The 57,671-nt window shown below is 39.0% G+C and carries 49 protein-coding genes, 3 tRNA genes and 1 pseudogene; 20 read left to right on the forward strand and 33 right to left on the reverse strand.

What is annotated here, in order from left to right:
* A pseudogene (locus F991_RS17470) lies at positions 1-166 on the forward strand (IS5/IS1182 family transposase); the annotation flags it as partial.
* Positions 167-258: 92 nt separating this feature from the next.
* Here F991_RS17470 and F991_RS08200 read toward each other — a convergent pair.
* The 3 genes from F991_RS08200 to trpD all read right to left on the reverse strand — a co-directional run bounded on the left by F991_RS08200 (position 259) and on the right by trpD (position 2,554).
* Complete coding sequence (locus F991_RS08200; protein WP_004670523.1) at positions 259-624, reverse strand: hypothetical protein; 366 nt, start codon at positions 622-624, stop codon at positions 259-261.
* Between the two features lie 64 nt (positions 625-688).
* Positions 689-1,495 carry an indole-3-glycerol phosphate synthase TrpC gene (trpC, locus tag F991_RS08205; protein WP_004670524.1) on the reverse strand — a complete coding sequence of 269 codons (807 nt, stop codon included), beginning with the start codon at positions 1,493-1,495 and terminating at the stop codon, positions 689-691.
* A 9-nt stretch (positions 1,496-1,504) separates the two neighbouring features.
* Positions 1,505-2,554, reverse strand: a complete 1,050-nt coding sequence (gene trpD, locus F991_RS08210) for an anthranilate phosphoribosyltransferase (RefSeq protein WP_034595618.1) — start codon at positions 2,552-2,554, stop codon at positions 1,505-1,507.
* 270 nt (positions 2,555-2,824) lie between these two features.
* Here trpD and F991_RS08215 point away from each other — a divergent pair, with 270 nt between their 5' ends.
* Entirely contained in the window at positions 2,825-3,625 is an 801-nt protein-coding gene (locus F991_RS08215; RefSeq protein ID WP_004670526.1) for an MOSC domain-containing protein, read from the forward strand.
* A gap of 69 nt (positions 3,626-3,694) precedes the next feature.
* Here the strand turns inward: F991_RS08215 and F991_RS08220 are convergent, their stop codons facing one another.
* Together F991_RS08220 and F991_RS08225 are read right to left on the reverse strand one after the other, a co-directional pair.
* Positions 3,695-5,065: an L-cystine transporter gene (locus tag F991_RS08220; RefSeq protein WP_004670527.1), complete on the reverse strand. Its 1,371-nt coding sequence runs from the start codon at positions 5,063-5,065 to the stop codon at positions 3,695-3,697.
* A 356-nt stretch (positions 5,066-5,421) separates the two neighbouring features.
* Positions 5,422-6,006: an anthranilate synthase component II gene (locus F991_RS08225; protein WP_004670528.1), complete on the reverse strand. Its 585-nt coding sequence runs from the start codon at positions 6,004-6,006 to the stop codon at positions 5,422-5,424.
* 1,400 nt (positions 6,007-7,406) lie between these two features.
* Between F991_RS08225 and glnA the strand changes: the two genes are divergently transcribed.
* From glnA to F991_RS08285, 12 genes are all read left to right on the forward strand, one after another.
* Positions 7,407-8,822 carry a type I glutamate--ammonia ligase gene (gene glnA, locus F991_RS08230; RefSeq protein WP_171063427.1) on the forward strand — a complete coding sequence of 472 codons (1,416 nt, stop codon included), beginning with the start codon at positions 7,407-7,409 and terminating at the stop codon, positions 8,820-8,822.
* A 158-nt stretch (positions 8,823-8,980) separates the two neighbouring features.
* A complete protein-coding gene (locus F991_RS08235; protein ID WP_004670530.1) occupies positions 8,981-10,549 on the forward strand; it encodes a type I restriction-modification system subunit M in 1,569 nt (522 codons plus the stop codon).
* Positions 10,549-11,808, forward strand: coding sequence for a restriction endonuclease subunit S (locus F991_RS08240; RefSeq protein WP_004670531.1), 1,260 nt, complete (start codon positions 10,549-10,551; stop codon positions 11,806-11,808). The genes F991_RS08235 and F991_RS08240 overlap by 1 nt, the downstream gene beginning before the upstream one ends.
* A gap of 71 nt (positions 11,809-11,879) precedes the next feature.
* The gene (locus F991_RS08245; RefSeq protein WP_004670532.1) at positions 11,880-12,338 is read left to right on the forward strand and encodes a hypothetical protein; all 459 of its coding nucleotides are present in this window, start codon (positions 11,880-11,882) and stop codon (positions 12,336-12,338) included.
* A gap of 126 nt (positions 12,339-12,464) precedes the next feature.
* Entirely contained in the window at positions 12,465-13,583 is a 1,119-nt protein-coding gene (locus F991_RS08250) for a PD-(D/E)XK nuclease family protein (protein WP_004670533.1), read from the forward strand.
* A gap of 144 nt (positions 13,584-13,727) precedes the next feature.
* A complete protein-coding gene (locus tag F991_RS08255; RefSeq protein WP_004670534.1) occupies positions 13,728-14,162 on the forward strand; it encodes a hypothetical protein in 435 nt (144 codons plus the stop codon).
* A gap of 71 nt (positions 14,163-14,233) precedes the next feature.
* Positions 14,234-15,145 carry a DUF5655 domain-containing protein gene (locus F991_RS08260; RefSeq protein ID WP_004670535.1) on the forward strand — a complete coding sequence of 304 codons (912 nt, stop codon included), beginning with the start codon at positions 14,234-14,236 and terminating at the stop codon, positions 15,143-15,145.
* A gap of 18 nt (positions 15,146-15,163) precedes the next feature.
* Positions 15,164-18,052, forward strand: a complete 2,889-nt coding sequence (locus tag F991_RS08265; RefSeq protein WP_004670536.1) for a type I restriction endonuclease subunit R — start codon at positions 15,164-15,166, stop codon at positions 18,050-18,052.
* 88 nt (positions 18,053-18,140) lie between these two features.
* A complete protein-coding gene (locus tag F991_RS08270; RefSeq protein ID WP_004670537.1) occupies positions 18,141-18,632 on the forward strand; it encodes a chorismate--pyruvate lyase family protein in 492 nt (163 codons plus the stop codon).
* Between the two features lie 14 nt (positions 18,633-18,646).
* Positions 18,647-19,528 carry a 4-hydroxybenzoate octaprenyltransferase gene (gene ubiA / locus F991_RS08275; protein WP_004670538.1) on the forward strand — a complete coding sequence of 294 codons (882 nt, stop codon included), beginning with the start codon at positions 18,647-18,649 and terminating at the stop codon, positions 19,526-19,528.
* Positions 19,529-19,640: 112 nt separating this feature from the next.
* Complete coding sequence (locus F991_RS08280; RefSeq protein ID WP_004670539.1) at positions 19,641-20,900, forward strand: alpha/beta hydrolase family protein; 1,260 nt, start codon at positions 19,641-19,643, stop codon at positions 20,898-20,900.
* A gap of 88 nt (positions 20,901-20,988) precedes the next feature.
* A complete protein-coding gene (locus F991_RS08285; protein ID WP_004670540.1) occupies positions 20,989-21,195 on the forward strand; it encodes a hypothetical protein in 207 nt (68 codons plus the stop codon).
* Positions 21,196-21,215: 20 nt separating this feature from the next.
* On the opposite strand, the gene F991_RS08290 is transcribed toward F991_RS08285, so the two are convergent.
* The 7 genes from F991_RS08290 to F991_RS08320 all read right to left on the reverse strand — a co-directional run bounded on the left by F991_RS08290 (position 21,216) and on the right by F991_RS08320 (position 24,741).
* The gene (locus F991_RS08290) at positions 21,216-21,656 is read right to left on the reverse strand and encodes a DUF2726 domain-containing protein (RefSeq protein WP_004670541.1); all 441 of its coding nucleotides are present in this window, start codon (positions 21,654-21,656) and stop codon (positions 21,216-21,218) included.
* Between the two features lie 63 nt (positions 21,657-21,719).
* Positions 21,720-21,795: transfer RNA gene (locus F991_RS08295), tRNA-Asn, on the reverse strand.
* Positions 21,796-21,853: 58 nt separating this feature from the next.
* Positions 21,854-21,929, reverse strand: a tRNA-Asn gene (locus tag F991_RS08300).
* 6 nt (positions 21,930-21,935) lie between these two features.
* Positions 21,936-22,011 (reverse strand) — tRNA-Asn (locus F991_RS08305).
* 147 nt (positions 22,012-22,158) lie between these two features.
* Positions 22,159-22,785 carry a superoxide dismutase gene (locus F991_RS08310; protein ID WP_004670542.1) on the reverse strand — a complete coding sequence of 209 codons (627 nt, stop codon included), beginning with the start codon at positions 22,783-22,785 and terminating at the stop codon, positions 22,159-22,161.
* 225 nt (positions 22,786-23,010) lie between these two features.
* On the reverse strand, positions 23,011-23,634 hold the full coding sequence (locus F991_RS08315; RefSeq protein ID WP_004670547.1) for a superoxide dismutase: 624 nt from the start codon (positions 23,632-23,634) through the stop codon (positions 23,011-23,013).
* Positions 23,635-23,982: 348 nt separating this feature from the next.
* A complete protein-coding gene (locus F991_RS08320; RefSeq protein ID WP_004670548.1) occupies positions 23,983-24,741 on the reverse strand; it encodes a Nif3-like dinuclear metal center hexameric protein in 759 nt (252 codons plus the stop codon).
* A gap of 190 nt (positions 24,742-24,931) precedes the next feature.
* Between F991_RS08320 and F991_RS08325 the strand changes: the two genes are divergently transcribed.
* On the forward strand, positions 24,932-26,116 hold the full coding sequence (locus F991_RS08325) for a trypsin-like peptidase domain-containing protein (protein ID WP_004670550.1): 1,185 nt from the start codon (positions 24,932-24,934) through the stop codon (positions 26,114-26,116).
* Positions 26,117-26,338: 222 nt separating this feature from the next.
* Here F991_RS08325 and F991_RS08330 read toward each other — a convergent pair whose 3' ends face one another.
* The 4 genes from F991_RS08330 to map all read right to left on the reverse strand — a co-directional run bounded on the left by F991_RS08330 (position 26,339) and on the right by map (position 31,461).
* Positions 26,339-27,550 (reverse strand): alginate export family protein, encoded by a 1,212-nt coding sequence (locus tag F991_RS08330; RefSeq protein WP_171063428.1) that lies wholly within the window; start codon positions 27,548-27,550, stop codon positions 26,339-26,341.
* Positions 27,551-27,637: 87 nt separating this feature from the next.
* Positions 27,638-28,984, reverse strand: coding sequence for an MFS transporter (locus F991_RS08335; RefSeq protein ID WP_004670555.1), 1,347 nt, complete (start codon positions 28,982-28,984; stop codon positions 27,638-27,640).
* Between the two features lie 389 nt (positions 28,985-29,373).
* The gene (locus F991_RS08340) at positions 29,374-30,429 is read right to left on the reverse strand and encodes an OmpW/AlkL family protein (protein ID WP_171063429.1); all 1,056 of its coding nucleotides are present in this window, start codon (positions 30,427-30,429) and stop codon (positions 29,374-29,376) included.
* A 207-nt stretch (positions 30,430-30,636) separates the two neighbouring features.
* The gene (gene map / locus F991_RS08345; RefSeq protein WP_004670559.1) at positions 30,637-31,461 is read right to left on the reverse strand and encodes a type I methionyl aminopeptidase; all 825 of its coding nucleotides are present in this window, start codon (positions 31,459-31,461) and stop codon (positions 30,637-30,639) included.
* A 227-nt stretch (positions 31,462-31,688) separates the two neighbouring features.
* Here map and rpsB point away from each other — a divergent pair, with 227 nt between their 5' ends.
* From rpsB to F991_RS08360, 3 genes are all read left to right on the forward strand, one after another.
* The gene (gene rpsB / locus F991_RS08350; RefSeq protein WP_004670561.1) at positions 31,689-32,441 is read left to right on the forward strand and encodes a 30S ribosomal protein S2; all 753 of its coding nucleotides are present in this window, start codon (positions 31,689-31,691) and stop codon (positions 32,439-32,441) included.
* A 138-nt stretch (positions 32,442-32,579) separates the two neighbouring features.
* On the forward strand, positions 32,580-33,458 hold the full coding sequence (gene tsf / locus F991_RS08355; RefSeq protein ID WP_004670562.1) for a translation elongation factor Ts: 879 nt from the start codon (positions 32,580-32,582) through the stop codon (positions 33,456-33,458).
* A 220-nt stretch (positions 33,459-33,678) separates the two neighbouring features.
* Complete coding sequence (locus F991_RS08360) at positions 33,679-34,305, forward strand: hypothetical protein (protein WP_004670564.1); 627 nt, start codon at positions 33,679-33,681, stop codon at positions 34,303-34,305.
* A 137-nt stretch (positions 34,306-34,442) separates the two neighbouring features.
* On the opposite strand, the gene F991_RS08365 is transcribed toward F991_RS08360, so the two are convergent.
* The 8 genes from F991_RS08365 to gloB all read right to left on the reverse strand — a co-directional run bounded on the left by F991_RS08365 (position 34,443) and on the right by gloB (position 45,842).
* Positions 34,443-35,669 (reverse strand): multifunctional CCA addition/repair protein, encoded by a 1,227-nt coding sequence (locus F991_RS08365; protein ID WP_004670566.1) that lies wholly within the window; start codon positions 35,667-35,669, stop codon positions 34,443-34,445.
* 95 nt (positions 35,670-35,764) lie between these two features.
* The gene (locus F991_RS08370; RefSeq protein WP_004670568.1) at positions 35,765-38,035 is read right to left on the reverse strand and encodes an NADP-dependent malic enzyme; all 2,271 of its coding nucleotides are present in this window, start codon (positions 38,033-38,035) and stop codon (positions 35,765-35,767) included.
* 219 nt (positions 38,036-38,254) lie between these two features.
* Positions 38,255-41,104 (reverse strand): sensor domain-containing protein, encoded by a 2,850-nt coding sequence (locus F991_RS08375; protein ID WP_004670570.1) that lies wholly within the window; start codon positions 41,102-41,104, stop codon positions 38,255-38,257.
* A 108-nt stretch (positions 41,105-41,212) separates the two neighbouring features.
* The gene (locus F991_RS08380; RefSeq protein ID WP_004670571.1) at positions 41,213-41,935 is read right to left on the reverse strand and encodes a 16S rRNA (uracil(1498)-N(3))-methyltransferase; all 723 of its coding nucleotides are present in this window, start codon (positions 41,933-41,935) and stop codon (positions 41,213-41,215) included.
* A gap of 22 nt (positions 41,936-41,957) precedes the next feature.
* Positions 41,958-42,794: a methylenetetrahydrofolate reductase [NAD(P)H] gene (gene metF / locus F991_RS08385; RefSeq protein ID WP_004670573.1), complete on the reverse strand. Its 837-nt coding sequence runs from the start codon at positions 42,792-42,794 to the stop codon at positions 41,958-41,960.
* Between the two features lie 134 nt (positions 42,795-42,928).
* Positions 42,929-44,311 carry an adenosylhomocysteinase gene (ahcY, locus tag F991_RS08390; protein ID WP_004670575.1) on the reverse strand — a complete coding sequence of 461 codons (1,383 nt, stop codon included), beginning with the start codon at positions 44,309-44,311 and terminating at the stop codon, positions 42,929-42,931.
* Positions 44,312-44,604: 293 nt separating this feature from the next.
* Positions 44,605-44,811: a hypothetical protein gene (locus tag F991_RS08395; RefSeq protein ID WP_004670577.1), complete on the reverse strand. Its 207-nt coding sequence runs from the start codon at positions 44,809-44,811 to the stop codon at positions 44,605-44,607.
* Between the two features lie 299 nt (positions 44,812-45,110).
* Positions 45,111-45,842 carry a hydroxyacylglutathione hydrolase gene (gene gloB, locus F991_RS08400; RefSeq protein WP_004670578.1) on the reverse strand — a complete coding sequence of 244 codons (732 nt, stop codon included), beginning with the start codon at positions 45,840-45,842 and terminating at the stop codon, positions 45,111-45,113.
* Positions 45,843-46,364: 522 nt separating this feature from the next.
* On the opposite strand from gloB, the gene F991_RS08405 reads away from it, so the two are divergent.
* Positions 46,365-47,348, forward strand: a complete 984-nt coding sequence (locus tag F991_RS08405) for a hypothetical protein (protein ID WP_004670579.1) — start codon at positions 46,365-46,367, stop codon at positions 47,346-47,348.
* Positions 47,342-48,208 carry an arginase family protein gene (locus F991_RS08410; protein WP_004670580.1) on the forward strand — a complete coding sequence of 289 codons (867 nt, stop codon included), beginning with the start codon at positions 47,342-47,344 and terminating at the stop codon, positions 48,206-48,208. The genes F991_RS08405 and F991_RS08410 overlap by 7 nt, the downstream gene beginning before the upstream one ends.
* Positions 48,209-48,266: 58 nt before the next feature.
* Here F991_RS08410 and F991_RS08415 read toward each other — a convergent pair whose 3' ends face one another.
* From F991_RS08415 to F991_RS08455, 9 genes are all read right to left on the reverse strand, one after another.
* Positions 48,267-48,962: a methionine ABC transporter permease gene (locus F991_RS08415; protein WP_004670581.1), complete on the reverse strand. Its 696-nt coding sequence runs from the start codon at positions 48,960-48,962 to the stop codon at positions 48,267-48,269.
* Positions 48,959-49,984, reverse strand: coding sequence for a methionine ABC transporter ATP-binding protein (locus F991_RS08420; protein ID WP_004670582.1), 1,026 nt, complete (start codon positions 49,982-49,984; stop codon positions 48,959-48,961). The genes F991_RS08415 and F991_RS08420 overlap by 4 nt, the downstream gene beginning before the upstream one ends.
* Before the next feature lie 74 nt (positions 49,985-50,058).
* A complete protein-coding gene (locus F991_RS08425) occupies positions 50,059-50,934 on the reverse strand; it encodes a MetQ/NlpA family ABC transporter substrate-binding protein (RefSeq protein ID WP_004670583.1) in 876 nt (291 codons plus the stop codon).
* A gap of 602 nt (positions 50,935-51,536) precedes the next feature.
* Positions 51,537-52,823, reverse strand: a complete 1,287-nt coding sequence (gene purD, locus F991_RS08430; protein WP_004670584.1) for a phosphoribosylamine--glycine ligase — start codon at positions 52,821-52,823, stop codon at positions 51,537-51,539.
* 109 nt (positions 52,824-52,932) lie between these two features.
* Entirely contained in the window at positions 52,933-54,507 is a 1,575-nt protein-coding gene (gene purH / locus F991_RS08435; RefSeq protein ID WP_004670585.1) for a bifunctional phosphoribosylaminoimidazolecarboxamide formyltransferase/IMP cyclohydrolase, read from the reverse strand.
* Positions 54,508-54,589: 82 nt separating this feature from the next.
* The gene (gene fis / locus F991_RS08440; RefSeq protein WP_001086304.1) at positions 54,590-54,859 is read right to left on the reverse strand and encodes a DNA-binding transcriptional regulator Fis; all 270 of its coding nucleotides are present in this window, start codon (positions 54,857-54,859) and stop codon (positions 54,590-54,592) included.
* Between the two features lie 376 nt (positions 54,860-55,235).
* Positions 55,236-56,099, reverse strand: a complete 864-nt coding sequence (locus F991_RS08445; RefSeq protein ID WP_004670586.1) for a DUF3426 domain-containing protein — start codon at positions 56,097-56,099, stop codon at positions 55,236-55,238.
* Positions 56,100-56,113: 14 nt separating this feature from the next.
* Positions 56,114-57,019 (reverse strand): 50S ribosomal protein L11 methyltransferase, encoded by a 906-nt coding sequence (gene prmA, locus F991_RS08450; RefSeq protein ID WP_004670587.1) that lies wholly within the window; start codon positions 57,017-57,019, stop codon positions 56,114-56,116.
* Between the two features lie 199 nt (positions 57,020-57,218).
* Entirely contained in the window at positions 57,219-57,614 is a 396-nt protein-coding gene (locus F991_RS08455) for a hypothetical protein (RefSeq protein WP_004670588.1), read from the reverse strand.
* Positions 57,615-57,671: the final 57 nt, after the last annotated feature.

Raw genomic sequence — 57,671 nt, forward strand, 5'->3', positions numbered from 1 at the left:
TCATCGGCGAAGTTTGGTTGAAACTAAGATGCATTGCATCAAATTATTAGGAGATAAACTCAGTGCAAGGAGTTTTGATAGCCAAGTCAATGAGATCCATGCACGTGTGGCAGTCCTTAACAGATTTACGGAATTAGGTCGACCACTTACCCAAGTTACGCCTTAAATTTGGCTCAATTAGGGGCGCTTTGCATTTCAAATCTTTGTGCAACAAAGCCAAATAAAAGCATCAGACAATAACCATTGTGTAATTTAAAGTTAGATAGATGATTTTTTCCAAGTTAAAAATATTTCTAACATTGCATTTTTTTTTACCAAGCAAACATCACGATATGAGTAATATTTTTCATAGTCATTTCTAATTTGGCTATTTTCAATCCTACAAGCCAAATTGTTAATAAATGGTCTACCTTGCTCTAAATATTCTTGAATTGCTCTCTGGTCTAGAATGATAGTTTTTTCCCAACTCGTGGCTTGGTTATTTACATTAACATTGAGATATATACCTTCATTGTCTTTATAAAGCTCCCATAAGTAAGGTTCTATTTCTATTAAATGCATATTAGTTTTACCTTGATTTTGAAACTCACAAGAAGATGCCCATGTATTATTATTTAAAATCATGATATTTGATCGTAAAAAAAGCCAAATCTATTCAGATTTGGCTTTGCGTATTTAGGTGATAAACCTAAACCAACTCAGGCTCGCCAAACAATTCAGCAAATGCTTGATCAGGATATGGCTGTTTCATAAAACTTTCACCAACAAGGAAAGTATGAATATCATTGGCTTGCATCATCTCTACATCAGCAGGCGTGGCGATACCACTCTCAGTGACCAAAACACGAGAAGTTGGTAGTAATTTTTTCAAACGCAATGATGTATTTAAATCCACATCAAAGGTTTTGAGGTTACGGTTATTCACACCCAAAATACATCGCTCAGAAAGCTTTAAAGCGCGTTCGAGTTCATATTCATCATGTACTTCAACCAATACGTCAAGCTGATGCTCAAATGCAGTCTTAGACATTTCTTCAAGCTGTTGATCAGATAAACATGCCACGATCAATAAAATACAATCCGCTTGTAATGCACGGGCTTCAACGACATTATACGGATCAACCAAGAAATCCTTACGTAATGCAGGCAAGGCACAATGATTACGTGCAATTGCGATATTTTCATCAGCACCTTGGAAGAAATCCACATCGGTCAGAACCGATAAGCAGGCCGCACCCGCTTGTTCATATTGTTGTGCAATTTCAGCAGGATTGAAGTTTGCACGAATGATGCCTTTTGATGGTGAGGCTTTCTTAATTTCAGCAATTACAGCAGGGCGTTTATGCTGTAAAGCTTTGGCAAAACCACGAACAGGAGTTGCTTCTTTCGCCCATTGTTCAACATCATGCAAGCTACGTTGTTTTAAACGTGTAGCAAGTTCCTCATGTTTGCGGTCAACAATTTTACCTAAAATGGTATTTTGAATATCGATCATGAGAAATCCTTAGTCTGCCTGATATTGTTTCAATGTTTTGGTAAATTCAGCCAAGATACTCATTTTTTCGAGGGCTTGACCGCCGTAAAGAATATCTTGTGCCAGTTCAACTGCTTGTTTATAGGTTTTAGTGAGTCCTGCAACATAAATCCCAGCGGCTGCGTTCAGCGCAATCATATTTGCGGCTTTTTCACCAATTTCAGATTTGTTACGGCCTAAAGCATCTTTGATCAGCTTTAAGCTTTCTTCAGAACTATTTACCACTAAACCAGTGAGTGTTTGAGATGGAATCCCGACATCATCAGGGGTCAACATCCATTCTGTAATTTCGCCATCTTTTAATTCAGCAACTGCGGTTGGTGCTGCGAGACTAATTTCATCTAAACCATCTTTAGAATGCACAACCAATACATGTACAGCGCCAAGTTGTTTAAGAACTTCCGCGAGTGGTCGGCAAAGCTCATCTGAAAAGACACCAATGACAAAACGATTTACGCCAGCAGGATTGGTTAAAGGTCCCAATAAGTTGAAAATACTACGAATGCCTAGTTCACGACGAGGAGCAACTGCATATTTCATTGCTTTGTGGTGATTGGGTGCAAACAGAAAACCCACGCCCATTTCACGGATGCAGCGTTCAGTTTGTTGCATGTCCAAATCAAGCTGGATGCCCATTTGTTCAAGCACATCAGATGAGCCAGACTTACTCGAAACACCACGATTTCCATGTTTAGCAATAGTTGCACCAGCCGCTGCAACTACAAAGCTAGATGCTGTTGATACATTAAATAAGTTCTGACCATCACCGCCAGTTCCGACGATATCAACGAGGTGGGGAATATCACTGACATCAATTTTAATGGCGAACTCACGCATGATCCGTGCTGCGGCAGTGATTTCATCAATACTCTCACCCTTCATACGCAACCCCATCATTAGTGCGCCGATTTGAGCATCGGTTGCTTCACCTTGCATAATGCTGCGCATGACATTTTCCATTTGCGACTGGGTCAAATGAATGTTTTTAGTAATGTGATTGAGTGCCTGTTGGATATTCATAGTCATGAGTTACAGCATTATGATTGATTAAAAATTTAAGAATAGAATAGGGGTTGATCGCAATGGGTTCGGTATGACCTTGGTGTAATACATGCTTTCAAAGCGAGTGAGTTATGTTATCAGAAAATAATGCAGATTTTATAGGCTTTAAATAAAAACTATGTGATGCCTTAAATTTAGACATATTGCTATAATTTTCAACTATTATGCTGTTTTGATTAATGAACTTCTTTACCGAACGATTCTGTTTGTCTTTGTGGGGATTTTTACATGCTTGTCAGTCAACTTTTTCATTATCCAGTGAAGTCATGTCGAGGCAATAAATGCATTGAAATGGAAATTGATGCCTTTGGGCCACAGTGGGATCGCCGATGGATGATCGTTGATAAAGATGGTCGTTTTGTTACACAAAGGCAAGTTGCTGAAATGGGACAAATTGGGGTGTCTATTTCTTCTGCAAGTGTAAGTTTTAGTTATCAATCTGAACAGATCGAACTGAGTATGCTTGAAGCGCAAGGCCAAAAAGATGAGCGTTTAGTGACCGTATGGCGCGATCAACTCATTGGAAATCGTATTGATCATCCAGTAAATGTTTGGTTGAGTCAAAAACTGGGGAGAGAAGTGCAACTGGTTTATATGCCGCAAGAGACTGTTCGCCAAGTTGATTTGGAATATGCAGAGTTAGGTGATCGAGTCGGTTTTGCTGATGGTTTTCCATTTCTGATCATCAGTGAAGCATCGGTAGAGTTTCTTGCTGAAAAAGTCGGTTATCCACTGGATGTACAGCGATTTAGACCGAATATTGTGATTTCTGGATGCGAAGCATTTGCCGAGGATCAATGGAAACAGATTCAAATTGGTGAAGTGACGTTTGATTTGGTTAAACCGTGTTCGCGCTGTGTTATTCCAACCATTGATTTGGAGACGGGTCAAAAGCAGCCAGCAGTGATGCAGGCGATGTTGGCATATCGTAAGCAGGGAAATAAGGTCATGATGGGACAAAACGCCCTGCATCGAGGAGAAGGGACGATTGCAATTGGACAAGAAGTTCAGATTCTAAAGATGGTGTAACTGCATTTTAGTTTTAATTAATCGGCTGAAAAAATGCCAATCGATTGGTGTCGATTGGCATAATCATTTCTAGGTTTGTTGAGGCTGATCTTCTACAGGCGTTCTGACTCCCAATATTTGACTGGTTGCTGTACCAGCAGTCATAGAGCCATTCACATTCAAGGCAGTGCGTCCCATATCAATCAGTGGTTCGATTGAGATGAGTAAAGCAACAAGGGTGATTGGTAAGCCCATGATTGGCAATACAATTAGCGCTGCAAAGGTTGCGCCACCACCAACACCAGCCACGCCGATCGAGCTAAGTGTAACGATGACGATCAGTTGTGCAATCCACAGTGGATCAAGGGGATTGATGCCGACAGTTGGTGCGACCATCACCGCAAGCATTGCTGGATATAAACCAGCACAACCATTTTGTCCAATCGTTGCACCAAACGATGCAGAAAAGCTGGCAATACCTTCAGGTACACCGAGTTGCTTAGTTTGGGTTTCAATATTCAGAGGAATACTGGCTGCACTTGAACGGCTAATAAAGGCAAAGCTTAAAACTGGGAATGCTTTTTTAAAGAAATCGATAGGGTTTACGCGTACGAATAGTAATATAAGCGCATGTACGAGTAACATGATCGCCAGACCCAAATAAGATGCAATGACAAACTCACCTAATTTAACAATATCCGCTAAATTTGCAGTAGCGACCATTTTGGTCATCAATGCAAGCACACCGTAAGGAGTAAATTGCATAACTAAACGGACGAGGCTAATAACCAGTGCTTGTAGCGCTTCGATACCATGACGGATTCGTTCGCCATTCACAGTATCTTTTTCCATGAGTTTAAGTGCGGCAACGCCTAGAAAAGCAGAAAATATGACGACACTAATAATTGCAGTCGGACGAATCCCTGTTAAGTCAGCAAAAGGATTTTGTGGGAACAATGAAAGCAATAATTTGGGTACATCTAAGTCTGCAACTTGACCCACATATTGACTTTCTATTGCAGCTAAACGTGCGGTTTCTTGTGCGCCTTGAACTAAGCCCTCAGCTGTTAGACTAAATAAATTGGTAATACTTGCCCCAACGAAAGCAGCTATTGCAGTGGTTGCTAATAAAATCCCAATCACCAATACACTGATTTTTCCGAGAGAGGTAGTTTGGTGTAATTTGATCACCGCACTTAAAATTGAAATAAAAATGAGTGGCATGATCACCATTTGTAACAGTTGCACATAACCATTACCGACAATGTTGAACCATGCGACAGAATGTTCCAGAATTTGACCATCACCATAAATGGTTTTGAGTGCTAAACCGAAGAAAATACCAACCACCATACCGATCAGTACTTTTTTGGCCAGACTCCAGTCATGTCGATACGTGAAAAACAATCCTGCTAGCAGCAGGATAAAAACAAGAATATTCAATAAAACTAATGTATTCACAATAAGTATCCTGATCTTTGCTTCAGGCGAAGTGTGCTAAAAAATGACTTAGGATTTTAGCACCCGATTGTTGTTTAACTTAATCATTCCTATCACTATGCTTAATCTAAAAAATGAAAAAGCAACTAATGAATGTTGCAAACAGCAGTTAAATTAATTTTTTAAAACATGTGAAAAGTGTATTAATTATTGAAAAATAATGATTTGTTTTAAATTGAAACTTTTCCGATTAATTTTAAAACTGGAAATTTTGCCTGTATGTATAGGTTGTATATGCTTTTTATATGTTCAAAATAAAAACAGCCTATTCATTTAAATAGGCTGTTGGAACTATAAATCTGAAACTAAATATCCGTTTAAGCGTAAATATCGAGGAAGTTTTTGAAAATCTGATGACCATGTTGGCTCAAAATAGACTCAGGATGAAACTGAACCCCTTCAATTGGCAGTGTTTTGTGTTTTACGCCCATGATTTCTTCAATCGTACCATCTGTTTGATTGGTCCAGCACGTGACTTCTAAACAGTCAGGAAGCGTTTCTTGCTCAATCACGAGAGAGTGATAACGTGTGGCAGCAAAAGGCGAAGGCAAATCACTGAAAATGCCTTTATCACTATGATGCATATCGGATAAGCGCCCGTGCATCACTGTTTTCGCACGAATAATATTTCCGCCGAAAGCCTGTCCAATGGCTTGATGACCTAAACAGACACCGAGTAAAGGAATTTTCCCTGCAAAGTGATTGATTGCAGGAATGGAAATTCCTGCTTCGCTTGGAGAGCATGGACCAGGACCAATCACCAGATATTTCGGCTGCCATCGCTGTATATCCTCTAATGTGACTTGATCATTACGAACAACTTTTACTTCTTGATTCAACTCGCCAAAGTATTGAACGATGTTGTAAGTAAATGAGTCATAATTGTCAATCATCAGAAGCATTTTAGATTCAACCTATTGATTATATTTGAGATTTTAACATGTGGTCTTGTTTATTACCAACATTGTTACTCACTTTAATAAAACTGGCTATGTATAAATAGAAAAGCCGCTTTACTTAAGCGGCTAATGTATCAGATTTTGATTCCCTTGTGACCACCTCATTCACGTATGAATCGAGGTAGTAGCTAAAATGGTTATTTACGACGGCTGTGAGGTCAGTGTAGGGCTGGAAGCTTCTATCAAACAGATACCAGCGTTTTACATTCAGTTTAAAAAGAACCGCCTAAGTGATGGATTTTAGCGGCAAAACATTCTGTAAAACGCAGGAAACAGCGAGATAAATATTTTATTGTGTAGTTATTCTTTAAAAAATCATTAAAAACATTTCATATTTTATTGACGCAGTTCACACTTTTATTTATATTCGAGACTTACTTTAATAAAAAAGTAAACAACAATAACCTTAATTCAGCGCAAAACAAGAATCAAGGTGAAACCCACTCTCTTTTAGAGGGTGGGTTTTTTAATGGGTGAGATTCATGACTGAAAGTAAAAAAGAGCAGTGCCTTTAGCTGATTTGTGTATTGATCAGTATTACATTGTGAGTGATTTAAAAAGTATTGTAGTCGAGCCTTAGAGCTTGATGAGCTAACGTCTGCAATCAGAGCAATGGGTTATTCGGCAAGCATTTAAACATGTTTAGTGACAGGGTTGAGCACCCATACAAGCACATAAGACAGGGGCGCGATAATATGCTTCTGCTCAATCAGTAGAAGTGTGATTATAACTTTCTGAAAATTTTAACTTTATTGTGCTTTTTATTTAGATGAATCTATTTATAAATTGATACGATTCAATATCCATGCGTACGAAGGAGGATTGAGATACAGAGGGTAGGAAATAATCGTAACAAAAACAAATGATCAATGGTGAATATTTCGAGAGTAGATGATTTTTACATAGATAAAGTGACCGACTAAAATTGTGTTTAAAAAGACCAATAAATTTTTATAATTGAAAGGTTTGAAAAAATAAATGACAAGTGAATCGAAAGTCTAAATGAATTGAATGGAATCAAGTTGAAAAGAATGATATAAAAACTCAGTTTATGCTAAAGAATGGCGTAATTGGCACTACATTAGTTCTTTGATATGTATTTATGCACCATTTTGGATCGCATTGTCTATTTTGGGGATGCGTTAAAATGGAAATGTTTAAATATGGTGCATTTGCAAATAGTGGGCAAGATATATAGAGATTGAACATGGAGCTTAAATCATTTTTTCTGCAAAGAATTTCAATGTTTTAGGTACGCTTTTAAATTGTTGGTATGATAATTGCTATTTATACACCAACAACTAACACGCACTTAACGAGTGCATAAAAATTCATTGGAGCAAATGAGCATGGCGAACAAGGTCCTTCAACTCATCAAAGAAAGCGGCGCAAAATGGGTCGATTTTCGCTTTACTGATACCAAAGGTAAAGAACAACACGTAACTTACCCAGCTGATACGATTGATGAAGATACATTTGAAGACGGTAAAATGTTTGATGGTTCTTCAATCGCTGGCTGGAAAGGCATTGAAGCATCTGACATGATCTTACGTCCAGACGCTGAAACTGGTTTTCTTGACCCGTTCTTTGCTGAGCCAACAGTTGTTGTGACTTGTGACGTAATCGAACCATCTACTGGTCAAGGTTACGAGCGTGATCCACGTTCGATTGCTCGTCGTGCTGAAGAGTATTTAAAATCTACAGGTATCGGTGATACTGCATTCTTTGGTCCAGAACCAGAATTCTTCGTTTTTGACGAAGTTAAATGGGATATCGACATGTCTGGTGCACGCCATACATTGATCGCTGAAGAAGCTGCTTGGTCTACAGGTAAAGACTTTGAAGCGGGTAACTCTGGTCACCGTCCACGTGTGAAAGGTGGTTACTTCCCAGTTCCTCCTGTTGATTCTCATCAAGATATGCGTGCTGAAATGTGTGCACGTATCGAAGACATCATGGGTCCAGGTCGTGTAGAAGTACATCATCACGAAGTTGCATCTTGCCAGTTAGAAATTGGTGTGAGCTTCAATACTTTGGTTCGCAAAGCAGACGAAGTTCAACAATTCAAATATGCAGTTTGGAACGTTGCTCATCAATATGGCAAAACTGCGACATTCATGCCTAAGCCAATGGTAGGTGATAATGGTTCTGGTATGCATGTTCACATGTCAATCGCTAAAGATGGCAAGAACTTGTTTGCTGGTGATGAATATGCTGGTTTGTCTGAAATGGCATTATTCTTCATTGGTGGTGTAATCAAACACGCTCGTGCATTAAATGCGATTACTAACCCTTCTACAAACTCGTATAAGCGTTTAGTACCTCATTACGAAGCACCAATTATGCTTGCTTATTCAGCGCGTAACCGTTCAGCTTCTATCCGTATTCCATACGTTTCTAACCCTAAAGGTAAGCGTATCGAAGCACGTTTCCCTGATCCAATGATGAACCCATACTTAGGTTTTGCAGCATTGTTGATGGCTGGTATTGACGGCATCCAAAACAAAATTCACCCAGGTGAAGCTGCTGATAAGAACTTATATGATCTTCCTCCTGAAGAAGAAGCGAAAATCCCAACTGTGGCGCACAGCTTAGATATGGCGATTGAAGCACTTGAAGCGGATCATGAGTTCTTGTTGAAAGGTGGTGTATTCACTAAAGAAATGCTTGATGCATACATCGAACTTAAAACTGATGATGTTCGTCGTCTTAACACGACAACTCACCCAGTTGAATTCGACATGTACTACAGCTTGTAATACATTCCGATTCAAAAAGCTCGCTTCGGCGGGCTTTTTTTATGCAGTTGATTTTTATAACGACACTTGTTGACGTATTCAGTAAAGAATCCAACTAAAAATCTTCAAAATTTTGTACACTCACATTATAAAGAAATAGGCTTAAAAACAGGTTTACAATGACCCAAGTACAACTGCAACAGCTACAAAAACAACTATGGAATATCGCCAATACTTTACGTGGCAAAATGGGTGCAGATGAGTTTCGTGACTATATTCTAGGATTTATCTTCTTTAAATATTTGTCTGAAAAAGCAGTAAGCTTTGCCAATGAATTATTGGATGGTGAAGACATTAGCTTTTTAGAGCTAGATGAAAATAAAGTTGAACATGTGCCATATATCGAAGAAATTAAAAAGAATGCCATTGAAGAAGTCGGCTATGCGCTGACACCAAAGCAATTATTCCACACGCTTGCTGAACGTGGTCGTAAAGGCGAATTTATTTTAGATGATTTGGCTGCAACACTAAAAGCGATTGAACAAAGTACGCTTGGTTCTGATTCTGCTGATGACTTTGCCAATCTATTTGAAGATTTAGATTTAAACTCGACCAAGCTGGGAAATACGGCGAGTGACCGTAACGAGCTTGTTGCAAAGGTCCTCAGTCATTTAGACGATATTGATTTTGATATTTCCAATACCGAATCAGATGTATTGGGTGATGCTTATGAATACCTAATTGGTGAGTTTGCATCAGGTGCTGGTAAAAAGGCAGGCGAATTCTATACACCACAAACGGTATCGACTTTACTGGCGAAGATCGTGACCCAAGGTAAAACCCGTTTACGTTCTGTTTATGATCCGACTTGTGGTTCTGGTTCATTGTTGCTCCGTGTAAAGCGTGAAGTACAAGATGTCGATATGATTTACGGTCAGGAAATGAACCGTACCACCTATAACTTGGCACGAATGAACATGATTTTGCATGATGTGCATTTTGCCAAGTTCGACATTAAGCAAGAAGATACCTTGATTCGTCCGCAGCATTTGGACAAGCGTTTTGATGCGGTGGTTGCCAATCCGCCATTTTCGGCAAAATGGTCTGCTGATCCATTATTTTTACAAGATGAACGTTTTGCGGCTTATGGCAAACTCGCACCAAGTTCTAAGGCAGATATGGCATTTGTTCAGCACATGGTGCATCAACTGGATGAGCATGGCACGATGGCAGTTGTGTTGCCACACGGTGTTTTATTCCGGGGTTCGAGTGAGGGCGTTATTCGTCAATATCTGATTGAACAGCTCAATGTGATTGATACCATTATTGGTTTACCTGCCAATATTTTCTATGGGACTTCGATTCCGACTTGTATTTTGGTGTTGAAGAAAAACCGTGAGCATAAAGACAATATTTTGTTTATTGATGCCAGCAATGAGTTTGAGAAGCAGAAGAATCAAAACAAGTTATTGCCTGAGCATTTGGACAATATTATTGGGGCATTTGAAAACCGTCAGAATATTGAAAAGTATGCGCATGTGGCGACGTTGCAGGAAGTGAAGGACAACGACTTTAACCTGAATATTCCGCGTTATGTCGATACTTTTGAAGCTGAGGATGAGATTGATCTGGATGCAATTGCTCAAGCCTTGCAGACTTTGGAAGTAGAGAGTCAAAAGACGGATGCCGTAATTAGCGAGTTTTGCAGAGAGCTTGGGATTGCTTCGCCATTTGCGGAGGTGAAGTAATGTCTGTACCGAAGTTGCGATTTAAAGGATTTGAAGGTGATTGGAGTATTAAATCACTTTCAGAGTTAGCTAATCTCACTTCAAGTAAAAGAGTTCATTTAGCAGATTATGTTCCTGATGGAATTCCATTTTTTAGGGGTAAGGAAATTACAGAATTAAAATCTGGAGTTTTTCCTTCAGATATTTTGTATATTTCTCATAACCAATTTAATGAGTTTAAAGAAAAATATGGTGTCCCAAAAAATAATGAAATTTTAATAACCGCAGTTGGTACTTTAGCTAATACCTACCTAGTTAATACGAATTATGAATTTTACTTTAAAGATGGGAATCTAATTTGGTTGAAAGACATTAAAGCCAATCCTAAATTCATGATGATTCTTTTAGATGCAAAGAAAAATGATGTATTAGCTAGCGCAATTGGGTCAACACAAAAAGCATTAACTATTGCTAATCTAAATAAACTTATATTCAACTTTCCTTGTAATTTAGAACAAACCAAAATCGCTACTTTCCTTTCCGCAGTGGATGAAAAGATTAGCCAACTGACGCAAAAACATGAGCTGCTTAGTCAATATAAACAAGGCATGATGCAAAAGTTGTTTAGCCAGCAGATTCGTTTTAAAGCTGATGATGGGAGTGAGTTTGGGGAGTGGGAACTTTTAACTATTCAAGATTTAGTTGATAGAGAAGTAATTGAAAAGCCTATGGATGGTAATCATGGGGAAATTCATCCTACTTCTAAAGATTATGTAAATGAAGGTATTCCATTTATTATGGCTACTGATGTTATAAATGGAAAAGTTCACCTTCAAAATTCGAAAAAGATTACAAAACAACAAGCAGATAGTTTGAGAAAAGGTTTTTCAATAGCAGGTGATATCCTACTTACGCATAAAGCTACAATTGGTAATATCGCTATTGTTCCTAGTTTGGAAGTGGAATACATCATGCTTACACCACAAGTAACTTATTATCGTGTACTTAATTCTAAAAAACTCAGTAATCAATTTTTAAAAGTTTATTTTGAAGCCCCTCAGTTTCAAAAAAGTTTATTGGATTTATGTACAGGAGCAACAAGATTATACATTGGTATTTCAGAGCAAAGAAAACTACCAATTTCTCTTCCTAGCCTAGAAGAACAAACCAAAATCGCTAATTTCCTCTCTGCGATTGACCAAAAAATTGAAGTTGTGGCACAGCAAATTGAACAAGCGAAAACTTGGAAAAAAGGCTTGTTGCAGCAGATGTTTGTTTAATATTTTTATATCAGCAAAGTGAAAAGCCACTTTGCTTTTTAATACTTTATAAAACCTAAAACAGGATCATGATGAAAAAATTTATACTTGTTGCTTTAATGACATTGCCAGTGTTGGCACAAGCTCAAAGCTTTAAATATCAAAAAGATATTTCTAATTTTAAGCAGTATAAAGGAGACGTGACCTTAACAGGAACTTATTCACGTACTTTAGACCCTGAATATTTAGAGTATATGGGCGATGGAATTTGCTTTGAACCAGATCAAAAATCATCTGCATTTATCCCTCGCCCAAAAGGTGGTGAACGAACCGCATGGTTCTGCTTTAGCAATTTTGAACAAGCCAAAAAAACATTTAAATTGCCAGATACCATAAAAAAAGACTATTGTAGCTATGAAGGTAAGGCAACCATTACTATTAAAGACTACAAGTTATTTGTTGAAGAAACGGAAGGATCTGACTTAACCCAACTTATTTCAGCAAAAAACATTACACCAGCAAAAGCAGTAAAATGTGAAGTCAATAATTAAATTTGATTGCTTATATTGGCAATGGGAAAACCAAATTTTTAAGGGGATATTTTGAAATGATACTAAAAGGATCAGTTTAAAATATATGAAAATCAGAGATAGAAGATACGAATATAGAGCAAGAAAATGTACGAAATAGAAGATCAACTCATTCAAAAATATGAGAATTTATTGCTTAAAGCTCAGCAATATAAAAAACCTGAACGGGAAATGACGATTTTTGATACAGCATTAAATAATCACCATGAAAATCCAATCACTGAACTATTGGCTTTCTTTCTCAATCCAAATGAGAAACATCAACTAGGGGATAGTTTTTATCAAGGTTTTATGACCGCTCTAAAACAGTATGAGCAATATCAAGACTTTGAGTTTGGAGAGTTTAAACAGCTTTCTACACAACAGGTGACAGATCAAGGCAAATTTATTGATTTATGGGTGGAGACCGATAACGCTTTAATCATTGTAGAAGTTAAGGTATATCATCATCAAAATAATCCTTTTAAAGAATACGAAGCTTGGGCAAATAAGAAAATTGAGAACCAGAATAGGCAAGATCAAGAAAAACGTCTGATTACGATTGTGTTATGTCCAAATGGTAAATGTACGATAGCAAATTGGTTAGGTTTGTCCTATACCCAATTGACAACATCGATTAGACAGCACATATCACAATATGCATTTAATCAAACTTTAAATAAATGGGCTGTTTTTGCTCGCGATTTTTTACTACATCTAGAAAGTTTTAATCATTTATTGGACATAGATATGAGTCGTATAAATTTTGTTGTCGATAATATGTACAAAATTCAAGAATTAATTGATTTAAAGCAAAGCGTTTTTCAGGAAATTATTGGTCATATAAATAAAGAATTACAGATTGAATTAGGTGAAAATTATCTGCCTGAAGTCAATGAAAAAACTTGGAGAGGTGGTCCGGCTTTTTATTTTCGAGGGAAGAATTGGAAGGATGCTTCAAGTTCAATTTTATACTTACGCTTAAATGATAAGCCAATGAGTTGCTCTGTACGCATGTACGTACATAAACCAACGAGCGAATTACGAGAGCAGATTAAAGTATTGTTAGATGATTCTAAATACTTACTTGCAAGTGAATGGGATGAACAAAATGGTAAATGGTGGTGTCTGAAGTGGGATTTTTCAGAATTCGATTTAGATACTGTCACAAACCACATCATCTTTACGCATAAAATTTTGAATCGTGTTGAGCTTGAGTGGAAGTAACAACTTTTTAATTCAATTGAATAGATTAGTGGGAATAGAGAGAAAGATGACAGTACAAAGTGAATTTCAACTTGAAGATGAACTGATTGCACAATTGCTAAACTTGGTGCAATAGATGTTTGTTTAATTATTAAGGTTAGGGTCATGAAAAAATTATTGAAAAAAGTAACTTTGCTCGCAACATTCCTTTTTATGAGTAACTTAAGTTTTGCAAATACATTTAAATTTGAGAAAATAAGTATTATTCAAATTAATCTGAATGAAATAATGAAAAATGTCTATAAAATGAAAGAGGATGACTATCAAATTACCAATAATGAGAACCAAGTGCTAGTCAAGGGTAATCCACAAGTCTTATTGACAATGCGACCAGTTATTGAATATGAAAATATCCGGGGAAAAATCCGTTATGAAGCAGTTTTAGAGATTGATGAGCTAGTTAATGGGAAACCCAAAGAATACGAAAAATGTGCCAAAAATATAGATGCATTTACTTTTTCAGAGGATATACAACATGGAAAATACACTTTGGTTGGAATGCTTTTACAAGGTTCAGTATGTAACTTTTCAGATGATTGATCCTAATTAACATTTGAAGATGTAGAACTTTCTGAATATATAATTAATAGATTCACGAGCAAATGGGAAATATGCAAATTTATCGTGCTCAAGAGCAAAAAATGGTTGAATTAATTGAACAACCATTTCGCTTAGAGAAAGAAATCCAAACCATATTTGAAAACAACTTATATGAGTTTACAGACTTAGAGTTTATTAAATCAGAGTTTACGATTAAAAGTAACCGTATTGATACGCTCGCGTTTGATCCTGAAAGCAAAGCATTTGTAATCATTGAATACAAACGAGAACGCAATTTTAGTGTCATAGATCAAGGCGTTTCTTATCTCAACTTAATGCTTGAGTACAAAGCTGACTTTATTGTTGAATACAACGAAAGTCAGACTAAGAATCTAAAACGTCAAGATGTGGATTGGTCACAAAGTAGAATTATCTTCGTTTCACCAAGTTTTACTGATTTTCAAAAGCAATCGACCAACTTTAAAGACTTAGGCATTGAACTGTGGGAATTAAAACGCTATCAAGATGGAATCTTTTCAGTCAATCCATTACTCAAAACCAAATCAGCACCTTCAATCAAGCAAGTGCAAATGGTCGAGTCTGAAGATATTAAAAAGATTGCTAAAGAAATTCAGCAATATGATGAAGATTTTCACCTTGATGATAAATCTGACGATATTAAAGAGTTATATGAACGATTCCGTGATGCCATTCTAAATTTGGCGCCTGATTTAGAAATAAATGCCAAAAAACTCTATATCGCTTTTAAGAAATCAAAACGTAATATTGTCTATATTGAAGTCCAAAAGAAAATCCTACGTTTGACGTTGAATGCAAAAATTGGATCACTGGATGATCCTAAAATTTTGTTGCGAGATGTATCTACTATCGGACATTGGGGTGTCGGTGACTATCAAACAGATGTGTCAGATACTGAAAACCTTGAATACATTTTGAGTTTGATCAAGCAGTTATTGAAATAAGGAATAGGTTAAAAAGAAATGACAGTACAAAGTGAATTTCAACTTGAAAATGAACTGATTGCACAACTGCAAGGGCTAGGCTATGCAACTGTCACCATTAAAGATGAAAGCCAACTCCTGTCAAACCTCAAAACTCAAATTGAATGTGTGAATGGACTTGCACCACTGTCAGAAACGGAGTGGAAGCAGGCCATTAGTTTTCTTAATACAGGCACAGTTTTTGAACGAGCTAAAAATTTACGTGATCAGTTTCCTGTCAAATTTGATGATGGTACAAGCAAGCACATTTTCTTTTTATCGGATGACCCAAGCAAAAACGTATATCAAGTCACCAATCAAATCACGCTAGACCATCGTGATTTTAATGGTCGAACCAGCCGTTTTGATGTCACGCTATTGGTTAATGGATTACCGTTGGTACAAATTGAGCTGAAAAAACGCGGCATGGAAATTGCCGAAGCCTTTAATCAGACGCAACGCTATATTCGTGAAGCGTATTGGGCAGGGCAAGGACTATTTGGTTTTATTCAGCTCTTTATCATCAGTAACGGCGCAAATACTCGCTATTATTCTAATGGTACGACTGGCATTGAGTTTGCTTTTCCATGGGCAGATGTAAAGAATAAACATATCAATGAAATTGTTGATTTTGCTGATGCCTTTTTAAATCACGCACATCTCACAGATATGCTAACCCAATACATGGTGATGTTGGAAACCAGTAAAAGTTTAATGGTGCTACGCCCATATCAAATTTACGCCGTGCAAAAGATTATTGCCCATGTACAAAATTCAGAGCAAAACGGCTATATCTGGCATACCACAGGTTCAGGCAAAACGCTGACCTCATTTAAAGCCAGCCAACTCATCATGCAAATGCCTGATGTTGAAAAAGTACTGTTTGTGGTGGATCGTAATGACCTTGATACCCAGACTTCACGAGAATTTAATGCATTTAAAGCCGAGAGTGTGGATAGCACAGACAGCACGCATACTTTGGTTAAACAACTCGATCAACGCCATGACAAGCTGATCGTGACCACCATTCAAAAGTTAAATCGCGCCATTAGCACGGACCGATATTTAGAACATATCAATTATCTAAAAGACAAAAAAGTCGTGTTCATTTTTGATGAATGTCACCGTAGTCAATTTGGTGATACCCATCAGAACATTAAAAAATTCTTTAGCAATGCACAAATGTTTGGATTTACAGGGACTCCGATCTTTGAAGAAAATAGTCAGTCCAAAGCAGGTTTGAAGCTCACCACAGATTATTTATTCAATCAGTGTCTGCATCAATATGTCATTGTCGATGCGATTCGAGACCGCAATGTATTGCAGTTCCAAATTGATTATCGCGGCAAATATACTGCCAAAGGTATGCAAAATAATCTCGATGATGTTGTTGAGAGTGACGAAGATGTTGAGGGGATAGATACCAAAGAGCTTTATGATAATCCACAACGATTAGAAATGATTGCCCGTTATGTCGTTGAGACACATGACACGAAAACCAAAAACCGTGAATTTACGGCGATGTTTTGTGTCAGTTCAGTGGATACCTTAACGCAGTATTATGAACTGTTTGAAAAGGTACAAGCTGAGAAGCTACAACAAGATGAAGTGGAAGGTCGATTATTTAAACCTCTCACCATTGCGACTATTTTCTCCTACGGTGCGAATGAAGCTGTTGAGAACAATGAACAAAATGGATTGATTCAAGAAGAATCAACTGATATGCCTAGTCAAATTAACCAGTCTAGTCGTGACAAACTTGATCGCTATATTGCCAATTATAATGTCCAATTTGGTACGAATTATAATTCAGGTGATGGATTCTATGCTTATTACCGTGATATTGCAGATCGGGTAAAGAAAAAGCAGATTGATATCTTACTAGTCGTGAATATGTTCCTCACAGGCTTTGATTCAAAACCTTTAAATACCTTATATGTCGATAAGAACCTTAAATATCATGGTTTGATTCAAGCATTTTCACGTACTAATCGTGTTTACAATGATAAAAAACCATTTGGGAATATCATTAGCTTCCGTAATCTTAAACGTGCTACAGATGAAGCATTGGCATTATTCTCAAATAAAGAAGCCAGAAAGACTGTACTCGTCCCTAGCTTTGACGAAATTAAACAAGACTATGAATTAGCAGTCGAAAAGTTATTGAGTATTACGCCTGATTATCAGGCTGTAGACACGTTGATAACAGAAGAGCAGCAACTGGAGTTCATCAAGGCATTTCGTGAAGTGATGCGCTATAACGCCCAGCTACAAACTTTTGTGGAATATGACCAAGATCAAACAGTGTTAGATAAACAGCACTTTGCGAATTTTGCATCTAAGTATGCTGATCTCTGTCGAGCGATTCGAAAAACGACCAAGAAAGAAAAAGTCTCAGTACTTGATGATGTCGATTTCCAATTGGACTTACTGCACAGTGACCGTATCAATGTGGGTTATATCCTTACGCTTTTACAGATGGCGGTAAATGCTGAAACAGATGAACAGAGTCAGAAGTATGAAGCACAGGTATACGATCTCATTGGTAGTGATATAAGCTTGCATGATAAGCAAGACTTGATACAAAAGTTCATTGAAGAAAACATGCCTAAAATGATCAATGGGCAAAGTGTACAAGTGGCTTTTGCTCAGTTTTGGGATGCAGAAAAAGAGCAAGCTTATCAGCACTTTTGCGAACGAGAAAATCTAAAGCCTGAAGTAATGAAGCAAGTTTTAGATAATTATGAATTCAATAAACGCTTACCAAGAAAAGAAGAAATGAAAGAGTTGCCCAACTATAAAGTAAAGCTGTTTGAGCGGGACAGTGTATTAACCAATTTGTTGGTGAAAACACGACAGTTGATTGAGAAGTTTTATGTGGGGTTGTAGATTTATGCTAAATATGTTGTTTGAATTTACAACATATTTTGTTAAAAAATTCGGTTAAACTAATTGCGATGTTTTTAGTGAGCCGAGCATGCGCAATTTACAACCAAGCAGAATAAAGGGCAGGGACATTCCACCTGAATTAAAAAAATGGTTGTATGCATCGGGTTCACTCACTCAACAGCTCACTGACCTTGGCGCAGGAGAGTTTCGTGTTGAACGAATTAAAGAGCATTATCAGCGTTTATCATTTGTTGATAGTCAGTGGATGAATATGCCACACACCCATATTGCATGGGTTCGTGAAACTTATCTATACGGTTCAGAACAGCAGGCTTGGGTGAAAGCAAAAAGTATTTTTCCAATTTTAAGTCTGCAAAAAAAAGCACGATTATTTAAACATATTGGAAATAAACCGATTGGTTGGTTTTTATTTCAACGAACAAATCCAGCTTATGAACGCCGTGTAATTCATCTTGCTGATGGTTGGACGCGACAAAGTTGTTATACGTGGCATGGGTGTAAATTTATCGTACAGGAAACATTTTTGCCCGCATTTGAACAGTTTATTCGACAGCATTGACTCTAAGGATCAACATGGAAACAGTGCAACAAACAACATGGCGACAGCGTTTAGCTGCATATTATTATTTATGTCGTTTTGATAAGCCGATTGGCACAGAGCTGGTATTTTGGCCCACGATGTGGGCTTTGTGGATTGCATCAAAAGGCATTCCTGATTTAAAAATATTATTAGTGATGTCACTGGGTGTGCTGTTTATGCGGGCAGCGGGCTGTGCGATCAACGATTTTGCAGATCGTAAAGTAGATGCACATGTTGAGCGAACTAAAACACGTCCTTTAGCCACTGGGGTGATTCGAGCGCGGGAAGCCGTGTTTGTATTTTTAGGGCTGGTGGCAGCAAGTGCTTGTCTTTTATTTTTCTTGCCGATTGAAACCTTCTATTGGTCATTTGGAGCGTTATTTCTCGCTTTCATCTATCCTTTTATGAAGCGCTATACCCATTTACCTCAGGTGTTCTTGGGTGCTGCATTTTCTTGGTCAATTCCAATGGCATATACCGCTGTTGGACAGACACCTGATTTAATTTGCTGGCTTTTGTATTTTGGAAATTTGGCTTGGACCGTGGCTTATGATACTCAATATGCAATTACAGACCGTGAATATGATTTGAAAATTGGTGTGAAATCTACCGCAATTTTATTTGGTCGATTTGATATACAAATTATAGGATCATTGCAACTGTTAAGTTTGGGTTTGATCGGTAGTGCACTTTATTTGGAAGATCTTTTAATTCCATTTGGACTGGCTGCATTATTGGTTGTTGCTGCTGATTTTATTTATCAAGCAGTTAAAACTAAAGATCGGGATCCACAGATTTGTTTTTGGGCATTCCGTCACAATCGCTGGGTTGGAATGATCATTTTTATTGGAATCTTTTTAGAATTCATGATTTAAAAATGACTTATTAGTTGAAAAGTGTCCTATGCAGGGCACTTTTTTTATGCCTTAATAAGGTCGCATGTAGTTTCATGCACACAAAATAAAACAAGGACTAAAAGGATATTTTATGAAACGGTCTAATATTGCTTTTGCAATGACGTTCTCTATTTCTGCATTATTTTTATCAGCATGTAATGATGATAAGGATTCAAATCAAAGAGATAATCAGAAGGACAAATCTTTTGTTTCTGAAACTTCTTATACCTATGAGTCAGAAGGTCTCGGTGATTTAAGCGCTGCTAGTTCAATCAAAGTCATGAACTATAAAATGCCAAATGTACTAGGGAAGACGGTTGAAACTTCTGCTTTAGTATTTTTTCCTAAAATTGCAAAACCAAAAGATGGTTATCGAGTTGTGGTTTGGGCGCATGGAACATTGGGTGGGGCTGATAAATGTGCGCCAACCAATACACCATTAAATCCAAACTTTAAGAATTATACTGCAAAAAGTTTGCTAGAACAGGGCTATGTGATTGTCGCGCCAGATTATGAAGGTTTGGGTGGGGCTGGTGAACATCCTTATTTACATATTCCGAGTGAGGCACGTTCAGCACAGTATGCGGTTAAAGCTGCGAAAGAACATTATGGTCAACTACTGCAAGGTTCATGGATGTCTGTTGGCCAATCACAAGGTGGGCAAGCATCATTGGGGATTGCTGAATATGCAAATAATGATGTGACATTTAAAGGGGCGGTTGCGGGTGCACCAGCATCCAGTCTAGATAAAATTATTTTAGAGGTCGCACCTCAAGCGATTGACCAGTTACCGCAGCCTACAGCAATAGAAACTTATGCGACGTTGTTGTCTTATGCAGCGTTAACAGGCGTGGGGATTACCTCTTATGAGCCGACATTCAACTATCAACGAATGTTTGGAAGTACGAAAGCTAAAGAAATAGCCACTTTGGCGAAAACTGAATGTTTGGGTGAAATTATAGAGGCTTATAAGCTAGATATTCAAAGTTATGTTGCAAATAATCCTACGGCTAAAGTCTCTGAATATCACGGTATTGATGAAGTGGAATTTAAGAATGATGCGACCATTCAAAAATTCTTAACAGATTATAGCCAACCGACGACCAAGAAATTGGATAAACCGATTTTGATTGTGCAGGGTGTATACGATACAAACGTACCTTATGTAATTACACAGGGAATGTATCAGGCCATGTACAACGCTGGGACCGATGTTAAGATTATTCCAATTGATATCGTTCCAAGTGCGGAAAATCCTGTTGTGAATGGATCACATACCGGAGCAATTCTTGCGGCAAATGAGAGTGGCGAGCTAGTACAGTTTATTAAACAAAATATGCCAGCCCAATAGCTCGTTGGTTAGTAAAAGAGCCTCTTTATAGAGGCTCTTTTTTGTTATAGTGTTGCCACTTTAAAAATGTTAATTTTTTGGATCGGCTATGAGTCAAAATGCAGTTGAGAAGAAATCTGTACCTTGGGTATTGATGGGATTGGGATTGTTGATTCCAATTTTTATCGTAGGGATGGCTTTTTTAGCGGCAAAGAGCGATGCAAAAACCAAGAAAGAATATGATCAACAACGCGCAGAAATGGCTAAGAAGTTCGAACAGCAGAAAAATGAGGGACACGCAGTAAAAGCTGAGTGATAACTTTTGATATTGTTGATTTATCGAATATCCATCTGTAACTGCTTTATAGATGGAATTTGAGTATATCGTTGTACTTGATATCCTGCCTCTTGCAACATTTGATCACGTTTCTGGTCTTCTAGTTCTTTTCCGATATGACTTGGATCATCAAGTTCAATAATTGCGACAACTTTCATTTCTTTGTCTAAAACCACAAAATCAGTAACCTTGCGATTGAAGCGGTTGCGAATCTTGTAGTGCTTACTGGTAATCAGTGCGCTAAAGGCTACTTGCGCCAATATATTGTGGTGGGGGAATGCTTGCTGAAGCCTAGAAAACATTTGAGACTCAAATGCAGTGATCACCGGGCGGGCGAAATAATTTTGTTTTAGGAAAAAAGGGCGCAGGTAACTGATCAGTAGCAGTACTGTGCTTATACTACCAATCAGCAAAAAGATGAGTTGCGTTGATTCAGACATATTCTTATCAAAGTGCTAATAAAAAACCCACTGCATATAAATATGAGTGGGTTTTTAGAATCTTGGCTCTCCCACCTGGGCTCGAACCAGGGACCTGCGGATTAACAGTCCGTCGCTCTACCGACTGAGCTATGGGAGAATCTGGATATGTAGATCATGCATATCGGTACTAACGGTCAAGCGAGCCAATAAAAACTTGGCTCTCCCACCTGGGCTCGAACCAGGGACCTGCGGATTAACAGTCCGTCGCTCTACCAACTGAGCTATGGGAGATTAGCTTGGCTCTCCAACCTGGGCTCGAACCAGGGACCTGCGGATTAACAGTCCGTCGCTCTACCGACTGAGCTATTGGAGAATCTGATGCGCATTTTAGGCATGAAATATTGATGCGTCAATAAGAATAGTAAATAAAATGAATCGTTTGCTTGATAAATATTCTTTTAAGATGTTAGTGATAAAAAAACTGCCCTATGCGGGCAGTTTTTAGGCAAGAAATATATGATTATTTCTCAACACCAGCTGGTTGACCTGCAAGTTTTGCATTTGCATAGTCCCAGTTCACTAAGCTTTCTAAGAAAGTAGCGATGTATTTTGGACGTAAGTTACGGAAGTCGATGTAGTAAGCATGCTCCCAAACGTCAATCGTTAATACTGCAATTTGACCGTGAGCAAGTGGAGTATCTGCATTGGCTGTTTTAGTAATTGATAATTTACCATTTACTTCATCAGCAACTAACCACGCCCAACCTGAACCAAATTGAGTTGTTGCAGCAGCAGTAAATTCTTCTGCAAATTTTTCGTAGCTACCAAAAGCTTCTTCGATTTTAGCTGCAATCGCACCAGTTGGTTTACCACCACCATTTGGCTTCATGCTGTTCCAGTAGAACGTGTGGTTCCATACTTGTGCAGCATTGTTAAAGATACCTGCTTTAGATGCATCACCAGCAGACGCTTTGATGATTTCCTCTAAAGTTTTACCTTCAAGGTCAGTACCTTTGATTAAGTTGTTTAAATTAACAACATAAGTATTGTGGTGTTTGTCGTGATGATATTCTAAGGTTTCGCGAGTGATGTGTGGTGCTAAATCATCATAGCCATATGGAAGTGCAGGTAAAGTAATGGTTGTCATGTTTCATTCCTTGCAAATTTGCTGGGTTTTACATTTAGTGCCTTTATTGTAAATGATTCTATGGACAATAGGGCAGTCTTTTAATACACAAAATATGCAAAAAATTTCTTTATGAGACATATACGATACAACAATGATTAGAGTTTTTAGCTCGTTTAGTGAACGTTCCAAAAGACTCTAACCCGTTTTATAGAGATGTTATTCTAAGTTGATCGACCAAGAAAATTACTGAGCTTTAGCTTGTAATGCATCATGATAACGACGGTTCACTTCATCCCAATCTACAACATTGTAAAATGCAGCAATATATTCGGGACGGCGGTTTTGGTATTTTAAATAATATGCATGTTCCCACACGTCTAAGCCCAGAATAGGCGTATTGCCATACATCAATGGTGAGTCTTGATTAGCACTACTTTCTACAATCAGTTTATGTTCAGGGGTGACGCTGAGCCATGCCCAGCCACTACCAAAACGACTAATTGCAGCCTTGGTAAAAGCATCTTTAAAAGCACTAAAACCACCAAGTTGTTGATCAATCGCTTCTGCAACAGGTCCTGTTGGTTGTCCGCCACCTTGTGGGCTTATGACAGTCCAAAATAGTGAGTGATTTGCATGACCTCCTGCATTGTTGATTACCATATTTTTAAGGTTGGCAGGGACGTCATTCACTTTAGCAACCAATTCCTCTACTGAGAATTTTTCCCATTCTGTACCTTCAATTGCACCATTAATATTGTTGATATAGGTCTGATGATGTTTGCTGTGGTGAATTTCCATTGTTTTGGTATCAATATTGGGTTCAAGTGCATCGTAAGCATAAGGTAGCGCTGGTAGAGAATAAGCCATGTGTTTGATTCCTTTTAATCAAAATGATTTTATTGGCATAAATTGAAGCGCTTTCATTATTTGCTCAAAAGCAAATGAGAATCAATATCTTTTGATTTGCTTTTATCTATAGATAAAGAGATAAAAAATAAATTTTATTTATCATTGGTTTTATTAGGAATTGAGTTGGCTTATCAAAGTGGAGGCGTATTCGATTCTTAGCGGATATGAAATCGCTACAAGCTTTGCCAGTTGGAGCAGCTTATGATTTCAATAATTCAAGTTGGACAGTTACTGGTTTAAACCCTTAGAACCAAGATAGAGGGAAGGAGTGAAACGAATTTCACTCCATTCAGAAGTTGAATTGAGTTAAATCGGATTATTTAACTCAAAATACTCTGTTTCGATAGCGAATTGGTGTGCAATCGCTTGTGCTAAACGTTGTACGCCATAACGTTCTGTGGCATGGTGTCCACATGCAAAATAATGGACATCCAGTTCTTTAGCTTGATAAAAAGTACGCTCGCTTACTTCACCTGAGATATAAGCATCACAATTTTCCAAAGCAGCTTTTTCGATAAAGTCTTGAGCCCCGCCTGTACAGAAACCTACTTTTTGGATAGCAGATTTACTACAAGGCAGGTGAAGAATAGAAAAGTCAAAAATTGTTTGTAGCTTTTCTTTGAACTGTTCAGGACTTATCGCATGCTCTAAATAACCAATATTACCAATTGGATATTTTTCGGTTGAGTCTAATGCTTCTAAATTGTGTAAACCGATTAAGTCAGCAATCGCAATATTATTGCCTAGTGTTGGATGAGCGTCTAGAGGTAGATGATAGGCAATCAGTGAAATATTGTTTTGAATGAGTTTTTTGATTCGATTGCCACGCATCCCTGTAATTGGGTAGGGTTCGCCTTTCCAAAAATAGCCATGATGTACCAGTAATGCATCTGCTTGTTGAGCGATTGCTGCATCTATGGCAGTTTCTGATGCGGTTACAGCGCATACTATTTTATTGACTTCGTGCTTACCTTCGATCTGTAAGCCATTCGGTGCGTAATCTTTGAACTCGTTTGTTTTTAAAGTCTGATTACACCATTGCACAATGTCATACAAATTTGCCATGCGATTCCTCAAATGATTTACATTTTACTGTGGTCAATAGAAACATATTTTCTAAGGTAACTAAAGCTAGACAAAAAAATTTTAACTTTTGCGTTGCTTTTAAATAATTTACATTACAATGATGGAAATTTCCTGTTCTTCAACAAATTAACTTATTCATAACATCATTTTCGCCTAGAGGATAATAGACGTGCGCCGTGCATTTACATGGTTACCTTGGGTATTACTCATTGTCGTTATATTTAGTTTTCTGGCTTGGCAGAAATCACATCAGCCGAAACCAACTGTGGCGTCTGATGGTGTCAAAATGCCAGCAGAAAAGGTTGAGCCCTTAGTTGATACAAATCGTATGGGTGGGGTGGTTTCTTATAATGCTGCTGTAAAAGTTGCTGCTCCCGCAGTCGTGAATATTTTTACCACGCAAAAAATAAAACAACCTAATCATCCTTTATTGAATGACCCTGTTTTCCGAGAGTTTTTTGGCAATCAAATTCCTCAACAGCCTAAAAATGAAAATAGTTTAGGTTCGGGGGTGATAGTTCGAGCAGATGGTTATATTTTGACGAACAATCATGTCATCGCTCAGGCAGAACACATCGTTGTTGCGTTATATGATGGGCGTCGTGCTGAAGCCAAAGTGATTGGTACAGATCCAGATACCGATTTGGCTGTAATCAAAATCGAGTTAGATAAACTTCCTGTTTTACCATTTAAACTCAGTGGTAATGAGGTGGGTGATGTTGTACTCGCGATTGGTAACCCATTTGGTGTCGGTCAAACTGTTACCCAAGGCATTATTTCTGCGACTGGTCGTTCTGATTTAGGGATTAACACTTACGAAGATTTCATTCAGACCGATGCTGCGATTAACCCAGGCAACTCTGGTGGAGCTTTAATTGATGTTGCGGGTAATCTTATTGGTGTGAACACTGCGATTTTTTCTCAATCAGGTGGATCGCTTGGTATCGGTTTTGCGATACCTGCAAAAGTTTGTCAGCAAGTTTTGAACTCTATTTTGAAAGATGGTCGTGTGGTACGTGGTTGGTTAGGCATCAGTTTAATTCCAAATAATTTGGATGAAGATGTATTAACAGCAAAACCAAGCGGTGTCTTAGTCGCTGATGTGTTACGTGGTGGCCCAGCTGATCTCGCAGGCGTTAAACGTGGAGATAAAATTGTTCAAGTCAATAATGAACAAATTTCTTCCGCATCGCATTTGATTAACTATGTCGCACTACAGGCGCCAGAAAGTTCGATTGCAGTGGTAGTAGAACGTGATGGGAAACAACAAACCTTAGAGGTTAAAGTTGGTGAGCGTAAAGTTCAGCAAAATGTCCAATCGCAATACATTCCATTACCAAAAGGTCAGCCCTAATCACACTGTGTTTTAAGGTGAGATTGTAAAAGACTGTTTTAAGAACGGTCTTTTATTTTTTCGCAATAAAAAGCGTGTTGATCTACTCGATCAACACGCTTTTGCACTTTTATCGGTTTTTTATTTTTTATTAAATCATTCAAATTTTAAAATTTGATGACAGCTTTACAGCATTATTGACGATAGAAACTAACTGCTTGAATTGGAATTAAAAATATAGTTTTAATATTTATAATCCAGTTGTAACCAAAGTTTGTCAGTGTCGACACCAAAATCTTCAGCTTGGTAGCGCGAAAATTTAGCTAATCCTGATAAGCCTTTGATTGGCAGTGCTTGCGCATAAGAAAGTGCAAACTCTTGTCCATAATCTAATCCTTTTTCATCGCTACGGTAATGATGTAATTCGGTCATCAGTTTTCCTTTGCTGAATATATTAAAACTCGAACTAATATAGGCATCACGCAAACCATTGACTGGCGTATTTAAAAACATATCCGTCCACCCATTAAACTTATGTTTTGTTGCCAAGGGGGTTTGAAATGCAATTTTACCGTTATCGCTGCTTAACACTTCATAACCAACAGCAACTTCGCCAATCGGGGATTTTCCTGATATTTGATAACCGAGTTCGACTGCATAGTAATCAGCATCATATGTTATAGGTTGATCTGCATAATCTTGTTGTTTGGCATATTCGGCGGCATAGCGGAAGTTGTTTTGCTTACCCGTTAGGCGTAGGCCATAGGTTTGGTTTGACCAAGCGTTTAGATTTTCAAAATCAATAAAATAACCATACAGCACAGCATTGAGTTGTGGGCTGTAGTTATATTTGATTTGTGCCAAATGAATTTGACTGTCTTGTTCCCCATCTTGTGCGATCAATGCAATTGGCTTGGGATCTTCACTTCCAAAAATCGTATTTACCTGATCAATATAGGCATAGTACACCTGCAAAGATTGGGTTGGTTTTAGATTTAGACTGACTGCATCATAGCTTTGTTCATTTTGACGCCAACCTACAGAGCCAATCAAACGTTGATTATCTAAATTAATGACTTGGCGGCCTAGGCGAGCATCGAATTTAGGGTTGCTGTAATTTAAATATAATTGGTTGATGTCTAGGTTTTCTGGATCGGGAACGCTACTGTATTTTGTTTCGTTATTCCGTGTGCTATTGAAACGGTCGTTGAGTTCAATGGTTGCTTCACCTTGAGCAAATAAACTTAAACCTTGCCATGTGCCTGTTTGCAGTGCAGGGCGGATACGTAGGGTGGCTGCTTCCGCTTTTTTTAAAGGATTGTCTTGGTCGACCATTTCAAAACGAAGGCGACTATCAAGCGTGAACTTAGTGTTATCGATAAAATCATTGTTTGCAGATGCATTGAATGCGGCAAAACAGCTAAGCGTGAGTAATGACATTGAAATGATTTTCATCATATTTCCCCTAGAATTAAAGATTTGAGTGTGAGAGGTTATAAAGAGGGAGTTAGACGCTGACATCCCTCTCAATTGAGCGTTGAATTAAGTTGCAGCGTTACGTTCAAGTAGCGCTTGTTCAAACAACTCTTTTTCTTTTTCCTTGTGTTCGACTGAGAAGCGAATCAGCACCACACTAAAGGCGGCAACAGTCACGAGACAGCCTAGGATCATGAGACAGGTTTGGATGTCGAGTAGACCTTTTAGTAAGAAACCAGCCGCGACAGCACCGACATTTCCGCCTGCGCCAATGATGCCTGCTACACCACCGAGTGCATCACGGTCGATAAATGGAACCAATGCATAGGTTGCACCACAGGCCATATGTGTAAACAGTGCAAAAACTGTCATAGCGAGTACGGCAAGCATGACGGTATTCATTTGTGAGAAAATGATCAAAAATAGACCTTCGCCTAAGATCAATAAAAATAGTATTCGTGTACGACCATCTAGGCCTTTATTCACAGCCACTTTATCAGAAACAATACCGCCCAATGCACGCGCAAATAACGCCAATAGACCAAAGATTCCCGCTGTGAGTCCTGCTTCTTTTAAGCCCATATTAAAATGGTCAACATAGTACATCGCAGCAATATTATGAATAAAAATCTCGATGCCAAAACATGCAGCATATGCAGTGAACAGTACCCATACACGATAATTACGCGCAGCCTGCATTAAGATTGCAGTACCACCTTTTTTAATATTACCTGCTTCTATACCTTGTTCCCGCAATTCTTTAAAGTTACCTTGTGGGCTATCTTGAGTGAGTTTCCAGTAGAGAATACCGACGATCACCATCATGATCCCCGGTACGAGTAAAGCGATACGCCAGCCCATTGCTTGCTCAACACCAAACATGATGATCGCACCAAGAATTAACGGCATGATCGCCTGAGTTGCACCACCACCCGCATTACCCCAACCCGCAGCGGCTGCATTTGCCGTGCCGACAACATTTGGTGCAAACATGACACTGGTATGGTATTGGGTAATGACGAAGCTTGCCCCAATCGCTCCAATTAATAAGCGAAAGAATAGAAAGGATTCATAGGTATTTGCTGCGGCAACCCCAAAAACAGGAATACTTCCCAGTAAGAGTAGGGCTGTATAAGTGATACGTGGACCATATTTATCGCATAGCGGACCGACAATCAGTCGGATAATGATAGTAATGGCAACGGCTGCAATATTGATATTGGCGATTTGAGATTTGGTTAAATTAAACTCACCAGCAATGACAGGCATCAGCGGAGCGCAGGCAAACCATGCGAAGAAGCAGACAAAGAACGCCAGCCATGTCATGTGAAATGCACGCATTGCAGGAGTAGCAAAGCTAAATAATTTTATTTCAGTGGCTTTTTTTGCATCTAAATTCATTTTTGAAGACATAAACTTCTCCTGAACTGAACGTAATTTTTTGCGAAGCAGAATATCTGCATAAGCAAAGCGAACAGAACGGACATCGTTGGCCGTCGACAAATTTTTGAATCATCTTTGATTCAACATATCAGTCATAATGCAAGGGGCATGCCATAAAAAATAATTAACCAAATGAATAAATTAAGCTATTCATTGCAAAAAAGTATTTTTGTGTACATTCAGGATGCAGACCATTTTTGAAAGATAGGAGCCGAATTGTTCGGTATTGATTTAAAAAATTTGGTTAGACAATCATGATTAGATTGTTTGTAATTGGTGCGCAAATTCTATGCACAGTGGTTTAAAAAGTAGCGTAAATAAAAAAGCAGCCGAAGCTGCTTATCGAAACAAGATGAAAATTAGAAGCGGTAACCGATACCCACATAAGTGATCAGTGGATCAATATCAATTTTGGTGTTGGCGCGGATTAACTCTTTGCCAGTGTTGCGGTCAGTGACATAGATTTTTGCTTCATTGTTCATTTTTGCATAAGAAACCGAGCCGACAGCAAACCAGTTTGGTTTGAAGTCATAAGTTGCGCCTATCGTGACGATCGGTGCGAAAGTATCTGTTGCTTTGAGTTTAACCATTGGATCGGCAGATGATTTTTTGCCATCTAATGCCGCACCCGCTTTATCATCATGAATATTTTGAATCATATGACCTGCCGCAATAAGATCAGATTCAATTGCAGGATTAATTTTTAATGAGTTGAAGTAAGCATACATGACACCAGCCCCTACATAAGGGCGAAATTTATTAACACCTGTTTTACCAAATTGGTAGTGGAGTTCGACTGCTGGTAACCATGCTCGTGCGGAAGCTGCTTTATCGCCCTGAGTTAAATCAGTGATATGAATATCTTGTTTTAGGCCGATAGAACCTAAAGCTGTATCTGCTTTTCCACTTAAAGGAGCATAAATATCTCCTTTACCTTTGATATCGACTTTTGGAGGAATACCTGCTTTGACCTCTAATGACAGATTATCGGTAAAATTGTAATTAAACATGAGGCCAACAGTATCAACATTATCAGCTTCCAAGCCAGTACCTTGACTTTGCCAATTCGAAAGGCCATTTACAGTTGCAGTACCTGTTAACGCTCCTGGTACGGGGTCTAATGGTTGTATTTTGATTGCATCATAAAGAAGTTTGTTGGAGTCGCGATCTGCAGCTGCCAGTACAGCTTTTTTAGAAACTGAACCAACTTTTGATTGGGTTCCTTCAGCAATACTCGTATTTACATTGATTGGATTTGCTGAGCCTTGAGGCATTGCATGTAACCAACCCGCGGAAACAGAGAAACGTTTAAATCCATCACCATCTTTAAGACTAAAATAGGGTGAGTCTGCAAAAGCAAGCGTGGGGAGGGTGCAAAGCCCTGTTATTAAGAAAGGAAATGACTTTTTCATCATCGAGGGACTCCATGTCCAAAAGTTTGTAAGGATTTTTCTTGCGCCCAACATAACTCTTTTTTATGAATAGTGTGTTTAGTTAGATTTTATAATTGTTGTGCTTATGAAATATTTTGTTTTATTTAGATTAATTGATGAAGAAATTGTGGATGTAAAAAAAGCTACCGAAATAGCTTTTTTGAGAGTAATTTAAAGATCAATAATAAATTACATAAAACGAGATAAATCTTCTTCAGGGCGCGCAGTTAAAACCTCAATCCCTGTTTGAGTGACTAAAATCGTATGCTCATATTGAGCAGATAATTTATGGTCTTTGGTTACGACCGTCCATTTATCACCTAATAATTTGGTTTGCCAAACGCCTGCATTCACCATTGGTTCGATCGTAAAGGTCATGCCCGCTTCAAGGCGCATGCCCGTACCTTTTTGACCATAGTGCAACACTTGTGGTTCATCATGGAAGACATTGCCAATACCATGACCACAATATTCACGAACGACGCTGAAGCGTTCAGATTCAACATATTGTTGAATTGCATGACCGACATCGCCAAGATATGAACCGTCCTTAACTGTTGCCATACCACGATACATCGCTTCCTGTGCAACCTTACAAAGGCGATTTGCTAGAATAGAAGTCTCTCCACCAACGATATACATCATATTGGTATCGCCGTGATAGCCATCTTTAATAACAGTCACATCAATATTTAGAATGTCACCATTTTTAAGCGTTTTTGCTTCGGACGGGATACCGTGACAGACCACATGGTTAACCGATGTGCAGATTGTATGTTGGAAAGCAGGGCGACCTGGTGCTGCGCCATAACCCAAACAAGCAGGAATGGCTTGCTGAGCGTTGACAATGTGATCATGACAAATTGTGTCGAGTTCTAGTGTACTCACACCTGCCTTAATAAAAGGCTTAATCATGTCTAAAACTTCAGCTGCCAGTTTCCCTGCAACACGCATTTTTTCAATTTCATCGGGAGTTTTGATTAATCGGCGAGGAGCTGTATAAGTTGTATTCATGATCTCTAAAAACTTTTGGTAATTCGCAAGTGACTATGGTATAAATAGCCGCCTATTTTATCAATTGCTTTTCGTGACTATCTTTCTTAATGGGAGGTATTACGAAACTGTATGGTAAAATAGTCGTACAAAATCCGCACATATATCGTCACATTACTCTGGGTGCCTAGCAATAGGTGGAGAATGCGGATATATGGAGGCCTAACCCAAATCTTAAGGTAAAGAAAATGGCAGATTACAACGTAGGTATGCGCGACCTTCTTCAAGCAGGCGCACACTTTGGTCACCAAACTCGTTTCTGGAACCCAAAAATGCGTCAATACATTTTTGGCGCACGTAACAAAATTCACATCATCAACCTTGAGCATACTGTTCCTGCGTTAAATGATGCATTGAACTTTGTGAACAACCTTGCGAGCAAAAAGAACAAAGTATTATTCGTTGGTACAAAACGAGCTGCTTCTAACATCATCCGTGAACAAGCTCAACGCGCTGGTCAACCATATGTAGATCACCGCTGGTTAGGTGGTATGTTGACGAACTGGAAAACACTTCGCCAATCTATCAACCGTTTAAAAGATCTTCAAACTCAATCTCAAGACGGTACTTTTGCTAAGCTTACTAAACGTGAAGCTTTAGAACGTACTCGTGAGATGGACAAGCTTGAACGTGCTTTAGGCGGCGTTAAAAACATGGGTGGTTTACCTGACGCATTATTTGTAATCGACGTTGATCACGAAGCGATTGCAATCAAAGAAGCGAAAAACTTAGGTATTCCTGTAATCGGTATCGTTGATACAAACTCTAACCCAGACAACGTTGATTACGTTATTCCGGGTAATGATGATGCGATCCGTGCAGTGACTTTGTATGCTTCTGCTATGGCTGATGCGATTCTTGCTGGTAAAGAATATGCTCAATCACAAGCAAATGCACAAGCAAAAGGCGATGACGCTGCTAAAGATGCTTCTGAGGCTTAATGCGTTTTGACGCAAGCTTGTCATTTTTGCGACATGTAATGGTGGCAAATTAAAGCGTCGAGATTGCAAACGGCCCAGAGTTTCTTTGGGCCGTTTTTGTTGAACAGATTTATTTTCTACCGATTTTAGGAGATCAACATGACTGCAGTTACTGCGAGCATGGTAAAAGAATTACGTGACCGTACTGGTCTTGCGATGATGGAATGTAAAAAAGCATTAACAGAAGCAGGCGGCGACATCGAACTTGCGATTGATAACCTTCGTAAATCAGGTCAAGCAAAAGCTGCTAAAAAAGCAGGTAATATTGCTGCTGATGGCGCGATCACGATCATTCAAAACGGTAACAAAGCGATTCTTGTTGAAGTTAACTGTCAGACTGACTTCGTTGCTAAAGACGAAAACTTCAAAAACTTCTCTGATAAAGTTGCTACTGCTGCACTTGCTGCTGGCGAAACTGATGCTGCAAAAATTGCTGAACTTAAGCTTGAAGACGGCGCTACAGTAGAAGAAGCACGTGTTGCACTTGTTCAAAAAATCGGTGAAAACATTCAAGTTCGTCGCGCTCAAATTGTTGAAGGCGAAAACTTGGCTGTGTACAAACACGGTTTAAAAATCGGTGTTGTTGTTGCTTACACTGGTGATGCTGATACTGGTAAAGGTATTGCAATGCACGTTGCTGCATTCAACCCAGTTGCTGTAAATGCTGAAGCTGTTTCTGCTGACTTGATCGCTAAAGAGAAAGAAATTGCTGAAGCGAAAGCATTAGAATCTGGTAAGCCTGCGAACATCGTTGAGAAAATGGTAACTGGTTCAATTGAAAAATATTTGAACGAAGTTGCGCTTGATCGTCAAATGTATGTAATCGATAACGACAAAAAAGTTGCTGATGTATTGAAAGCGACTGGTACAGTTGTTGTTCAATTCGTTCGTTTCGAAGTAGGCGAAGGTATTGAGAAGAAAGCTGAAATGAGCTTTGCTGACGAAGTTGCTGCTGCTCAAGCTGCTGCTGCTCAATAATTTTTACTGAATAAGTAAAAGTTATAAAAGCCCAGTCATTTTTGGCTGGGTTTTTTATTGGAAATAAAAATTCATTTTAGGTAAGCCAATACCAGAACATGTCACAAAAGAATTTTTCGATCTTATTATAAATAAATGCGTAATGGATGAAAATTAACCCCATCTTCATTAAAAACTCAATATATTGGGCTTAACTATACAGATTGCTTTGGAGCTGGATATGTCTAAACCTATACTAAAAATTATTTTCGGTGCACTTTTTTTGTCATGCTTACCTCTAACCGTTTATGCAACGGTTGGTGGACCACAGCATATAGAAGTTTTAGGGTTGGATCGAAAGGCCCAAAAGATTTATCTGATGCGACATTTTGAAGACGGTCGGGGTCGTTTACCTCAACTCTATTATTATCAATTAAATAGTGCTAATCCGACTAAACTTATTCAGGTTCATTCGCTTTATCTCAACCCTAAAACTAAATTAATTGATTATGATCAAGAGAGTACGCAATTTGATAGAGAAATTAAGAAAATTCAAAAGCGTTTACTTTCACTTCAACCTGTACACAACCGTAATGCTCACATTCAAATATTAACCACGAAAAAGGGAACGGCAGAGGCATGGTATGACCCACAAGAATCTATTGATAAATGGTCTTATCAATATCGGGTTAAAAGCTTCCGTCTAAAAAGTACATTACAAACAGCTAACACTTACAAGCAAGGGTTGAATATATCTAAAGTCTATAAAGTGCCTCACAGTAATAATGTGCTTGTGACAGTCAAATACCTTGGTATCCCTTTTGAAACGGGTTATAGCATTGAAGATCCAATATTATTGACTAAATAATAGACTTCTTTCATAAATCCCTTGCGAAACTTCAATCGTTCCTCATTCTCTCTATAGGAGAAATATGCAGGGTTATGAAAGGGTCTAATATAAATTTTAAACTGCTTCGTCGCACAACGATGGCGTGTTAAACGGGTTTATTCTTCGTGCTGTTCCTTAAATTTTGCTAATGCCTCAATACGGTATTGAATCAACATTTCGCCTATTTCAGGGCCTTTAATATGTTCAGGTAAATCTTGTGCCCGAATATGTCTAACGATTTCCATCGCATCTAGCAGATATTGTGCCTGAGGATATGGGCGGTGTTCTAAACCCAAACGACCTTTGGCATCGCATTCACAGGCTTGAACAAAAGCTTTAGCTTTTTCAGGTCTACGCAGTACATCTAAGCGTTGTAAAAAGCGCCATAACGTACCGGGTTTTAGATTTTTGACTTGATGACATTTCAAATGTTCTTTGCATACGGTGAGCGCTAGATTTTTAAGATAGCTAGGTACTTTTAAGCGATCACACACATCAGTCACGGGCTGTATGCCGCGTTCTTCATGCATAATATGTCTTGGTAATTCTTCAACAGGGGTGAGTGCTTTGCCTAAGTCGTGCACAAGTACAGCGAAGCGCACATCTAGCGCATAATTTGCCTGACATGCTTGTTTCAGTGCCATAAGTGTATGAATACCACAATCTATTTCAGGATGGTATTCAGGGCGTTGTGGTACACCAAATAAGGCATCGAGTTCAGGAAATAAGATTTTTAAAGCACCACAGTCTTTGAGTATTTGAAAATACACATCTGCATGATCTTCCATTAATGCCCGAGAGGTTTCTTTCCAGACGCGTTCTGGAGTAAGGGCATTTAATTCGCCTGATTGCGCGATGTCTTGCATGAGTTGCAGTGTTTCATCCGCAATTTTAAAGTCATACGCCGCATATCGTGCAGCAAAGCGTGCAACTCGAAGTACGCGAAGTGGATCTTCGGTAAAGGCATCAGAAACATGGCGAAGAATTTTTTGACGAAGGTCTTTTTGTCCACCATAAGGATCATAAACCTTGCCTTGTTCATCCATTGCCATGGCATTGATGGTTAGGTCTCGGCGAATCAAATCTTCTTCTAATTTAACACTGGTGTCTGAAAAGCATTGGAAACCATGATAACCAACTCCAGATTTACGTTCTGTACGTGCGAGTGCGTATTCTTCTTTTGTTTTGGGATGTAGAAATACAGGAAAGTCTTTGCCAACAGGTTGATAACCTTCGGCGAGTAATTGCTCTGGCGTTGCACCAACCACAACATAATCTTTTTCGTGATAGGGATGCCCAAGTAAATGATCTCGAACAGCACCGCCTACTAAATAAACTTGCATGAAAAAACCTCTATTCTTCACACAATCATGCTACAGAATAGAGGTTTTCTCAAGCACTAAGCAAAGCTTTTCAGCAAAAGCTTTGCTTGTGGCGGTTAGTTTTGACTTTGTTGAATTTCAGCAACAGTCAATGCAGTCATGTTGATTAGACGGCGGGTTGTTGCTGTTGGGGTGAGGATATGAACTGGTTTGGCTGCACCCAATAAAATTGGTCCAATCGTCACATTGTTCCCAGATGTTGCTTTCAACAAGTTAAAAGAAATGTTTGCTGAGTCTAGGTTTGGCATGATCAATAGGTTAGCTGAACCTTTATAGCGTGAATTTGGAAAAGCAAAGTGACGGATGTTTTCGTCAAGTGCTGCATCTCCATGCATTTCACCTTCAACTTCTAGTTCAGGCGCTTGTTCTGTAAGTAAGCGATAGACTTCACGCATTTTTTGAGCGCTAGAATCAAGTTGATCACTACCAAAACTTGAATGGGAAAGCAGTGCAACACGTGGTGTGATACCAAAACGACGTACTTCTTCCGCAGCTAAAATGGTCATTTCAGCAAGCTGTTCAGCCGTTGGGTTGGTATTCACATAAGTGTCAGCAATAAATAGGTTGCGATCTTCAAGCATCAACGCATTTAGGGTAAAGAAAGTGCTGCGACCTTCTTTTAAACCAATGACATTTTTAACGAAATCTAAATGGATATCGTAGCTTGCATAAGTACCACAGAGCATACCATCGGCTTGACCGAATTTAACCAGTAAAGCTGCGATCAGGGTTGAGCGGCGACGTGTTTCACGCTGTGCATACTCTACTGTCACGCCTTTGCGCTGCATGGTTTTATAGTAATCTTTCCAAAATTCCTCGTATTGAGGATTTTTTTCTTGATCAACGATCTCGATGTTTACACCGTGTTGTAAACGCAGACCTAATTTTTTGATATTTGCTTCAATTACCGTGGTACGGCCGACTAAAATTGGTTTAGCCAAACCTTCATCAACTGCGATTTGTACTGCACGTAATACGCGCTCGTCTTCACCTTCAGCGTATGCAATACGTTTAGGGTCAGTTTTCGCTTGAGCAAAAATTGGTTTCATTAAGAACGCTGAGTTATACACGAACTCAGAAAGTCTTTGACGATATGCAGAGAAATCTTCAATTGGACGAGTTGCAACACCAGAATCCATTGCTGCTTTAGCAACCGCAGGTGCGATTTCTAAAATCAAGCGCTGATCAAGTGGGCCAGGGATCAAGTAATCACGGCCAAATGATACTGATTTTTCACCATAAGTAGCAGCATCAGCTTCTACGTGCGCCATACGTGCAATCGCATGTACACATGCAATTTTCATTTCTTCATTGATGGTGGTAGCGCCGACATCTAGTGCACCACGGAAGATATACGGGAAGCAAAGCGCATTATTAACTTGGTTTGGATAGTCCGAACGACCTGTCGCCATAATGACATCAGGACGTACTTCATGTGCATGTTCAGGCAAGATTTCTGGATCAGGGTTAGCGAGTGCAAAGATAATCGGATTTTCAGCCATTTCTTTAACCATTTCTTTGGTTAAAATACCTGCTGCCGAAAGACCCAAGAACATATCCGCACCAGCAATCACTTCATGCAATTGTGTTGCTGCGATGTCTTGTACGTAACGCTTTTTCGACTCATCAAGTCCTTCGCGTGAAGTAGTGAGAAGACCGCGAGAATCAGCAACAGTGATATTGGCTTTATTCACACCAAGAGCACAAAGTAAATCTAAGCAAGATAATGCCGCAGCACCTGCACCAGATGCTACAATTTTGATTTCATCAATTTTCTTATTTACGATTTGCAAAGCATTTAATAATGCAGAGCCTACGATAATACTGGTGCCGTGTTGATCATCATGAAACACAGGAATCTTCATGCGTTCACGAAGCTTCTTCTCGATATAGAAGCATTCAGGTGCTTTGATGTCTTCTAAGTTGATACCACCAAATGTTGGTTCTAATGCTGCAACGATATCGACGATTTTGTCTGGATCATTTTCTGCGATTTCGATATCAAATACATCGACACCAGCGAACTTTTTGAAAAGTACGCCTTTACCTTCCATTACAGGTTTTGATGCTAAAGGACCAATGTTCCCTAAACCCAGTACAGCTGTACCATTACTCACGACGGCGACCAGATTACCACGTGCTGTATATTTGGCAGCAGTAGAAGGGTCTCGTTCGATTTCCAAACACGGAGCTGCAACACCAGGAGAATATGCAAGCGCTAGATCTCGTTGGTTAACGAGCTGCTTGCTAGGTGTCACACTGATTTTTCCCGGAGTAGGAAATTCATGGTAATACAAAGCGGCCTGTTTTAAAGATTGATCGTCCATCTGAGTCTCGATTGTTCCGATAATAATCAGCCATATAGGGGGCTAATTACTATATTAAGATAAGTGCACAAGAATATAGCACTAGTTCATGCTTTCGCCCAGTCAAAAAAGCTTATTTTCACTGAACGAACATGCTTATTGACAATTCATAACGAGCTTAAAATAAACTGCCAAAATGCTTAAAATCCACCCTTAAATGGAAGTTTTTGCGGTTGACAGTTAGGTATGCTGTTGTAAATATTCAGTCGCATGTATTGCTGTTAATGGTCTAGCAAATAAGTAACCCTGCAATATGTCACAGTTTTGGCGTTTCAGATATTCGCTTTGCTGCTCAGTCTCAACGCCTTCAGCCACAACTTTTAGGCCAATCGTTTTACCCATTGCAATCATGGCATTAACTATCGCGTCTTGTTTTGCATCGCCGATTTTTGAGATAAAAGCACGGTCAATTTTCAGAGTGTCTATTGGGTATTCGGTTAAATAAGCAAGGGAAGAGTAGCCTGTGCCAAAATCATCAAGCGCTATTGAAATATGGCGTTGTTTGAGGGCTTGTAAAACGACTTTTACACTTTCTGTATTTTCTAGAAAAGCAGACTCGGTAATTTCTAACTCAAGATTCTGCCCTGAAATTGAATACTGAGCTAGGATAGTATCAATATCATGAAGTAGTTGCCCACGTAAAATTTGTTGTACCACGATATTGACTGCAATATGAATGTCAGCGAAGCCGAGTTCTTGCCATATATGCAATTGCTTAGCTGCCTCATGCAGGACAAATTGTCCAATATCAGAAATAAGGCTGGTACTTTCTGCTAAAGGAATGAATATGTCAGGCATGATCAGGCCTTTAGTTGGGTGCTCCCAACGGATGAGGGCTTCAAAGCCATCAATTTGATCATTTTGGGCGATAATCTTTGGCTGATAATAAACGACGAGTTCATTGTTTTGAATCGCTTTTCTTAAGTCGAGTTCTAAATCTGAATATTTGGCGGTTAGACTCGCTCTTTCATTTGAATAATAGCGAATGGTGTTCCCACCCAAGCGTTTTGCTTCGTTGAGGGCCTGTTCTGCATGGGTATTTAAATTATCAACTTGACGCCCATGCTCTGGAAACATTGCAACGCCCACAGAAATACTGACCAAATATTCTTGGTCAGAGATATAGAAAGGTTGGCAAAAGTTTTCAACAATATTATTGCATAGTTGATGAATAGGCGGATGTAATGGTGACATCTCATAAATAATGGCAAAATCATCAGCGCTTAAGTGTGCAACCAAAAGGGCGTCGATATTGCTAACACGTAAACGTTGAGCAACTTGTTTTAACAGTTCATTGCCTGCTTGATTGCTAATCAATTCATTCAATGTGCGGAAACGATCTATGTTCAAACGAATCACAGCAAGGTGCTGAATAGATGCGTCACTGATTAAATACTGATGAAGCTGCTGTTGATAATAAAAACGATTCGGCAGGTCTGTTAGCGTATCGTAGTTGGTTAAATAAGATAAACGTTGCTCTTGATGTTTACGTTCGGTTTGATCCGAAACAATGCCGATATAATTGATGACTTGGTCTTGTTCATTTTTGACGGCATTGATATGAATCCACAGGAAACATGACTTTCCTGAATGATATGTCTCTTGAAACTCTCCTTCATACTCATATTCTTCGCTTAATGTGTCGAGTATCGAAAGTTGGAAGTTTTGATGATGTGGTTTATTTTGCTTGGTAATGTCAAACAGGTGTTTATTTAAAATAGCTTGCTTATCTAATCCTGTCATTTGTTCGTATTTGGGATTAACTTCAACATAGTTAAACTGTTCGTCCAAAATAAATATGCCTTCAGACGCTTGTTCAAAAACACTGGCAGAAAGCTTCAAGCGTTCTTGATCTTTACGTTCTTGATTGATATCTCGATAGACACCAACCATACGTAAAGGTTTTCGATTTACAGGATCTCTTTGAATCACTTGTCCAACATCATGTATCCACGACCATTCGCCATTTGGACGCTTAATACGAAAAGTCTCTTCATATCGTGCTATGTGTCCATATAAATGACCATATAAGGTGTTTTTTACACGTTCAATATCATCAGGATGGGTGATCTTGTGCAACAGCGCATAGTGGTTATCTGAGTCGCGTTTAACAGGTTTACTATGTGTGTTAGTTATTCCTATGGTCTGATTTTCTAGATTCCATTCCCAAGGGTGGATACCCGCAGTTTCATGTGCAAAGGCAAGGTTTTGTCGGTGTTCTTCTAAGCTTTCATTCATTTGGGTGAGATCAAAAGTACGATCACGAACTTTTTGTTCCAATAAATGATTATTAAATTGTAATTGTGCTTCTATATCTTTGGATTTATTGATTTCTCGCTGTAGCTGCTGACATAGTTCTTCAGTCCATTGATTATGTCGTTCAGAAACATCCATCAGTTGTTTGTTTTTTTCAAGTACGCCTGAAAGACGTTTATGGATTTTATAAGTTGCTTGTGCGCATAGTAATGTTACAAAGAAAGTTGAGTAATACGCGAGATAGAACAGCGTCTGGTGATGATCACCAAATAGAATTTGTGAAATAATGAGTGGAACAATACTGGGAATAAAAAATAGTAAAAAATATCGAATATGCTGGGTTAAAAATGTTAGTGCAATGATATGTGATGTCGTGAGGAGCAAGGCGGTTAAGATTGAAATATGTGAGTTTGTTAGGTTGGGTACATCATTGATGAGATAATAATTAATAATGATAGAGTTAGCGCCGAGCAATAAACCCGCAAAAAAACATATTATTTGAAATAAATAGTTGGTTCTTTTTAAGAAAAGTGGGGATGAGGTGTGTTGTAAAGAGAATCGACATAGAAAAAAGAACAGCAGAAAAACAATTAGAGTAATAAAGATCCAAACAGTGAAAATGTTGGGACTAAAAGAGTAGAAAACACCAAACAACACATAATCTAAAAGACAAATACAGAGTACACTGAGCACAAAAGTACGGATATGGCTAGAACAATTGATCAAATCCGTATAAATAGGTGGCGGTGAATCTTGCTTTTGAACCCCAGACATACAACGAATAATCCTTTTCATTTTTCATGCCTACAGCTTTTATTTTTGTAAGCAGAGTTGAGTGCATTTAAATTAACGCTAAACCCAATGGAAAGCAATCCACATATATCATTTGATGGAAAAGTGATAGTTCAAAATAGACAAAGCCACAACCGGAGCAGTTTCAGTTCTTAAAACACGGTCGCCAATGCACCAGTTTTTGAACTGGTTTTGATTTGCAGTTTCGATTTCAGTTTCACTGAGGCCACCCTCAGGACCGATTAATAATGCTAAATCGGGTGAACTGTCTAATAATACATTTTCTTGAGTTTTGTTTGGTGCTAAAACAAAGCGAGATGGCGGGAGTTGGGCTGACTTGACCCAATCGATTAATGCGATAGGAGCTAACACCTCTGGAACTCGGTTCATGCCACATTGTTCACATGCGGCGATGGCGACAGATTGCCAATGCTCTAATTTCTTTTGATCACGATCGTACTTGAGTCGCATTTCGCAACGTTCGCTAGTCAAGAGTTGAATCGTTGTAACGCCAAGTTCAGTCGCTTTTTGAATCGCATAATCCATGCGATCGCCTTTACTCATGACTTGACCTAAAACAATTTGAAAAGGGGGCGTGCGATCAATTGGATCAAAATGATCAATGGATACCAATGCATTTTTCTTATTGATTTCAGTCAGTGTTACAACGTATTCACCACCTTTTCCATTAAAAAAGATGGCTTGTTCTTGTTCTTTTGCACGTAATACCCGTACCCAATGGTGAAACACCGATTCCGTTAATTCAATGGTATTGCCAGTATTTAATTCGGTTTCGATATAAAAACGATTCATGCTTGGATTAGGCTCGTACAAATTAGTTTAAACCAAGATCAACAACCAGTTGTTGAGTTGGCTCTGTTTGATTCATTGAATAGAAGTGAAGTGATGGTGCGCCACCAGCGATTAAACGTTCGCAGAGTTTCACAATGACTTCATGGCCGAATGCTTTGATACTTTTACTGTCATCTCCATAAGCTGCAAGCTGCTTACGAATCCAACGAGGAATTTCTGCACCCGTACCATCAGCAAAGCGGATCAAATTACTCGCATTGGTAATCGGCATAATCCCAGGAGCAACGGGGATATTCACACCCGCTTTATCAAGACGTTCCATAAAATAGAAATAAGCATCAGGATTAAAGAAGAACTGTGTAATCCCTGCATTTGCACCAGCATGTACTTTTTCAACGAAACGTTGAATATCGACATCAAAGCTTTCGGCTTGAGGATGCATTTCAGGATAAGCAGCAACTTCGATATGAAAGTGATCACCCGAATATTCACGGATAAAGCGCACGAGGTCCTGAGCATATGGAAGCTCACCTAGGCCAACCTGACCTGAAGGTAAATCTCCGCGTAATGCCACGATGCGATCAATACCTTGAGACTTGTATAAGTCTAAAAGCTCAGCAATACGTGTTTTATCATCACCAATACAAGATAGGTGAGGTGCAACAGGCGTACCACTGCCATTGAAATCATGAATTGCAGCTAAAGTTCGTTCACGTGTAGAACCACCAGCGCCGTAGGTAATCGAGAAAAACTCAGGATTCAATCGCTGTAATTCTTGGTGAACAGTACGTAGTTTCTCCGCACCTACATCAGTTTTTGGTGGGAAAAACTCAAAAGAAATAGGAACACGTTTGGTCATTTCAAATCCTTTTTTTTATTTCTTTTCACTTCCCCTAAATCCCCTCCTTAACGGAGAGGACTTTTTGATACTCATTAGGGTAACGAATATCACCTCTTCCTAAGGGAGAGGGCTAGGGAGACGGGTACTAAAACTTAGTATTTATAAGCGTCAGCTTTGAATGGACCTTCAACAGGAACGCCTAAGTAATCCGCTTGCACTTGAGTCAATTGAGTTAATACACCACCAAAACCAAGGACCATGGCAGCAGCAACTTCTTCATCTAATTTCTTCGGAAGTACTTCTACACGGATTGCAGCTTGCTTTTGATCAGCAGCTAGATCTGCAAATTTCTCAGCGAACAAATGCATTTGACCTAATACTTGGTTTGCAAAAGAACCATCCATGACGCGTGATGGGTGACCAGTTGCATTACCAAGGTTAACCAAACGGCCTTCAGAAAGAAGGATCAAATAATTACTTTCATCTTCTGAACGATATACTTGGTGTACTTGTGGTTTTACTTCAACCCACTTATAACCACGTAAATATGCGGTGTCGATTTCTGTATCAAAGTGACCGATGTTACATACGACTGCACCCGCTTTTAAGCTATCGAGCATTGCAGAATCACAAACATGGTAGTTACCTGTTGTGGTGACAACAAGGTCAGTATTGCCTAATAGGTCTTGGTTGATGTCTTCTTTATTACCTGTTTGTACGCCATTTTTATATGGAGAAACAACTTCGTAACCGTCCATGCATGCTTGCATTGCACAAATTGGATCAACTTCAGTAACACGAACGATCATGCCTTCTTGACGTAAAGATTGCGCTGAACCTTTACCTACGTCACCGTAACCGATAACCAATGCACGACGACCAGAAAGTAACATGTCAGTGGCACGTTTAATGGCATCATTCAATGAATGACGGCAACCATATTTGTTGTCGTTTTTCGATTTTGTAATCGAGTCATTCACGTTGATCGCTGGCACTTTAAGAGAACCATCTTTCCACATTTCCAACAGACGTTGAACACCTGTTGTGGTTTCTTCGGTAATACCGTGGATGCGTTCTAAAAGAGCAGGGTATTTTTCATGAACAAGTGCAGTTAAGTCACCGCCATCGTCCAAGATCATGTTGGCAGCCCAAGGCTGACCATTGACATTGATTTGTTGCTCTAAACACCAAACATATTCTTCTTCAGTTTCACCTTTCCAAGCGAATACAGGAATACCGCGCGCAGCAATTGCAGCAGCAGCGTGATCTTGAGTAGAGAAAATGTTACATGATGTCCAACGAACTTCAGCGCCTAACTCGATTAAAGTTTCGATTAAAACGGCAGTTTGGATTGTCATATGAATACAACCCAAGATTTTTGCGCCTGCAAGCGGTTTAGCCGCAGCATAACGCTTACGTAAACCAATCAAGGCTGGCATTTCAGCTTCAGCAAGTTTGATTTCTTTACGGCCGTAGTCAGCAAGTGAAATATCGGCAACTTTATAATCTGTAAATGAAGCATTCACCGCGTTCATCAGGATCTCCTAGAAAAAATAGTATGGATCGTTTTGTTCGCGGATGCCGTTGTCTTGGAAGCATTGCTTCTTACGCCGAGCCTAGCAAATTGATTTTTTGTGCCAATCAATTGTCGCAGCATCCCTCGACTAGGGCATTATCATACTTGGAAATCGGTTGAGTTCCAATGAAATTTTGAATGAGATGGTTAGAAAGTAGGGGATTAAATATAGGCGAATATATCATTAAAAAATTTATATAGACGCTTTAGGGTTTCTTATCCATTTGAAACCCTAAATTCTAAAACTGACCATTACGCTTTCAAGTGATCTTCGAATTCTTCACCGAGCTGCATTGCTAAAGAATTTCCAGATAAATCACAAGTGACTAAACCATATTCTTTTTTAAAACTAAAAGTAAAACCCCGATTATCTGTCAGATTTTTAACTGAATATCCTAACTTTTCCAACCAAATACGAAAAGCCAATAAATTTTTTGCTTTAACAACTCTGTTTTTCATAGCCGAACTCCTTGTGAACCTGTATTCATTAATAAGGGTTGCTTAAATTTTTTTAAAGGGGGATTGCATAGATTTATTTTGCTACATGTAAATAATGTAAAAATAGAGTAATTTTTAAGTATTTTGTTCTAATTGAATTTGATTTAAGTGTCTGTATTTAATTGTGAAAAATATACTTGTGTATTTGAGTAAGTGGTTTCAAACTTAAAATTAATTTAATTAAAAATGTAAAAAATAATTTCATTTTCCAGTTTGGTTCTATGTGAAAAATGAAATCATTTTTTATTTGATCGAATCTGTTAAAACTCATCTTTCAGGCTGCGGATTCGAGCAAAATCCTCGGCACTCTCGGTGCGTAAGAAAGGATTGGTTTCTAGTTCCAACTCAATGCTACTAGGTAGCGTGATTTGATCAGATTCTCTTAATGCTTTGACCTGTTTTATACGCTCTTGTAGTGCAACATTGTTCGGTTCAATGGTGAGCGCAAACTCAGCATTTGCGAGCGTATATTCATGGGTACAATAGACTTTGGTTTGGATTGGCAGCGCTGCTAGACGATTTAAAGAATGATACATTTGTTCTGCTGTACCTTCGAACAAACGTCCACAACCCATTGCAAACAGGGTATCACCGCAGAATAGACTGTCAATTTCTTCAATAAAATATACGATATGACCTAAGGTGTGTCCCGGTGTCGCAATGATTTCAATCTTTAAATCATTGAAATGGAAATGGTCATTGTGTTGCAGTGGATTTGAGATGAAAGCAATTTTACTCAATTCGTCACGTGGGCCGTATACGGGAAGATTATTGTTTGCGGATAACTCTGCTACACCATTGGTATGGTCTGGATGCCAATGGGTGAGCCAAATTTGCTTGAGTTGTAACTGGTGTTGTTCGCAGAAATCACTGACCAGACTGGCTTCAGTAGGGTCGATCGCAATAACTTCATTTGAGCGAGTATCTTCCAATAACCAGATATAGTTTTTTAAGGCATTTTTTACGTCAATTACATGAATCTTATAATGCATAGCCGATTCCTAAACCTTTCGTCATGTGGTTATTTGAAGCTGTCGATAAACGCTTTTTAGAGCTCCTAGTGTAAGTGCAAATGCGTAACAGTGCAAAACTGCTGTTGATGAACATCGCGTAAATATGACTTTTTTGGGCAAATTTTGACAGCTTAAATCAGGGTGGATTTTTATCATTGACAAGCTAGGTGTTTTACATAAAGATGAGATAAAAGCCATATAAGTTAATGGTTTATATTGTTTTCAATGGCGTTAAATAGATCGCATATTAGACGGTGTTCATAAATCCCTTTTGTTTCTTATGGTGAGAGAAAGACTAAGAGGGTATGAATAATTATGAAAGAGCTCTATTCAATATCATCAAAATGAAGGGATTTATCCTGTTGAAGTATCGAGTGTTGATTTAGGGTAAGGGGATGTGCCATTTGCTAAGATGGCATTGAAAAAGACAAGTTATTGTAAATAAATATAATTTAATGAGCGTAAAGCGGAAATAAATCACAATAAGACAGAGAGGGAATCATGTCAGATTTGGTCGATCATGAAGTGGTCGTTATCTTTAGAAAATATTTATGTCCTCTGTCTGCCAAACTTACAGAAATGCTCAACGAACATTTTAGTCATCAAACCGAGCGGCGTGGTTGTGGATATACCCAAGCAACACGTGTGATCGCAGAATTTGTTTCGCAACCTCGCGATGCGCTTGGTTTTCAGGATTTTCGTATTTTTGAAGATTATGAAACTAAGGCTTTGAAAAGTATTTTGAATCAAGCATCTTCCTATGGTTTGGAACTAACGAGTTGGCGGAACCTAGATATAAACTCAGATGTCCAGCAATGCTTAGTGCGTTTGAGTCCACAGGAATTATTTGCGAAAAACTTGCAGCAGCAAGTCGATTTTCAAGCGAAGCTCAGAAGTATTCATCAATATGCCGAGCTGGAGGAAAGCGTACTGATTTGTCAGTTATTGGCAGATATTATTCTTCCTCAAAGTGCCAAAAATGACTTGATTGAATGCAATGCTTTGCCAGAAAAGCCCAAAGTGGGTTCTTGTCCAATGGCTGAAAAATTCTTTCTTCGAATTGCACATCATCGGTTGCTTAGACAGGGCGAGATAAATATTTTTGTTGATGAGCATGAACAACCGATTATGATGGAAAAAATGAATATGGGGGACAATCACTCCTGTATTAGCCTTGTTTCATTATTGATGAATGGGGTTCGTTTACCAGCAGGCAGCCTTTTTTCAGCAAATTATGAAATTGAGCCATTAGAAAAGCATCAAAATAAACACTATAAAGGACATGTGATTCCGATTTCTGCGATCAATGGATTTTGGTTTTTGAGATTAACGACTTTAGCCGTTTCACCGAAAAATCGTGCCCGTGCGTTTGGTTATCACTTTAAGCAACAGGTGGATAACGGATTATTTAGACCTGATATCACTGAACTGGGGCAGCTTATGGAAATCGCTCAAGGTCAAATCTCTATAGGACATCCATGCTAAAAGCTTGTTATTCACCACGCTATTATGCGCAAACGCATACCAATAGCATGGAAAAATTGACCGCAGTTGCGGATGTGCTTCGTGCGAATAAAATGGCTGAGTTGATTGATCCGGGCACTATTGAAATTGATATTTTGAAAAAATTGCATAACCCTCAATATGTTGATGCATTTGTTGCAGGTGACTCAAGTTTTGCAACTGTACAAGGGTTTAAGCCTTGGAATGTACAATTACGAGATGCAATTTTATCGGTTCAAGCTGGGCAACTGCTTGGTGCTGAAATTGCGTTAAAAGAAGGGGTTGCTGCGAATATTGCGCAAGGTTTTCATCACGCCAGTTATGAGTCGGGTGCTGCCTACTGCACCTTTAATGGTTTGGCTTTGGTTGCGAAACAGCATCCTGAAAAACGGATTTTTATTTTAGATTGCGATCAGCATGGTGGCGATGGCACAGCCGTATTTGCGAACCGAATGACCAACCTTGTGAATTTTGGAATCTTTGGTATTCGCTTCGGTTGTAAGGCGAGTGAACGCAGTTTGACTCGCTATATTCATCCCAAGCAAGGCAACTTCGATTTATACCGTGAGGCTGTTCTAGAGGCATTTCAATATGCTTCGCGCTGGGATACTGATTTAATTATTTATCAGGCAGGTATGGATTGTCATCAGCATGACCGCTATGGTTCAAAATGGTTCACGACAGAATTACTGTTTGAACGAGATCGTTTGGTCTTTGAAATGGCAAAGAAAATGAATATTCCATTGCTGTTTGTTTTGGCTGGAGGATATCAACCCTTAGCTGATCTCGTTCCTTTACATGTCAATACATTTAAGGCTGCGACTGAAATCTATTTTCCATAAAAATACTTGAGATAAAAAAAGCCCTCATATTGAGAGCCTTAAGCTGTTAACTCAATGATTAACGCATTTTTGCTAACCAATCACCAAAGGTTTGCACAAATTGAACCAACAATAAAAGCACGATCACGGTCAGAATCACAACACTACTATCAAAACGTTGATAGCCATAAGAAATCGCCAAGTCACCAATTCCGCCTGCACCGACCGCACCTGCCATTGCCGTTGCACCAATCAAGCTAATCGTTCCCGTGGTTAAGTTTAGAATCACTGAGCTTCGTGCTTCAGGAATAATAAATTTGAAAACGATTTGCCAAGGCGTTGCGCCCATTGCTTGAGCAGATTCAATGATTCCTTCATTGATTTCAAGTAATGAGGTTTCGATTAATCGACCTAAATATGGGCCAACATAAATGGTGAGGGGAACAATCGCTGCCCACGTTCCGATTGATGTTCCAACGAGGAATTTAGTAAATGGAATAACTGCGATTAGCAAGATAATGAAAGGAATTGAGCGTAACGCATTGACGATTGGGTTGAGGAAATAATAAATCGCTCGATTTTGTAGGATACCACCTGTACGTGTCACTACTAAGGTGATGCCTTGGATGAAGCCCCAAATACAACCAAAAAGCAGTGAGAAGAATACCATTTGTAAGGTTTCTTGTAAGGCTGTCACAAATTGATCCATTGACAAAGAACTTTGCCAAAAAGGCGCAGTGATTTCAGTCAGCCAGTGTACGATAAAGTCTCTCATTGGCTTACTCCAGACGGTTCAACTTTGACACCTTGTTGCTCTAGAAATTGGATTGCTTCTTGGATGATACGTGGGTCACCGAGCAGTTGTATAAACATTTGCCCAATCACTGTACCGTTAATCTCGGTCATGTTGGCAAACAGAATATTCAAACTAATATCAAACTGTTTAATCACAGACTGAATCACGGTTTCTTGTGCTGATGTACCTAAGAATTGCAGGTTATAGATACTGTTATGGTGCTTGTGTTCGAGATTGTTGAGAATATTGATCGGCAGTTGTTGCTGTAATACGGTTTGGATAAAGGTTTTGGTTGTGGGATGTTGTGGTTGACTGAAAATCTCTAAGGTCGAACCTGTTTCAATCACTTTACCCGCTTCCATGACAGCAACGTAATCGCAAACTGATTCGATCACATCCATCTCATGGGTCACCATCACAATGGTAATATTTTGTTCTTGGTTAATTTTCTTCAACAACGCTAAAACAGATTTGGTGGTTTGCGGATCTAAAGCAGAGGTAGCTTCATCGCAAAGTAAAATTTTGGGATGATTGGCAAGGGCACGAGCAATACCCACACGTTGTTTTTGACCACCTGAGAGTTCGTCAGGGTAGGCATCTTTTTTATGTTTGAGATCAATGAAATCTAACAGTTCAGCTAAACGCTTTTCTCGTTCAGCTTTACGATGACCGAGCAATTTAAGCGGCATTTCAATATTTTCAGACACTGTTTTAGTTTGTAATAAATTAAAGTGCTGAAAAATCATGCCGATATTTGCACGTTCGTTACGAAGCGTGCGCGCATCCATCGCAGTAAAATCTTTTTGATGAATAATCACTTGCCCTTTAGATGGGCGTTCTAGCAAATTAATCAAACGAATTAATGTACTTTTACCTGCGCCACTATAACCAATAATGCCAAAAATACTGCCTTCTGGGATCTCTAGATCGATTTGATCCAGCGCATTAATGGTTTGGCCATTTAGCTGATAGTGTTTGGAAATATTTTTAAATTCGATCATATCGTCAATACTAAATTAAAAAGAAAACAGGCAAAATCATTTGCCTGTTTTGTAGAACGTCGGAGCGTAGTATATTACGAATTCGCTTCAGTGAGATAGCTTGTCGGTTTGTTTACATCAACCTTAGTGCCATCAAAGTGTTCTTGTACATATTTTCTCACAGCTTCGGTATGATAGAGCGCGCCGACTTTTTGAAGTACCGCATCATCTTTACGTGATTCAGCCGTCGCTAAAACATTCACATTGAGCTTGGTGCTTTGATCAACAGGCTCATAGTAGATCGCATCTTTAAGAACGTTCAAACCGCCTTCCATCGCCAGCGTATTGCCCAATAAAATTGCATCAACTTCATCTTTTACGCGTACAGCAGTCGCCATTTGGATCGGTTTAATCACAATCTTCTTCGTGTTTTCAATAATATCTGCTGGCGTACCTTTTACTGGGTCAAAATCAGCTTTTAACTTGATTAAGCCTGCGCTTTGTAAAAGTAATAATGCACGAGATTCGTTAGCACCGTCGTTTGGAATCGCAATGGTTGCACCTTCAGCAAACTCTTCAACTTTCTTAACTTTGCTTGAGTAGATGCCCATAGGCTCTAAATATGTGGTTGAAACAGGTGCAATCTTATCTTTATTTGCAGCATTGAATGCAACAAGGTAAGCGTAAGATTGGAATGCATTGAGATCAACTTCTTTGTTCGCCGCAGCAGTATTCATCGCAACGTAATCAGTGAAGTTTTTAATTTCGAGTTTCAAGCCAGCGGCTTTTGTTTCAGGTAAGCTTGCAATATGACGCCAAATATCAGCATCTGAACCTGTAGAGGCGATGACAACAGTTTGTAATGCCGCTGCATCACCCTGTTGACCGTTAGATGTGGTGTCAGGTTGTTTACTGCATGCAGCAAGTAATAACACTGAAACACTTAAAAAAAGACTAATCAGCTTTTTCATGTATAAATCCTAATCAAAATAATGTCCGGAAATCATTGCATTCCCGCATCAAAGTAATAGATTGCTAAGTTATTCTTCGGCACTGCATTCAAATAATCATGTGAATAATTCTTAAAATACTCGCCAAAGTAAATTCCACAACATGAGAAAAATAGGTGAACATTCATGTTCCAGTTTGCTATAGATAAATAGCACAGTGAATCATTCACTTACTCTTGAAATTAAATTTGGATTTAGCTGTAACTCGTGCAGCTCAGTTTAATACTCTAATCATTTGAAAATAATAGAAAAGAGTAAAATCTGGCCATAAAAAGTACAGCTAAAAATTTCCCCAATCATAGCAATATTTTAGTTTGGGTTATAGTGGAATAGCCAATACTGAAGGGTATAAATAACTGATTATTTAAGGAAATTGTGTGCGAAGTAAATATAAATAGATGAAAGTTTTATAGATTTTTTAAATATTTGTTTAGATAATTCAATTGAATAATAAATATATATTTTTCTGAATGTGATATATGCATATTGAATAAGTAAATGATATTTGCGTAATTTCAGCAATAAAAAACCTTCCGAAGAAGGTTTTTTAAGCTTGATATGGTTTATTCAGCTTTTTCACGTGCAATAGCGCGGTAACCGATATCGCTACGATATTGCATACCTGTAAATGTAACCTGACCACAGACTTCTAGCGCATTGATTTGTGCTTCAAGTACGGTATCGCCCAGTGCTGTTACACAGAGTACACGACCACCAGCAGTTACAATATGCCCATCATCCGTCATGGCTGTGCCTGCATGGAAGATTTTTGTATCTTCAGGGGATTGACCGATACCCGAAATCACATCGCCTTTACGGACAGTTTCTGGATAACCCTCAGCAGCAAGAACGATACCGATGGACTTACGCTCATCCCATTCTGCTTCGCTTGGTAAGTTACCTTCAATACCTGCTTCAACGAGATCAACCAGCGATGATTTTAAACGCATCATGATCGGTTGAGTCTCAGGATCACCAAAACGGCAGTTGAATTCGATCACACGAGGTTGACCTTGCTCATCAATCATTAAACCTGCGTATAAGAAACCTGTATAAACGTGACCATCCGCAGCCATACCATCAACGGTCGGGCGCATCACTTCATTCATGACACGTTCAAACACTTCAGTAGTCACAACTGGGGCAGGAGAGTAAGCACCCATACCACCCGTATTTGGCCCTTGGTCAGCTTCAAAGATACGTTTGTGATCTTGTGAAGTCGCCATTGGCAAAATGTTGTTGCCATCAATCATACAAATGAAAGACGCTTCTTCACCTGCAAGGAACTGCTCAACCACAACACGTGAACCTGCATCACCAAACTTATTGCCTGCAAGCATGTCATCAATGGCAGCAAAAGCTTCTTCGTTGGTCATTGCCACGATTACGCCTTTACCCGCAGCTAAGCCATCCGCTTTAATGACGATCGGTGCACCATTTTTTTCAACATAGGCTTTAGCTGCATCCACTTCGGTGAATACATCATAAAAAGCAGTTGGAATGTTATGACGCTTTAAGAAATGCTTGGCAAATGCTTTTGAACCTTCAAGCTGCGCTGCGTATTGTGTTGGTCCCCAAATTTTTAGACCAGCTTCACGAGCAGCATCGACCACACCATTGACCAATGGTGCTTCTGGACCAACAATCACCAATGCCACATCATTTGCTTTTGCAAAAGCAATCACAGCTGGATTGTCTAAAATATCAAGTTCAACGTTTTCACATTTATCTTCTGTTGCTGTGCCTGCATTACCCGGCGCAACAAAAACTTTAGTTACTTTTGTATCTTGTGCGATTTTCCATGCAAATGCATGTTCACGGCCACCGCTACCCAAAACTAAAATATTCATTATTAAGTTATTTCCTTTTTCCGTATTTAAGAATATACCTGTTCAGAATAAAAAAGTCCCCCTGAGATGCGACTATAAGGCATCGCAAGAAAGAGGGACTTGGGTGTTATTAATGGCGGAAGTGACGCATGCCTGTAAAGACCATTGCGATGCCAGCTTCATCAGCGGCTGCAATTGTTTCTTCGTCACGCATTGAACCACCCGGTTGGATAATACATTTAATGCCTGCTTTAGCAGCATTATCAATACCATCACGGAATGGGAAGAATGCGTCAGATGCCATTACTGCACCTTCAACCACTAAACCAGCATGTTCAGCTTTAATCGCTGCAATTCGTGCAGAATTGACACGGCTCATTTGACCTGCGCCGATACCCACAGTTTGACGATCTTTTGCATAAACAATCGCGTTTGACTTCACATATTTCGCCACTTTCCAAGCAAAGATTAAGTCATCAATCTCTTGTTCAGTAGGCGCACGTTTGGTCACAACTTTTAGGTCATCTTTACTGATCATGCCTAAATCTTGGTCTTGAACCAGTAGGCCGCCGTTGACACGTTTGTAATCAAGTTGTGGCGCACGTGCATCAATCGCAGGGAGTTCGCCACAAACCATGACGCGGACATTCTTTTTCGCGCCAGTCACTTCAAGTACGCCATCAGCTATGCTTGGAGCAATAATCACTTCAACGAATTGACGATCAACAATCGCTTGTGCAGTTGCAACGTCCAATTCACGGTTGAATGCAATGATGCCACCAAACGCTGATTCAGGATCAGTTGCATAAGCGAGGTCGTAAGCCGCTTTGATGCCATCTAGTGAAACAGCAACACCACATGGGTTCGCATGTTTGACGATGACACAAGCAGGTTTTACAAATGACTTCACACATTCAAGTGCCGCGTCGGTATCAGCGATATTGTTATAAGACAGTTCTTTACCTTGTAATTGCTTTGCAGTTGAAACAGATGCTTCTTGTGCATTTGCTTCGACATAGAAAGCGGCGCTTTGGTGTGGATTTTCACCATAACGTAAATCTTGTGCTTTATTCAGTTGGGTGTTGAATGTGCGCGCGAACGTATCCGCTTCACCTTCAGTTTTACCCACACGTGCGCCCAAATAAGATGCAATCATGCCATCATATTGCGCCGTATGTTCGTATGCTTTTACCGCTAAGTCGAAACGCGTTTCGTAAGATAAAGTCCCATTTGCTTTTAATTCAGCAACGACCGTATCGTAGTCAGCAGCATTGACAATAATACCGACAGATGCATGGTTCTTCGCAGCAGCGCGAACCATCGTTGGACCACCGATATCGATGTTTTCAATCGCATCAGCAAGTGAACAGTTTGGTTTTGCTACTGTTGCTGCAAATGGATAGAGGTTTACGATAACGAGATCAATTGGATCGATATCGTGTTCTTGCATCACAGCTTCGTCTAGACCACGACGAGCCAAAATACCACCATGAATTTTTGGATGCAGTGTTTTGACACGGCCATCCATCATTTCAGGGAAGCCCGTGTGTTCAGAAACTTCTACGACGGCGATATTGTTGTCTTTAAGCAACTTATATGTACCACCAGTAGATAAAATTTCTACCCCGAGAGCTGCAAGATTTTGAGCAAATTCAACGATTCCAGTTTTGTCTGAAACAGAGATTAAAGCACGTTTGATAGTCATGATTTTAGTCAACAGTTTGAAGTCTACAGATTAAAACAAAGGCACAAAAAAAATGCCCACGAGAACGTGAGCATTTTATCAATTATTCACTCATTAAACCGTGAGCTTTTAACTTTTTGCGTAAAGTTCCACGGTTAAGGCCTAGAATCTCAGCAGCACGTGTTTGGTTGCCACGAGTATATTCTAAGACCACAGATAAAAGAGGTTTCTCCATTTCTGCTAAAACCATGTCATACACTTGAGATGGTTGCTCACCTTGCAATTGTGCAAAATAATGACGAACTGCGCGATCTACATGGATGCGGAGAGCGACATCAGATTGAGCCGTAAAAATAGGAGATTTGCTATTCATGCGTTTTAATCCGAAAAATAAAAATATCACTTGGATAAAGTGATATATAAATGTGGTCTGAATTACTGAGCCCTGTTTTAGATCCTAAAACAGTGACTCTAAAACAATGGGACTATTAGCTTGCCACAAATCCTCGAATTGTGTAAAAAATAAGCGTAACAATAGTTAAATATTTGTTACAGCCTACTTTCAAAAACAAAAAAACCGACAATGCGCTTATGGGATAGAAGCACAGTTCGTTTAACTATTTTTTGTCTATAAATAACGAGGAGTATGTAGGTCAAAGCTTTCGTGGCGCGTATCATACCACTGTCTACGAAAAAGTGAGCAAATTAACTGCACTTTTTTTATATTTTTTTGTCATTTTTTTTCGTTTTTAGGGTTGTACAATTTCTAAACTATAGTCATTGAAGCTGTTTTTGCTATTTGGGATGGTAAATTCAAACCTAAAAGGGCTATTTGTCGGGATGCGTTGAATCGTCTTCAAGCTATCAACCAAATAGTTTTGGGGGGTTAATACCGTATTTGAAATCACTTCACCATTGTCTTTCAAAATAACGTTAATGGCAGGAAGTACAACACTGTTTTCATGTCGGTTGACGAGCGTACCTGAAAAGCGTGTTGAATTTTGATCAGCAGGTCTAACTTGTACTTTTTCAAAGTTTAAATATTTATACTGCTCATCTCTTGTTTTACAAGTTAAAGCACCGCATGCGTAGTTAAAGATTCGATTTAATGCAGGGCTTTCATGCATCAATTTAGGATTGAACCATAAAATTTGAAAGGCAAATACCAGTATAAGGGTGATATTGCCAAGCCCCCAAAGGGTGTAGTACAGCCAACCGTGTTGTTTTTCAGTCGAAGTCTCATCTATGAGAACGGTGTCTTCTGAAAGGTTTAAGTTGGGTAAAGCAGTGACTGGTTCGGTATTGAAATAATTTAGGTTGTTTAAATAGGTCAATAGATCGATATTTGAGTTTTCAATTTTTTGATCAAAAATACTTAAAATTTGCATTTGCTTTTCTGCAAATGAGCTGTTTGGTTGGATTGAAGAAAATAATGAACGATTTGCGGGTACGGCAATCGTTTCATCTTCTTCAGAAGCGAGTAAATTAGTGAGTGCATTAAAGTTAATCACACATTTTGGACAACAAACCATACCCTGTGCAACGCTGAGTTGTGAAAGGGTCACTTTGTACACGGTTGAGCATTTAGGGCAGCGGGTTTGTTTTTCACTCATAACTTATAGAGATCTCAAGTTGTTGTTTTACGTTTTCCTGAAATGCGACACCAGTTTTCTTCACGCTTTTCGATCTCTAATATATCAAAAAACTGAGAGTAAACACTAGAAACATCAGCAACTTGCTCTTCTATTACACCAGCAAGTGCGAACTCGCCCTCATTTTTTAATAAAGTTGAGAATTCAGGCGCAAGTGCCATTAACGGTGCTGCCAGAATATTTGCAACCAATACATCTGCTTGTTGTTGTTTAAATTCTTGATCGAACTCTTCTGGCAAGCCTACATAAAGACGATCAAGTACACCATTTAATTCTGCATTTTGTTTGGTCGCCAAGACGGCTTGTGGGTCAATGTCTGTTGCATAGACCTTTTTTGCGCCGAGCAACAATGCTGCAACACCTAAAATCCCTGAGCCACAACCATAGTCAATTACGACTTTGTCTTTTACATCGGTTTTGCCTAACCATTGTAAGCACAAGAATGTACTGGCATGGTTACCTGTGCCGAAAGCTAAACCAGGATCAAGCTTGATGTTGGTTGCATCTGCTTCTGGAGGTTCTAGCCATTCAGGTACGATCCAGTATTTCTCACCGATTTGGATTGGCTCATAATAGTCCATCCATGCACGTTCCCACACTTGGTTTTCTAGATATTCATGACGCATCGGAACATCTGGAAGTTGTGCTTTTAAGAATGCTTCCAACGTATCGACATCAATTGGATCATCTTCTTCTTGTTGATAAATGCCTGTAACAATGACTTTGTTCCAAAGTGGTGTTTCACCTGGTAATGGTTCAAGTAAAGCCTGATCTTCGGCATCATCTAAAGTTACACTCACTGCGCCTAATGATAGGAGTAGGGTTTCAGTAAGTTCAACTTGATCTTGATCGACAGTAATATGAATTTGTAGCCAGTTCACAGGACAACCTAAGTAAATGTATTTGGGATTATTGTAATGGATTCAGGCTTATTAAAGGGCTTATAAAATAGACAGATTACAATTTTAAGATGAAATGTTTGCAGTTTCTAAGAATTCGGTATTTAAAAAACATGAAAGGATGCCACATCACGCGGCATCCTTTCTTTCATTGGATCTTCATTTAAGCACTTTGATTGATTTAAGGTGCTTCTTGATCATTATCCATCATCGGCTGTTCAGCATTTTCCATCGGAGCAGCAAGTCCGGATGGTGCTTCTGCTGGCATTTCAGTCGGTGTGCTTACTGGGCGTGGTTCAGATTGCGTTTCTGAAATTTTGCTTTGTGTTTCGACTGGTGCTTCAGAGGCAGGCGTTGGAGGTTGGAAGCTTAGCTTGTTGTTTTCATCGCTTTCACAAGCACCGTTAAAAACAACACCTTTGTGGGCAAATGAAACCGCATCACCTTGTTTCTTACCTTTACATACTTGCTGATACTTCTGGGTCAGTGGATCAGTGGCAGTTTTAGCGTTTGCTTGAGCCGTTACAGTAAAAAATAAACCACAGATTAATGATGACAGTAAAAGCTTCGAGTTCATTTCATTTTCCTAAAGTATTTGTTCTGTACTTTTAGGATAGAAATATTTTGAGATAAG

The sequence above is a fragment of the Acinetobacter sp. CIP-A165 genome (assembly GCF_000367985.1).
Taxonomy (GTDB): domain Bacteria; phylum Pseudomonadota; class Gammaproteobacteria; order Pseudomonadales; family Moraxellaceae; genus Acinetobacter.

Coding starts and splice junctions, on each gene's coding strand:
- rpsB (WP_004670561.1), top strand. CDS start 31,689: ATGGCAGATTACAACGTAGGTATGCGCGACCTTCTTCAAGCAGGCGCA.
- F991_RS08200 (WP_004670523.1), bottom strand. CDS start 624: ATGATTTTAAATAATAATACATGGGCATCTTCTTGTGAGTTTCAAAAT.
- fis (WP_001086304.1), bottom strand. CDS start 54,859: ATGAATAGCAAATCTCCTATTTTTACGGCTCAATCTGATGTCGCTCTC.
- ahcY (WP_004670575.1), bottom strand. CDS start 44,311: ATGAACGCGGTGAATGCTTCATTTACAGATTATAAAGTTGCCGATATT.
- F991_RS08280 (WP_004670539.1), top strand. CDS start 19,641: ATGAAACGGTCTAATATTGCTTTTGCAATGACGTTCTCTATTTCTGCA.
- F991_RS08425 (WP_004670583.1), bottom strand. CDS start 50,934: ATGAAAAAGCTGATTAGTCTTTTTTTAAGTGTTTCAGTGTTATTACTT.
- F991_RS08270 (WP_004670537.1), top strand. CDS start 18,141: ATGCGCAATTTACAACCAAGCAGAATAAAGGGCAGGGACATTCCACCT.
- F991_RS08215 (WP_004670526.1), top strand. CDS start 2,825: ATGCTTGTCAGTCAACTTTTTCATTATCCAGTGAAGTCATGTCGAGGC.
- F991_RS08330 (WP_171063428.1), bottom strand. CDS start 27,550: ATGAAAATCATTTCAATGTCATTACTCACGCTTAGCTGTTTTGCCGCA.
- F991_RS08445 (WP_004670586.1), bottom strand. CDS start 56,099: ATGAGTGAAAAACAAACCCGCTGCCCTAAATGCTCAACCGTGTACAAA.
- F991_RS08370 (WP_004670568.1), bottom strand. CDS start 38,035: ATGGACGATCAATCTTTAAAACAGGCCGCTTTGTATTACCATGAATTT.
- purH (WP_004670585.1), bottom strand. CDS start 54,507: ATGACTATCAAACGTGCTTTAATCTCTGTTTCAGACAAAACTGGAATC.
- F991_RS08405 (WP_004670579.1), top strand. CDS start 46,365: ATGTCAGATTTGGTCGATCATGAAGTGGTCGTTATCTTTAGAAAATAT.
- F991_RS08380 (WP_004670571.1), bottom strand. CDS start 41,935: ATGAATCGTTTTTATATCGAAACCGAATTAAATACTGGCAATACCATT.
- tsf (WP_004670562.1), top strand. CDS start 32,580: ATGACTGCAGTTACTGCGAGCATGGTAAAAGAATTACGTGACCGTACT.
- F991_RS08245 (WP_004670532.1), top strand. CDS start 11,880: ATGAAAAAATTTATACTTGTTGCTTTAATGACATTGCCAGTGTTGGCA.
- F991_RS08410 (WP_004670580.1), top strand. CDS start 47,342: ATGCTAAAAGCTTGTTATTCACCACGCTATTATGCGCAAACGCATACC.
- F991_RS08420 (WP_004670582.1), bottom strand. CDS start 49,984: ATGATCGAATTTAAAAATATTTCCAAACACTATCAGCTAAATGGCCAA.
- F991_RS08365 (WP_004670566.1), bottom strand. CDS start 35,669: ATGCAAGTTTATTTAGTAGGCGGTGCTGTTCGAGATCATTTACTTGGG.
- F991_RS08290 (WP_004670541.1), bottom strand. CDS start 21,656: ATGTCTGAATCAACGCAACTCATCTTTTTGCTGATTGGTAGTATAAGC.
- F991_RS08260 (WP_004670535.1), top strand. CDS start 14,234: ATGCAAATTTATCGTGCTCAAGAGCAAAAAATGGTTGAATTAATTGAA.
- F991_RS08265 (WP_004670536.1), top strand. CDS start 15,164: ATGACAGTACAAAGTGAATTTCAACTTGAAAATGAACTGATTGCACAA.
- F991_RS08310 (WP_004670542.1), bottom strand. CDS start 22,785: ATGACAACCATTACTTTACCTGCACTTCCATATGGCTATGATGATTTA.
- F991_RS08340 (WP_171063429.1), bottom strand. CDS start 30,429: ATGATGAAAAAGTCATTTCCTTTCTTAATAACAGGGCTTTGCACCCTC.
- F991_RS08375 (WP_004670570.1), bottom strand. CDS start 41,104: ATGTCTGGGGTTCAAAAGCAAGATTCACCGCCACCTATTTATACGGAT.
- F991_RS08240 (WP_004670531.1), top strand. CDS start 10,549: ATGTCTGTACCGAAGTTGCGATTTAAAGGATTTGAAGGTGATTGGAGT.
- F991_RS08455 (WP_004670588.1), bottom strand. CDS start 57,614: ATGAACTCGAAGCTTTTACTGTCATCATTAATCTGTGGTTTATTTTTT.
- F991_RS08255 (WP_004670534.1), top strand. CDS start 13,728: ATGAAAAAATTATTGAAAAAAGTAACTTTGCTCGCAACATTCCTTTTT.
- F991_RS08285 (WP_004670540.1), top strand. CDS start 20,989: ATGAGTCAAAATGCAGTTGAGAAGAAATCTGTACCTTGGGTATTGATG.
- F991_RS08320 (WP_004670548.1), bottom strand. CDS start 24,741: ATGGCAAATTTGTATGACATTGTGCAATGGTGTAATCAGACTTTAAAA.
- purD (WP_004670584.1), bottom strand. CDS start 52,823: ATGAATATTTTAGTTTTGGGTAGCGGTGGCCGTGAACATGCATTTGCA.
- glnA (WP_171063427.1), top strand. CDS start 7,407: ATGAGCATGGCGAACAAGGTCCTTCAACTCATCAAAGAAAGCGGCGCA.
- metF (WP_004670573.1), bottom strand. CDS start 42,794: ATGACCAAACGTGTTCCTATTTCTTTTGAGTTTTTCCCACCAAAAACT.
- F991_RS08360 (WP_004670564.1), top strand. CDS start 33,679: ATGTCTAAACCTATACTAAAAATTATTTTCGGTGCACTTTTTTTGTCA.
- F991_RS08225 (WP_004670528.1), bottom strand. CDS start 6,006: ATGCTTCTGATGATTGACAATTATGACTCATTTACTTACAACATCGTT.
- F991_RS08235 (WP_004670530.1), top strand. CDS start 8,981: ATGACCCAAGTACAACTGCAACAGCTACAAAAACAACTATGGAATATC.
- trpD (WP_034595618.1), bottom strand. CDS start 2,554: ATGAATATCCAACAGGCACTCAATCACATTACTAAAAACATTCATTTG.
- ubiA (WP_004670538.1), top strand. CDS start 18,647: ATGGAAACAGTGCAACAAACAACATGGCGACAGCGTTTAGCTGCATAT.
- gloB (WP_004670578.1), bottom strand. CDS start 45,842: ATGCATTATAAGATTCATGTAATTGACGTAAAAAATGCCTTAAAAAAC.
- trpC (WP_004670524.1), bottom strand. CDS start 1,495: ATGATCGATATTCAAAATACCATTTTAGGTAAAATTGTTGACCGCAAA.
- F991_RS08250 (WP_004670533.1), top strand. CDS start 12,465: ATGTACGAAATAGAAGATCAACTCATTCAAAAATATGAGAATTTATTG.
- map (WP_004670559.1), bottom strand. CDS start 31,461: ATGAATACAACTTATACAGCTCCTCGCCGATTAATCAAAACTCCCGAT.
- F991_RS08335 (WP_004670555.1), bottom strand. CDS start 28,984: ATGTCTTCAAAAATGAATTTAGATGCAAAAAAAGCCACTGAAATAAAA.
- F991_RS08315 (WP_004670547.1), bottom strand. CDS start 23,634: ATGGCTTATTCTCTACCAGCGCTACCTTATGCTTACGATGCACTTGAA.
- F991_RS08415 (WP_004670581.1), bottom strand. CDS start 48,962: ATGAGAGACTTTATCGTACACTGGCTGACTGAAATCACTGCGCCTTTT.
- F991_RS08395 (WP_004670577.1), bottom strand. CDS start 44,811: ATGAAAAACAGAGTTGTTAAAGCAAAAAATTTATTGGCTTTTCGTATT.